Annotated in this window: 54 protein-coding genes (1 of these 54 cut by a window edge); 33 read left to right on the forward strand and 21 right to left on the reverse strand. The window is 71.2% G+C overall.

Annotated elements, in window-relative coordinates; genetic code table 11:
• From AB0I38_RS24435 to hpnH, 8 genes are all read left to right on the forward strand, one after another.
• Nucleotides 1-154, forward strand: partial view of a polysaccharide deacetylase family protein gene (locus tag AB0I38_RS24435; protein WP_358471782.1) — the end only. It extends 587 nt beyond the left edge of the window; 154 of the gene's 741 nt are visible here — the last part of the coding sequence; the start codon falls outside the window, past its left edge; its stop codon occupies nt 152-154.
• A 281-nt stretch (nt 155-435) separates the two neighbouring features.
• Nucleotides 436-1,257: a squalene synthase HpnC gene (gene hpnC / locus AB0I38_RS24440; RefSeq protein WP_358471784.1), complete on the forward strand. Its 822-nt coding sequence runs from the start codon at nt 436-438 to the stop codon at nt 1,255-1,257.
• Nucleotides 1,258-1,264: 7 nt separating this feature from the next.
• A complete protein-coding gene (hpnD, locus tag AB0I38_RS24445; protein WP_358471786.1) occupies nt 1,265-2,122 on the forward strand; it encodes a presqualene diphosphate synthase HpnD in 858 nt (285 codons plus the stop codon).
• Complete coding sequence (hpnE, locus tag AB0I38_RS24450) at nt 2,119-3,456, forward strand: hydroxysqualene dehydroxylase HpnE (protein WP_358471788.1); 1,338 nt, start codon at nt 2,119-2,121, stop codon at nt 3,454-3,456. Before hpnD ends, hpnE begins: the two co-directional genes overlap by 4 nt.
• Nucleotides 3,453-4,520 (forward strand): polyprenyl synthetase family protein, encoded by a 1,068-nt coding sequence (locus AB0I38_RS24455; protein WP_358471790.1) that lies wholly within the window; start codon nt 3,453-3,455, stop codon nt 4,518-4,520. Before hpnE ends, AB0I38_RS24455 begins: the two co-directional genes overlap by 4 nt.
• 2 nt (nt 4,521-4,522) lie before the next feature.
• Nucleotides 4,523-6,451, forward strand: coding sequence for a squalene--hopene cyclase (gene shc / locus AB0I38_RS24460; RefSeq protein ID WP_358471792.1), 1,929 nt, complete (start codon nt 4,523-4,525; stop codon nt 6,449-6,451).
• The gene (ispH, locus tag AB0I38_RS24465; RefSeq protein ID WP_358471794.1) at nt 6,448-7,935 is read left to right on the forward strand and encodes a 4-hydroxy-3-methylbut-2-enyl diphosphate reductase; all 1,488 of its coding nucleotides are present in this window, start codon (nt 6,448-6,450) and stop codon (nt 7,933-7,935) included. Before shc ends, ispH begins: the two co-directional genes overlap by 4 nt.
• The gene (gene hpnH / locus AB0I38_RS24470; RefSeq protein ID WP_358471796.1) at nt 7,935-8,939 is read left to right on the forward strand and encodes an adenosyl-hopene transferase HpnH; all 1,005 of its coding nucleotides are present in this window, start codon (nt 7,935-7,937) and stop codon (nt 8,937-8,939) included. The genes ispH and hpnH overlap by 1 nt, the downstream gene beginning before the upstream one ends.
• A gap of 12 nt (nt 8,940-8,951) precedes the next feature.
• On the opposite strand, the gene AB0I38_RS24475 is transcribed toward hpnH, so the two are convergent.
• A complete protein-coding gene (locus tag AB0I38_RS24475) occupies nt 8,952-9,689 on the reverse strand; it encodes an SDR family NAD(P)-dependent oxidoreductase (protein WP_358471798.1) in 738 nt (245 codons plus the stop codon).
• Nucleotides 9,690-9,842: 153 nt separating this feature from the next.
• Between AB0I38_RS24475 and AB0I38_RS24480 the strand changes: the two genes are divergently transcribed.
• Together AB0I38_RS24480 and AB0I38_RS24485 are read left to right on the forward strand one after the other, a co-directional pair.
• Nucleotides 9,843-11,633 (forward strand): alkyl/aryl-sulfatase, encoded by a 1,791-nt coding sequence (locus tag AB0I38_RS24480; protein WP_358471800.1) that lies wholly within the window; start codon nt 9,843-9,845, stop codon nt 11,631-11,633.
• A gap of 5 nt (nt 11,634-11,638) precedes the next feature.
• Complete coding sequence (locus AB0I38_RS24485) at nt 11,639-13,042, forward strand: MFS transporter (protein ID WP_358471802.1); 1,404 nt, start codon at nt 11,639-11,641, stop codon at nt 13,040-13,042.
• 391 nt (nt 13,043-13,433) lie between these two features.
• On the opposite strand, the gene AB0I38_RS24490 is transcribed toward AB0I38_RS24485, so the two are convergent.
• Nucleotides 13,434-14,426, reverse strand: a complete 993-nt coding sequence (locus AB0I38_RS24490) for an NAD-dependent epimerase/dehydratase family protein (protein WP_358471804.1) — start codon at nt 14,424-14,426, stop codon at nt 13,434-13,436.
• 190 nt (nt 14,427-14,616) lie between these two features.
• Here AB0I38_RS24490 and AB0I38_RS24495 point away from each other — a divergent pair, with 190 nt between their 5' ends.
• Complete coding sequence (locus tag AB0I38_RS24495) at nt 14,617-15,978, forward strand: sensor histidine kinase (protein ID WP_358471806.1); 1,362 nt, start codon at nt 14,617-14,619, stop codon at nt 15,976-15,978.
• Here AB0I38_RS24495 and AB0I38_RS24500 read toward each other — a convergent pair whose 3' ends face one another.
• A complete protein-coding gene (locus AB0I38_RS24500) occupies nt 15,979-16,977 on the reverse strand; it encodes a LacI family DNA-binding transcriptional regulator (protein ID WP_358471808.1) in 999 nt (332 codons plus the stop codon). It abuts the gene before it with no gap.
• A gap of 175 nt (nt 16,978-17,152) precedes the next feature.
• Between AB0I38_RS24500 and AB0I38_RS24505 the strand changes: the two genes are divergently transcribed.
• The 6 genes from AB0I38_RS24505 (at nt 17,153) to AB0I38_RS24530 (ending at nt 24,673) form a co-directional block, all read left to right on the forward strand.
• Nucleotides 17,153-18,457 (forward strand): ABC transporter substrate-binding protein, encoded by a 1,305-nt coding sequence (locus AB0I38_RS24505; RefSeq protein ID WP_358471810.1) that lies wholly within the window; start codon nt 17,153-17,155, stop codon nt 18,455-18,457.
• Nucleotides 18,454-19,341: a carbohydrate ABC transporter permease gene (locus tag AB0I38_RS24510; protein ID WP_358471812.1), complete on the forward strand. Its 888-nt coding sequence runs from the start codon at nt 18,454-18,456 to the stop codon at nt 19,339-19,341. The genes AB0I38_RS24505 and AB0I38_RS24510 overlap by 4 nt, the downstream gene beginning before the upstream one ends.
• The gene (locus tag AB0I38_RS24515; protein ID WP_358471814.1) at nt 19,342-20,217 is read left to right on the forward strand and encodes a carbohydrate ABC transporter permease; all 876 of its coding nucleotides are present in this window, start codon (nt 19,342-19,344) and stop codon (nt 20,215-20,217) included.
• A 29-nt stretch (nt 20,218-20,246) separates the two neighbouring features.
• Nucleotides 20,247-22,232: a beta-galactosidase gene (locus tag AB0I38_RS24520; protein ID WP_358471816.1), complete on the forward strand. Its 1,986-nt coding sequence runs from the start codon at nt 20,247-20,249 to the stop codon at nt 22,230-22,232.
• Nucleotides 22,229-23,332 (forward strand): glycoside hydrolase family 53 protein, encoded by a 1,104-nt coding sequence (locus tag AB0I38_RS24525; RefSeq protein WP_358471818.1) that lies wholly within the window; start codon nt 22,229-22,231, stop codon nt 23,330-23,332. The genes AB0I38_RS24520 and AB0I38_RS24525 overlap by 4 nt, the downstream gene beginning before the upstream one ends.
• A gap of 108 nt (nt 23,333-23,440) precedes the next feature.
• A complete protein-coding gene (locus tag AB0I38_RS24530) occupies nt 23,441-24,673 on the forward strand; it encodes a hypothetical protein (protein ID WP_358471820.1) in 1,233 nt (410 codons plus the stop codon).
• Here the strand turns inward: AB0I38_RS24530 and AB0I38_RS24535 are convergent.
• The 3 genes from AB0I38_RS24535 to AB0I38_RS24545 all read right to left on the reverse strand — a co-directional run bounded on the left by AB0I38_RS24535 (nt 24,584) and on the right by AB0I38_RS24545 (nt 28,190).
• A complete protein-coding gene (locus AB0I38_RS24535) occupies nt 24,584-25,189 on the reverse strand; it encodes a hypothetical protein (RefSeq protein WP_358471822.1) in 606 nt (201 codons plus the stop codon). The genes AB0I38_RS24530 and AB0I38_RS24535 overlap by 90 nt on opposite strands.
• A 138-nt stretch (nt 25,190-25,327) precedes the next feature.
• Nucleotides 25,328-25,513, reverse strand: a complete 186-nt coding sequence (locus tag AB0I38_RS24540) for a hypothetical protein (RefSeq protein WP_358471824.1) — start codon at nt 25,511-25,513, stop codon at nt 25,328-25,330.
• A gap of 220 nt (nt 25,514-25,733) precedes the next feature.
• The gene (locus tag AB0I38_RS24545) at nt 25,734-28,190 is read right to left on the reverse strand and encodes an ATP-binding protein (RefSeq protein ID WP_358471826.1); all 2,457 of its coding nucleotides are present in this window, start codon (nt 28,188-28,190) and stop codon (nt 25,734-25,736) included.
• Between the two features lie 101 nt (nt 28,191-28,291).
• Between AB0I38_RS24545 and AB0I38_RS24550 the strand changes: the two genes are divergently transcribed.
• The gene (locus AB0I38_RS24550) at nt 28,292-28,690 is read left to right on the forward strand and encodes a rhodanese-like domain-containing protein (protein ID WP_358471828.1); all 399 of its coding nucleotides are present in this window, start codon (nt 28,292-28,294) and stop codon (nt 28,688-28,690) included.
• Nucleotides 28,687-29,325: a hypothetical protein gene (locus tag AB0I38_RS24555; protein ID WP_358471830.1), complete on the forward strand. Its 639-nt coding sequence runs from the start codon at nt 28,687-28,689 to the stop codon at nt 29,323-29,325. The genes AB0I38_RS24550 and AB0I38_RS24555 overlap by 4 nt, the downstream gene beginning before the upstream one ends.
• A gap of 107 nt (nt 29,326-29,432) precedes the next feature.
• On the opposite strand, the gene AB0I38_RS24560 is transcribed toward AB0I38_RS24555, so the two are convergent.
• A complete protein-coding gene (locus AB0I38_RS24560; protein ID WP_358471832.1) occupies nt 29,433-30,653 on the reverse strand; it encodes an NAD(P)/FAD-dependent oxidoreductase in 1,221 nt (406 codons plus the stop codon).
• Between the two features lie 253 nt (nt 30,654-30,906).
• Here AB0I38_RS24560 and AB0I38_RS24565 point away from each other — a divergent pair, with 253 nt between their 5' ends.
• Complete coding sequence (locus AB0I38_RS24565; protein ID WP_358471834.1) at nt 30,907-31,260, forward strand: ArsC/Spx/MgsR family protein; 354 nt, start codon at nt 30,907-30,909, stop codon at nt 31,258-31,260.
• Nucleotides 31,261-31,289: 29 nt separating this feature from the next.
• Complete coding sequence (locus AB0I38_RS24570; RefSeq protein WP_358471836.1) at nt 31,290-32,303, forward strand: zinc-dependent alcohol dehydrogenase; 1,014 nt, start codon at nt 31,290-31,292, stop codon at nt 32,301-32,303.
• 8 nt (nt 32,304-32,311) lie between these two features.
• Here the strand turns inward: AB0I38_RS24570 and AB0I38_RS24575 are convergent, their stop codons facing one another.
• Entirely contained in the window at nt 32,312-33,328 is a 1,017-nt protein-coding gene (locus AB0I38_RS24575; protein ID WP_358471838.1) for a hypothetical protein, read from the reverse strand.
• A gap of 197 nt (nt 33,329-33,525) precedes the next feature.
• Between AB0I38_RS24575 and AB0I38_RS24580 the strand changes: the two genes are divergently transcribed.
• The gene (locus tag AB0I38_RS24580) at nt 33,526-34,104 is read left to right on the forward strand and encodes a DUF305 domain-containing protein (RefSeq protein WP_358471840.1); all 579 of its coding nucleotides are present in this window, start codon (nt 33,526-33,528) and stop codon (nt 34,102-34,104) included.
• Between the two features lie 45 nt (nt 34,105-34,149).
• Here the strand turns inward: AB0I38_RS24580 and AB0I38_RS24585 are convergent, their stop codons facing one another.
• Nucleotides 34,150-34,743, reverse strand: a complete 594-nt coding sequence (locus tag AB0I38_RS24585; protein WP_358471842.1) for a TetR/AcrR family transcriptional regulator — start codon at nt 34,741-34,743, stop codon at nt 34,150-34,152.
• 150 nt (nt 34,744-34,893) lie between these two features.
• On the opposite strand from AB0I38_RS24585, the gene AB0I38_RS24590 reads away from it, so the two are divergent.
• Complete coding sequence (locus AB0I38_RS24590) at nt 34,894-36,450, forward strand: MDR family MFS transporter (RefSeq protein ID WP_358471844.1); 1,557 nt, start codon at nt 34,894-34,896, stop codon at nt 36,448-36,450.
• A 119-nt stretch (nt 36,451-36,569) separates the two neighbouring features.
• Here AB0I38_RS24590 and AB0I38_RS24595 read toward each other — a convergent pair whose 3' ends face one another.
• The 5 genes from AB0I38_RS24595 to AB0I38_RS24615 all read right to left on the reverse strand — a co-directional run bounded on the left by AB0I38_RS24595 (nt 36,570) and on the right by AB0I38_RS24615 (nt 40,545).
• On the reverse strand, nt 36,570-38,015 hold the full coding sequence (locus AB0I38_RS24595) for an aldehyde dehydrogenase (RefSeq protein WP_358471846.1): 1,446 nt from the start codon (nt 38,013-38,015) through the stop codon (nt 36,570-36,572).
• Entirely contained in the window at nt 38,012-38,209 is a 198-nt protein-coding gene (locus tag AB0I38_RS24600) for a 2-hydroxymuconate tautomerase (protein WP_358471848.1), read from the reverse strand. The genes AB0I38_RS24595 and AB0I38_RS24600 overlap by 4 nt, the downstream gene beginning before the upstream one ends.
• The gene (locus AB0I38_RS24605; protein WP_358471850.1) at nt 38,196-38,993 is read right to left on the reverse strand and encodes a 2-keto-4-pentenoate hydratase; all 798 of its coding nucleotides are present in this window, start codon (nt 38,991-38,993) and stop codon (nt 38,196-38,198) included. The genes AB0I38_RS24600 and AB0I38_RS24605 overlap by 14 nt, the downstream gene beginning before the upstream one ends.
• A complete protein-coding gene (locus tag AB0I38_RS24610; RefSeq protein ID WP_358471852.1) occupies nt 38,990-39,802 on the reverse strand; it encodes a 2-keto-4-pentenoate hydratase in 813 nt (270 codons plus the stop codon). The genes AB0I38_RS24605 and AB0I38_RS24610 overlap by 4 nt, the downstream gene beginning before the upstream one ends.
• 155 nt (nt 39,803-39,957) lie before the next feature.
• Nucleotides 39,958-40,545, reverse strand: a complete 588-nt coding sequence (locus tag AB0I38_RS24615; protein ID WP_358471854.1) for a MarR family winged helix-turn-helix transcriptional regulator — start codon at nt 40,543-40,545, stop codon at nt 39,958-39,960.
• A 129-nt stretch (nt 40,546-40,674) separates the two neighbouring features.
• On the opposite strand from AB0I38_RS24615, the gene AB0I38_RS24620 reads away from it, so the two are divergent.
• Together AB0I38_RS24620 and AB0I38_RS24625 are read left to right on the forward strand one after the other, a co-directional pair.
• Nucleotides 40,675-41,748, forward strand: a complete 1,074-nt coding sequence (locus AB0I38_RS24620; protein WP_358471856.1) for a hypothetical protein — start codon at nt 40,675-40,677, stop codon at nt 41,746-41,748.
• Between the two features lie 61 nt (nt 41,749-41,809).
• Nucleotides 41,810-42,682, forward strand: coding sequence for an SPFH domain-containing protein (locus AB0I38_RS24625; protein ID WP_358471858.1), 873 nt, complete (start codon nt 41,810-41,812; stop codon nt 42,680-42,682).
• Nucleotides 42,683-42,717: 35 nt separating this feature from the next.
• On the opposite strand, the gene AB0I38_RS24630 is transcribed toward AB0I38_RS24625, so the two are convergent.
• Entirely contained in the window at nt 42,718-44,151 is a 1,434-nt protein-coding gene (locus tag AB0I38_RS24630) for a M28 family peptidase (protein ID WP_358471860.1), read from the reverse strand.
• A gap of 408 nt (nt 44,152-44,559) precedes the next feature.
• Between AB0I38_RS24630 and AB0I38_RS24635 the strand changes: the two genes are divergently transcribed.
• From AB0I38_RS24635 to AB0I38_RS24650, 4 genes are all read left to right on the forward strand, one after another.
• The gene (locus AB0I38_RS24635; protein ID WP_358471862.1) at nt 44,560-44,694 is read left to right on the forward strand and encodes a hypothetical protein; all 135 of its coding nucleotides are present in this window, start codon (nt 44,560-44,562) and stop codon (nt 44,692-44,694) included.
• A gap of 77 nt (nt 44,695-44,771) precedes the next feature.
• A complete protein-coding gene (locus tag AB0I38_RS24640; protein WP_358471864.1) occupies nt 44,772-45,974 on the forward strand; it encodes a hypothetical protein in 1,203 nt (400 codons plus the stop codon).
• A 45-nt stretch (nt 45,975-46,019) separates the two neighbouring features.
• Entirely contained in the window at nt 46,020-47,003 is a 984-nt protein-coding gene (locus AB0I38_RS24645) for an aspartyl/asparaginyl beta-hydroxylase domain-containing protein (RefSeq protein ID WP_358471866.1), read from the forward strand.
• Between the two features lie 47 nt (nt 47,004-47,050).
• The gene (locus AB0I38_RS24650) at nt 47,051-48,091 is read left to right on the forward strand and encodes a hypothetical protein (protein ID WP_358471868.1); all 1,041 of its coding nucleotides are present in this window, start codon (nt 47,051-47,053) and stop codon (nt 48,089-48,091) included.
• Nucleotides 48,092-48,235: 144 nt separating this feature from the next.
• On the opposite strand, the gene AB0I38_RS24655 is transcribed toward AB0I38_RS24650, so the two are convergent.
• Nucleotides 48,236-49,315, reverse strand: coding sequence for an ArsR/SmtB family transcription factor (locus tag AB0I38_RS24655; RefSeq protein ID WP_358471870.1), 1,080 nt, complete (start codon nt 49,313-49,315; stop codon nt 48,236-48,238).
• 57 nt (nt 49,316-49,372) lie between these two features.
• Between AB0I38_RS24655 and AB0I38_RS24660 the strand changes: the two genes are divergently transcribed.
• A complete protein-coding gene (locus AB0I38_RS24660; RefSeq protein WP_358471872.1) occupies nt 49,373-50,659 on the forward strand; it encodes an MFS transporter in 1,287 nt (428 codons plus the stop codon).
• Nucleotides 50,660-50,734: 75 nt separating this feature from the next.
• Entirely contained in the window at nt 50,735-51,043 is a 309-nt protein-coding gene (locus AB0I38_RS24665) for a winged helix-turn-helix transcriptional regulator (RefSeq protein WP_358471874.1), read from the forward strand.
• A gap of 13 nt (nt 51,044-51,056) precedes the next feature.
• Here the strand turns inward: AB0I38_RS24665 and AB0I38_RS24670 are convergent, their stop codons facing one another.
• Nucleotides 51,057-51,788, reverse strand: coding sequence for a class I SAM-dependent methyltransferase (locus AB0I38_RS24670; RefSeq protein ID WP_358471876.1), 732 nt, complete (start codon nt 51,786-51,788; stop codon nt 51,057-51,059).
• A gap of 262 nt (nt 51,789-52,050) precedes the next feature.
• Nucleotides 52,051-52,395, reverse strand: coding sequence for a hypothetical protein (locus AB0I38_RS24675; RefSeq protein WP_358471878.1), 345 nt, complete (start codon nt 52,393-52,395; stop codon nt 52,051-52,053).
• A gap of 250 nt (nt 52,396-52,645) precedes the next feature.
• On the opposite strand from AB0I38_RS24675, the gene AB0I38_RS24680 reads away from it, so the two are divergent.
• Nucleotides 52,646-53,368: an SAM-dependent methyltransferase gene (locus AB0I38_RS24680; protein WP_358471880.1), complete on the forward strand. Its 723-nt coding sequence runs from the start codon at nt 52,646-52,648 to the stop codon at nt 53,366-53,368.
• 96 nt (nt 53,369-53,464) lie between these two features.
• Complete coding sequence (locus tag AB0I38_RS24685; protein WP_358471882.1) at nt 53,465-53,902, forward strand: VOC family protein; 438 nt, start codon at nt 53,465-53,467, stop codon at nt 53,900-53,902.
• A 195-nt stretch (nt 53,903-54,097) separates the two neighbouring features.
• On the opposite strand, the gene AB0I38_RS24690 is transcribed toward AB0I38_RS24685, so the two are convergent.
• The 3 genes from AB0I38_RS24690 to AB0I38_RS24700 form a co-directional block, all read right to left on the reverse strand.
• Nucleotides 54,098-54,418, reverse strand: coding sequence for a hypothetical protein (locus AB0I38_RS24690; protein ID WP_358471884.1), 321 nt, complete (start codon nt 54,416-54,418; stop codon nt 54,098-54,100).
• A complete protein-coding gene (locus AB0I38_RS24695) occupies nt 54,415-55,077 on the reverse strand; it encodes a DUF433 domain-containing protein (RefSeq protein WP_358471886.1) in 663 nt (220 codons plus the stop codon). The genes AB0I38_RS24690 and AB0I38_RS24695 overlap by 4 nt, the downstream gene beginning before the upstream one ends.
• Nucleotides 55,078-55,228: 151 nt before the next feature.
• Nucleotides 55,229-55,792 carry a hypothetical protein gene (locus AB0I38_RS24700; protein ID WP_358471888.1) on the reverse strand — a complete coding sequence of 188 codons (564 nt, stop codon included), beginning with the start codon at nt 55,790-55,792 and terminating at the stop codon, nt 55,229-55,231.
• Nucleotides 55,793-55,918 lie beyond the last annotated feature (126 nt).

The following is a 55,918-nucleotide window of genomic DNA, read 5'->3' on the forward strand; positions in this document are numbered from 1 at the left end:
CGACTCCGATCACACGGCGGCCCCGGGGTGCTGGCGGTCGGCGCTCGGCGCGCTGCCCGAGGTGGTGGACCGGTGCCGTCAGCTGGGGCTGCGGGTGGGGCCGCTGCGCGAGCACGGTGTCGCCGGGGCGGGCGCGGTGTCCGGCGCCGTCTAGCACCGCGTCCCCCCGGTGCGGTGGCGCGGTGGTGGGCTGGGCATGCGGTCCTCCTCCGTGCTGTGCGGGGATCACGTGTCCGCAGGCCCGTACGGTTAAAACCGCGATTTCGGAATTATTTGGCTTATGGGCGATTTCGGATGGAAGGTACGAAGAGAAGTCGCATGAATGCGTAAATTCGACACCGAGGCCGCGTAATAGATGCCGATGAATGGCGACTGTGTAGTTTTGTGGCACCACTCGGTGGAGATTCCGTAGCAATGGCATCGCAGCAGGACTGCATGCACAATTTCATATCGAAGGCCAAGCGGGAGAATTTCCCCGTGGCCTTGCGGGTGCTGCCGCGTGCCTACCGGCGGCACCTGCTCGCCGTATACGGGTTCGCGCGATTCGTCGACGACCTGGGCGACGAGGCCGCGCCGGACGACCGGTTGCGGTTGCTCGGCGACGTCGAGTCGGACCTGGCACGCCTGTACGCCGGATCGAGCCCGCGCCTGCCGCCCGTCCGAGCGCTGGCGCGAACCGTCGAGACCTGTTCGATTCCGGCCGAGCCCTTCCACCGGCTGGTGGAGGCGAACCGGCTCGACCAGACGGTCACCCGTTACGACACCTTCGATGACCTGCTCGGCTACTGCGAACTGTCGGCGAACCCCGTCGGGCACCTGGTCCTGCACGTGTTCGGCGCGGCGGCTCCCCGGCGGCTGACCCTGTCGGATCGGGTGTGCTCTGCGTTGCAGATCATCGAGCACTGCCAGGACGTGGGTGAGGACTACGCGAGGGGCCGGGTCTACCTGCCCGGCCAGGAACTGCGCCGGTTCGGTTGCGCCGAGACCGACCTGGCCGGCGAGACCACGCCGGAGGCGCTGCGCCGGGTGGTGGCCCTGCAGACCGGACGGGCCGCGCGGATGCTGAAGGACGGGCGCCCGCTCGTCGCCTCGCTGTCCGGGTACGCCCGGCTCGCGGTCGCCGGATACGTCGCGGGGGGCCTCGGCACCGTCGCGGCGCTCGAACGGTCGGCTCATGACGTCCTGGGAACCGCCATCCGCCCCCGCCGCAGCCGTTCGCTGGCCACGTGGCTCCGCATTCTCGCGACATGGAGGTGACGAACCGGTGACCGCGTCCCACGCATACCGGCGCTGCGAGCAGATCGTCCGCACGCGGGCGAGGAACTTCTCCTACGGGATCCGGCTGCTACCGGCGCCGAAGCGCCGGGCGCTCAGCGCCGTGTACGCCTTCGCCCGCCGGATCGACGACATCGGGGACACCGACGGGCCCGCCGAGCAGCGGCTCGCCCGCCTGTCGGAGGCCCGTGCCGCGCTGCGCGGGTCGCGGCCCGACGAGGGCAACCTCGTGATGTACGCCCTGACCGACGCGGCCCGCCGCTACCCCATCCCGCTGGAGGCGTTCGAGGAGCTGATCGACGGCTGCGCGGCGGACGTGCGCGGCACCACGTACCAGAACTTCGAGGACCTGCTGTTCTACTGCCGGTGCGTCGCCGGCTCGGTCGGGCGGCTGTCGCTCGGCGTCTTCGGCGCCGACGACCCCAAGGCGGCCGCGCCGCTGGCCGACGCGCTGGGCGTGGCGCTGCAGATCACCAACATCCTGCGCGACGTGCGCGAGGACCGGCTGGCCGGGCGCGTCTACCTGCCGGCGGAGGACCTGGAACGGTTCGGCTGCACGCTGGACGTCGACTCCTCCGGCCGGTTCACCGACGCGCCGCAGCGGCTGGCCGCGCTCGTCCGCTACGAGGCCGAACGGGCCCGCGAGTGGTATCAGGAGGGGATCCGCCTGGTGCCCCTGCTCGACCGGCGCAGCGCCGCGTGCACCGCGGCGATGGCCGGCATCTACCGGTCCCTGCTCGACCGCATCGCCGCGCACCCCGTCGAGGCGCTGGCCGCCAGATCGTCGCTGCCGACGTGGCGGAAGACGACGATCGCCGCCCGCGCCCTGATGGGAGGAGGCGGGTGAACGGCGCACCGCCGGCTCCCGTCGCGGTCGTGGGGGGCGGGCTCGCGGGCATCGCCGCGGCCGTCGCCCTGGGAGAGGCCGGGCACACGGTCACCCTGTACGAGGCCCGCCCGCGACTGGGCGGCGCCACCCATTCGTTCGAGCGTGACGGGCTGGTCGTGGACAACGGCCAGCATGTGTTCCTGCGCTGCTGCACGGCCTACCGGGGGCTGCTCGACCGGATCGGCGGCGCAGGCAGGGTGCGGCTGCAGGACCGGTTCGACGTCCGGGTCCTCACGCCGCAGGGCCGGACGGGACGCCTGCGCCGGACCGTGCTGCCCGGGCCGTTCCATCTGATGCCCGCGCTCGCGACCTACTCCCTTCTGCGGCCGGCCGACCGGTTGCGCGCGGTCCGCGCGTCGCTCGCGCTGGCCCGGCTCGACCCGGCGGACCCGGCGCTCGACCAGGTCGACCTGGCGAGCTGGCTGGCGTCCCACGGTCAGCGCGACCCAGCGCGGGAGGCGCTCTGGGAGCTCTTCTCGATGGCGGCACTGAACATCGGAGGCGAGGAGGCGGCGCTCGGGCCGGCGGTGAAGGTGTTCAAGACCGCCCTGCTCGGCCGGGCCGACGCCGCCGACCTCGGCATTCCGGCCGCGCCCCTCGGAGAGCTGCACGGCACCGCCGCCCAGGACGCGGTCAAACGGCGCGGCGGCGAGGTGCGGCTGTCGGCGAAGGTCACGGCCATCGAGCCGGGCCCGATGATCGTCGTGGACGGCGACCGGATCCCGCTGTCCGCGGTGATCGTGGCGACGCCCCACGAACAGGCCGCCAGGATCGTCCCCGTAGAGGCGGCACCCGACCGGGACCGGTGGCAGGGGCTGGCCGCGAGCCCGATCGTCAACGTGCACGTCGTCTACGACCGTCCGATCACCGACCTGCCGTTCGCCGCCGTCGTGGGCTCGCCCGTGCAGTGGGTCTTCGACAAGACCCGCGTGGCCGGGCTGACCAGGGGCCAGTACCTCACCATCTCCGTGTCGGCCGCCGACCGGTGGATCGACCTGCCGACCGCGAAGATCCAGACCGCGTTCGTGCCCGCGATCGAGCGGCTGTTTCCCGAGGGGCGGCGGGCGCGGCTGACCGACTTCTTCGTCACCCGAGAACGGCGCGCCACCTTCCGCCAGGGGCCGGGCAGCGGCGCGCTCCGGCCCGGGGCCGCCACCCGGTGGTCCGGGCTCTACCTCGCCGGCGCGTGGACCGACACGGGCTGGCCCGACACGATGGAGGGTGCGGTGCGCAGCGGACTCAAGGCGGCCGGACTGGTCAGGCGGCACCTGCTGGGACGGGCGGCCTCATGACTCCGGTCGTCCCCGCCGTGGTGGCGGCGGCCAGACAGCTGGTCGACCCCGTCCTGCGTGAGGCGGTCGCCCGGCTCGACCCGATCACGGCCCGGGTGGCCGGTTATCACTTCGGCTGGACCGAGGAGCCGGGCGGAGCTTCGCCGGGTGGCGGTTCGCCGGGCGGCGCCTCCTCAGGCCGCTCCTCAGGCGGTTCCTCAGGAGGCGGCAAGGCGCTGCGGCCCGCGCTGGTGCTGCTCTCGGCCAGGGCGGCCGGAGGCGACGTCGCGCGGTGCTCGCCGGCCGCCGCCGCGGTGGAGCTCGTGCACGCGTTCTCGCTGCTCCACGACGACATCATGGACGGTGACCGGATGCGCCGGCACCGGCCGGCCGCCTGGACGGTGTTCGGCGGCTCCGAGGCCATCCTGGCGGGCGACGCCCTGCTGGCGCTGGCCGGGGAGCTGCTGGTCGAGCGCGACGGCTCCGGCCACCTGGACGCGGCGCGCTCGCTGAGCCTGGCCGTACGAGGGCTCATCGCGGGCCAGGGGATGGACCTGGAATTCGAGCGGCGCGACGACGTGAGCCTCGACGAGTGCCTGCGGATGTCGGCGCGCAAGACCGGTGACCTGCTCGCGTGCGCCTGCTCGATCGGCGCGATGACGGCCGGCGGGTCCGCGGAGCTGGTCGAGGCGCTGGCGGCGTTCGGGGCCGAGGCCGGTCTCGCCTTCCAGCTGGCCGACGACCTGCTCGGCATCTGGGGCAGCCCGGAGACGACCGGGAAGCCGGTGCGGTCGGACCTGCGCGCCCGTAAGAAGAGCCTGCCGATCGTCGCCGCCATCACCGGCGGTGGCGCGGCGGGCGAGCGCCTGGCCCGCCTCCTGGCGCAGCTGGCGCCGCTGTCGGAGCCGGACCTGGTGGAGGCGGCCCGGCTGGTGGCCGAGGCGGGCGGGCGTACCTGGGCCGAGACCGAGGCCAAACACCGGCTCGACACCGCCGGTCGCCATCTCGCCGGAGTGGAGATGCCCGCAGCCGTCCGGGAGGAATTCCTGGACATCGCCAGATTCATCACAGCCCGGGATCACTGACCATGACCACAGTCGACACCCTTCCGTCCGCGTCCAGCGCCCAGCTGGCCCTCGACGCCGCGTGCGACCACCTGATCGGCCTCCGGTCCCCGCAGGGGTGGTGGAAGGGCGAGCTGCAGACCAACGTGACGATGGACGCCGAGGACCTGCTGCTGCGGGAGTTCCTCGGCATCCGGTCCGCGGACGACACGGCCGCGGCGGCCCGCTGGATCCGCTCCGAGCAGCGGGCGGACGGGACGTGGGCCAACTTCCACGGCGGGCCGCCCGACCTGTCCACCACCGTCGAGGCCTATGTCGCGCTTCGGCTGGCCGGCGACCCGGTCGACGCCCCGCACCTGCGGGCCGCCGCCGAACACGTCCGGCAGGCCGGCGGCATCGAGGCGACCCGGGTCTTCACCCGGATCTGGCTGGCGCTGTTCGGCGAGTGGTCGTGGGAGGACCTGCCCGTCCTGCCGCCCGAGCTGATGTACCTGCCGCCGTGGATGCCGCTCAACGTCTACGACTGGGCGTGCTGGGCCCGGCAGACGATCGTCCCGCTCACCGTGGTCAGCGCGCACCGGCCCGTGCGCCCGCTCCCGTTCGACCTGGCCGAGCTGCGCACCGGCCGCCGGGCGCGGCGCGGCGCGCGTACGGGATGGGAGGGGGTGTTCGGCGGCCTCGACCGGCTGCTGCACCACTACGAACGGCGGCCCGTGAAGGGCGTGCGCGCGGCGGCGCTCCGGCGCGCCGCCGAGTGGATCGTGGCCCGGCAGGAGCTCGACGGCTCCTGGGGCGGCATCCAGCCTCCCTGGGTGTATTCGCTGATCGCGCTCAACCTGTCCGGGTACGACGTCGACCATCCCGTCATGCGCAGGGGGATCCAGGGGCTCGACCGTTTCACCATCCGGGACGGCGGGGGCCGCAGGCTGGAGGCCTGCCAGTCGCCCGTCTGGGACACCGCGCTCGCGGTCAACGCGCTCCTCGACGCCGGCGTCCCGCCCGCCCATCCCGCCGTCGACGAGGCCGCCGGCTGGCTGCTCGGCGAGGAGATCAGAGGGCCGGGCGACTGGACGGTGCGCCGGCCCTCGCTGGCGCCTGGCGGCTGGGCGTTCGAGTTCGACAACGACGGCTATCCCGACGTCGACGACACGGCGGAAGTCGTTCTCGCGCTGCGCCGCACGCTCCACCCGGACGCGCGGCCGGCGATCGACCGCGGCGTGCGCTGGATGACCGGAATGGCGTCCCGTGACGGCGGCTTCGCGGCGTTCGACGCGGACAACACCCGCACGCTGTGCACCAAGCTGCCGTTCTGCGACTTCGGCGCGGTGATCGACCCGCCGTCGGCCGACGTGACCGCCCATGTCGTCGAGGCGCTGGCCTACGAGTGGCCGGCCGGTTCGCCGGAGCTGCGGCGTGCCGTCATCTGGCTGCTGAAGGCGCAGGAGGCGGACGGGTCATGGTTCGGCCGCTGGGGGGCCAACCACGTCTACGGGACCGGCGCCGTGGTGCCCGCCCTGGTCGCGGCCGGGGTGCGCACCGAGGCGCGGTGCGTACGGCGCGCGGTCGCCTGGCTCGCGCGCCACCAGAACGAGGACGGCGGCTGGGGCGAGGACCTGCGTTCCTACGACGATCCTGAATGGATCGGGCGCGGGGCGTCGACGCCGTCGCAGACGGCCTGGGCGCTGCTGGCCCTGCTCGCCGCCGGGGAGAGCTCGCCTGTGGTGGAGCGGGGCGTGCGGTGGCTGGTCGAGCAGCAGCGCCCGGACGGGACCTGGGACGAGCCCCACTTCACCGGCACCGGCTTCCCCGGCGACTTCTACATCAACTACCACCTGTACCGGCTCGTCTTCCCGATCAGCGCCCTCGGCCGTTACCTGCGCGCCCGCGCGACAGCCGCCACGGCAGGGGAGAGACAGGCGCCGGAAGAGCCGGCACTGGGGGAGACATCGTGACAGCGCTGCTGATCTGCACCGCCCTGGGCCTGGAGGCGTGGGCCGTCCGGCGCGGCCTCGACGCCTCCGCGACGGGCGTACGGGTGATCCGGACGGGGGTGGGGCCGCGCCGGGCGGCCCAAGCGGCGGCGGCCCTGCCGGAGTCCGGCGCGCTGGCCGTGGCCGGGTTCGCGGGCGCGCTCGACGCGACCCTGCGGCCGGGGGACGTCGTGGTGGCGAGCGAGGTGCGCTTCGGCGGGCAGGTGTTCCCGTGCCCGTCGGCGCCGCTGCTCGCCGGGGAGCTGACTCGCGCCGGCCTGTCCGTACGCACCGGCCCGCTGCTGACCTGCGACCACGTGGTGACCGGGGTCGAGCGCCGGCGGCTCGCCGGGACGGGAGCGCTCGCCGTCGACATGGAGACCGGCCCGCTGGCCGCGGTGGCGGACGGCCGGCCGCTGGCCGTGGTGCGGGTCGTGGTCGACACCCCGCGCGTGCCGCTGCTGAGCGCGGCCACCCTGCGCGGCTCGAACCTGGCCCGCCGCGCGCTGACCCGGGTCGGCCCGGTCCTGACGCGCTGGGCGGCGGCCGCCGCGCCCCGGACCGTGCTGCTGGCCGCCCCCCGGTCGTTCTGCGCCGGAGTGGAACGCGCCATCGAGATCGTGGAGCGGGCCCTGGACCGCAACGGCCCGCCGGTCTACGTGCGCAAGCAGATCGTGCACAACGAGCACGTCGTCCGGGAGCTGGAGCAGCGCGGGGCCGTCTTCGTCGACGAGCTCGACGAGGTCCCGACCGGCGCCGTCACCGTCTTCTCCGCCCACGGCGTGGCGCCGAGCGTGCGGGAGGAGGCCGGGAGCAAGGACCTGCGCGTGATCGACGCCACCTGCCCGCTGGTCGCCAAGGTGCACGCCGAGGCCCGCAGGTTCGCCGGGCGCGGTCGTCAGGTCGTCCTCATCGGGCACGCCGGGCACGAGGAGGTCGAGGGGACGCTGGGAGAGGTCCCGGACTCGCTGCTGGTCGAGGACGCGAGCCAGGTCGCGGAGCTGAGCGCCGACCGGCCGGTGGCCTACCTGACGCAGACGACGCTCGCCGCCGACGAGGCGGAGGAGGTCGCCGCGGCGATCCGGGCGCGGTTCCCCGGCGCGGAGGGCCCGGCGCAGGAGGACATCTGTTACGCGACGACCAACCGGCAGGCGGCCGTGCGCGTGGTCGCCGACGAGGCCGACCTCGTGCTCGTCGTCGGGTCCGCCAACTCCTCCAACTCCCAGCGGCTGGTGGAGGTCGCCGGCCGCCGGACACCCGCCTACCTCGTCGACGACCCGGGTGACATCGCGCTGGCCTGGCTCGACGGCGCCGGGACCATCGGGCTGACCGCCGGGGCCTCCGCTCCACCTCCGCTCGTCGACGCCGTCGTGACGGCACTGCGCGGCCTGGGCGCGGTCACGGTCGAGGAGCGGCGGGTCGCCCAGGAGACCACCAGGTTCACGCTTCCCAAGGAGGTGCTGTGATGACGATTCCGGTCCGCCAGAGCCTGCGTGTCGGCGGTTACATCCTGCGCAACAAGCTGCGGCGCCAGTCGAAGTTCCCGTTGCTGGTCGAGTTGGAGCCGTTGTTCGCCTGCAATCTCGGCTGCGCCGGTTGCGGCAAGATTCAGCATCCCGCCGACGTCCTGCGGCAGCGCATGCCCGTGGACCAGGCCGTGGCCGCGATCGAGGAGAGCGGCGCGCCGATGGTGTCGATCGCGGGCGGCGAGCCGCTCATGCATCCGCAGATCGGGGACATCGTCCGGGAGCTCGTCGCACGCAAGAAGTACGTCTATCTCTGCACCAACGCGCTGCTGATCCCGAAGAAGATCGACCAGTTCGCGCCGTCCCGGTACTTCGCGTGGACGGTGCACATCGACGGCCTGCGCGAGCGCCACGACGCGTCGGTGTGCAAGGAGGGCGTGTTCGACGAGGCGGTCGCCGCCGTCCGTGAGTGCCGCCGGCGGGGTTTCCGCGTCACCACGAACACCACCTTCTTCAGCACCGACAGTCCGCAGACGGTCGTCGACGTGCTCAACTACCTCAACGACGACCTGGCCGTGGACCAGATGATGATCTCTCCCGCGTACGCCTACGAGAAGGCGCCGGACCAGGACCACTTCCTCGGTGTGCGGGAGATCCGCGAGCTGTTCCGCAAGGCCTTCGCCGGGGGCAACCGCGGCAGGTGGCGGTTCAACCACTCGCCCCTCTTCCTCGACTTCCTGGAGGGCAAGGTCGACTTCCCCTGCACGGCCTGGGCGATCCCGTCGTACTCGTTGTACGGCTGGCAGCGGCCGTGCTACCTGATGGCGGACGGCTACGCCCGGACGTACCGGGAGTTGGTGGAGGAGACCGACTGGGACTCCTACGGCCGTGGCCGTGACGCCCGGTGCGCCAACTGCATGGCGCACTGCGGATACGAGCCCACGGCGATGTTCGCCACGCTGGGCTCGCTCAAGGAGACGCTCCGGGCGGTGCGGAGCCGCTGACCGCTCCGGCCGTCACCCGAAGCGCCGCATGAGGCGGCGGAACGGGCCGGGAGCGGCGCCGCGCAGCCGCGCCGGCAGGCGGAGCCAGGCCGGCACGTACGACTCGGACCGCTCGTTCCGGATCGCGGCCATGATGCCGCGCGCCACCCGCTCCGGCGGCATGGGCAGCGGCCAGGGGCGATCGTAGGGAGCGCCCCGCCGCTCGAAGAACGGTGTGTCCACCACGCCGGGCAGCACCACCGACACGCCGATCCCCGGGCTCTCGCGCAGCTCGTCGCGGAGCGCGTCCGCGAAGGCGACGAGCCCCGCCTTGGCCGCGGAGTAGACCGCCTCGCGTCCCACGCCGATCGCGCCGGCGATCGAGGCGACGAAGACGACGTGGCCGCGACCCGCCTCGACCATGCCGGGCAGGAGCAGCCGGGTCAGCTCGATCGGGGCGGTCAGGTTGACCGTGACCAGCCCTTCGATCCTGTCCGGAGGCATCCGCGCGAAGGCGCCGGCCCATCCCGCCCCGGCGTTGTTGACCAGGATGTCGATGGAGCCGGCCAGCCGGGCGAGGGCGCGGGCGCCGGTCGTGATGTCGGCGACCACGGCCCGCCCGCCGGTCTCGGCCGCGACCGCCTCCAGCCGCTTCCGGTCACGTCCCGCCAGCACCAGCAGCGCGCCGGCGTCGGCCATCGCCCGCGCGGTCGCCGCGCCGATGCCCGAAGAAGCGCCCGTGATCAGGACGCGGGCGCCGTCAAGTCTCATGACGATCACTTGTCAACCTCATGTGGCCGACGCTAGTGCGCGCGGGCCGGTCGGTCGACCGCGACGCACCGCCGGGAGTTTTGTCCGTATTTGCCGGATAAGAAGGGGCTCGCATGACCATGTCGGTACTGGCCTGCGGGCATGCAGTTGAGTATGGCTGACCTTCCATTTCACGACCGCCGCGATTTCGATGACGCGGCCCGCGGCTTCATCGCGAAGCTCACCCCGGCGGTCATCAGGACCGAGGACGGCAGGGTCATCTGGGACAACGACTCCTACGGATTCCTCCAGGAGGAGTGTCCGGACACGGCGCACCCGAGCCTCTGGCGGCAGGGGCAGCTGTGCGCCAGGCAGGGCCTGTACGAGGTGACCGACGGCGTCTACCAGGTCCGCGGGCTGGACCTGTCGAACATGACGATCGTCGAGGGCGACACCGGGGTCGTCATCGTGGACCCGCTGCTGTCCACCGAGTGCGCCGCGGCGGCGCTCCGTCTCTACCGGAGCCACCGGGGAGACCGGCCGGTCACCGGCGTCGTCTACACCACCCCGCACGCCGACCACTTCGGCGGCGTGCGGGGCGTTACCGACGGCGGGGTGCCGATCCTGGCGCCCGCCGGGTTCCTGGAGCGGGTGGTGACCGAGCACGTCTACGCCGGCCCGGCGACGAGGCGCCGGACCGCCTACCTGTACGGGCCCGCGCTGGAGCGCTCGCCGACGGGCCAGCTCGGCTCGGGCGTCGGCATGACCCTCTCCACGGGCACGGTCTCGCTGATCGCGCCCTCGGTCGTCGTCACGCGCACCGGGCAGGAGGAGGTCGTCGACGGCGTGCGGATGGTGTTCCAGCTCACCGAGGCGTCGGCGGAGATGAACTTCCTCTTCCCCGGCCGCCGCGCCCTCTGCCTGGCCGAGAGCGCCACCCACAACCAGCACAGCATCCTGCCGCTCAGCGGCGGCCCCGTACGCGACGCCCGCGGCTGGGCCCGCTACCTGACCGGCACCCTGGGGATGTTCGCCGGTCACGCCGACGTGGCCTTCGCCTCGCACCACTGGCCCACCTGGGGCGGCGAGGACATCGTGCGCTTCCTGTCCCAGCAGCGCGACCTGTACGCCTACCTGCACGACCAGACCCTGCGCCTGATGAACAAGGGCCTGACCGGGCCCGAGATCGCCGAAGCCGTGCGGATGCCCCCGGGCCTCGAACGGGTCTGGCACGCCCACGGCTACTCCGGCTCGGTCAGCCACAACGTCAAGGCCATCTACCAGCGGTATCTGGGCTGGTTCGATGGCAACCCCGCGCACCTTTGGGAGCACCCGCCGCGCGAGAGCGCCATCCGCTACGTGGAGTGCCTGGGCGGAGGGGCGGCCGTGGTGGCCTACGCCAAGGGCTACCTCGAGGAGGGTGACCTGCGCTTCGCCGCGCAGCTGCTCAACCACGCCGTCTTCGCCGACGAGGGCAACAAGGAGGCGCGCGACCTGCTCGCCGAGGTCTACACCCGGCTCGCGTACGGCGCGGAGAACGGCACGTGGCGCAACTTCTACCTGATGGGCGCGCTGGAGCTGACCGAGGGCATCGTGCCGGCCGGTTCGCGCGCCGCCTGGCCGCACCTGGCGGTGGCGCTGGGCGTCGAGCAGATCTTCGACTCGATCGCCATCCGGATCCACGGCCCGAAGGCGTGGAACGAGTGCCTGGCCATCGACTGGCATCTCACCGATCTCGGTGAGTGTTACCGTACGACGCTGTCCAACGGCGCGTTCACGCAGCAGCTCGACCCGCCGGACGGACCCGTCGACCTGACCTTGCGGCTGACCCGGGCGCAGCTCATCGGCCTGCTGGCCGGCCGGGGCGTCGAGGGGGTCGACCGGGAGGGCGACATCGGGGTGCTGCGACGGCTGGTGGCCGTCCTCGACGGGCCGTTGCCCGACTTCGCCGTTGTCACGCCCTGACCCGCATGACCGGCCTGGATCAGCGCAAGCGGGCTCTCGGCATCTGCCTGGTGGCGGCGTTCATGTCCGGGCTGGACGTGAGCATCGTCAACGTGGCGCTCCCCTCGATCCGCGATGGGCTGCACGCCTCGGAGGACGGGCTGCAGTGGATCGTGTCGGGCTACGCGCTCACGTTCGGGCTGCTGCTCGTCCCGGCCGGGCGGCTGGGCGACGCGCGCGGTCGCAAGACCATCTTCCTGGTCGGTGTCGCGCTCTTCACCCTCGCCAGTGCCACCTGCGGCCTGGCCTCGGACATGACCGTCCTGATCGTGTCGCGACTGGTCCAGGGCATGGCGGCGGGGCTGATCAACCCGCAGGTGTCAGGGCTGATCCAGCAGATGTTCCGGGGGGACGAGCGGGGGCGGGCGTTCGGCGCGCTCGGCGCCGTCATCGGGCTGTCCACGGCGGCCGGGCCGCTGATCGGCGGCGCGCTGGTCACGGCGGTCGGTCACGAGGAGGGCTGGCGGTGGGTGTTCCTGGTGAACCTGCCGATCGGGGCCGTGCTGCTGCCGCTGGCCTGGAAGGTGCTGCCGGTCACCGGGGCGGCCGACCGGCGGCGGGAGAGCCTCGACCCGATCGGCGTGCTGCTGCTGGGCCTGGGCGTGACGGGGCTGCTGTTGCCCTTCATCCAGGAGCAGCGGTGGCCGGGCAACGCCAAGTGGCTGCTGATCCCGGCGTCGCTGGCCGTGCTGGCCGGGTTCGTGGCGTGGGAGCGGGCCTACCGCCGGGAGCCGCTGATCGACCTGGCCTTGTTCCGGCTGCGTACGTACAGTCTGGGGACGATCATCGCGTTGCTCTACTTCGCGGGATTCACCGGGATCTTCTTCATCTTCACCCTGTACCTGCAGAACGGCCACGACTACAGCGCGCTGCTGGCCGGGCTGGCGATCACGCCGTTCGCGCTGGGGTCGGCGGGGGCGTCGGCGGTCGGCGGCCGGCTGGTGACGAAGATGGGCCGGCTGCTGGTGGCGCTCGGGCTGGGCACGGTGGTCGTCGGCCTGGCCCTGACCATGTTGGCCACCGAACTCGTGCCGGGGCAGGGCGTGGGGATGGCGACCGCGCTGCCGCTGCTCCTCGCGGGCATCGGCAGCGGACTGGTGATCGCGCCCAACCAGGCGATCGCGCTGTCGGAGGTGCCCCCCGCCGGTGGAGGAAGCGCGGCGGGCGTGTTGCAGACCGGGCAGCGGCTGGGCTCGTCGATCGGGATCGCCGCCGTGGGCTCGACCTTCTTCAGGGGCCTCGGCGAGGGGTGGGCGACGGGGTTCAGGCATGGCCTGATGGTGGTGGTGATGTTCGTGGTGATCGCGCTGGTCGCCGCCCTCTACGACCTGGCCCGCGAGCGCGTCCAGAGAGCAGGGAGCCGGAACTGATCGACGAACTGCCACGCGGAGGGCACTACGGCGCCCGACCCGCACTGTGCCGGAAAGATCGGGCTTCAGCTACGGCGATAAACCGCAAAGACGGAAACATCCGCTTCAGCATCGACGAGCAGAATGGCGACGAAGCCGGGCCCACTCTACGGCGGGCAAGCCGAGCGGCCCGGACACCGTGAAGCGGAGGCGGGTGGGCGTTCCGGCCGACTTAAGACCGTGCCAAGTACCCCCGCGCCCGAAGTAAGGCCGAAGGCGAAAATCACCAGACCCCGGGCAATCGCGGTCGGCCGGAACGCCCACCCGCCTCCGCGGCCCGCACGGGGGCCCGCACGGGGGCCCGCACGGGGGCCGCTCCACACGGACCCGCGCATACGGCCCGAACGACGGCCTACGGCCGCACTTGCTCCAGGAGCTTGGCCTCCACCTCGGGGTCGAGCCCGAGGGGAGGGCGGTCGGCCCGCGTGGGCGGCGGACCGGGCAGGCCGCGCAGCCAGGCCCAGGTGTCGGCCACGGTCTCCTCGACCGGACGGCAGCGCAGCCCCGCCGCCACGGCCTTGGACACGTCGCCCTGGTGCAGAGCGTCATGGTCCTCGCCGGTCAGCCAGATCGGCAGATCGATCCACGGCTGCACGCCGGCCGCGAGAATCGTCTCGGGCTCGGCCCATCGGAGCCGGGCGTCGGAGCCGGTCACCTGGACACAGGCCTCCAGCAACTCGCCCATGGTGGTGAAGGCGGGCGGGCTGACCATGTTGTAGGGCCCGCTCAGGCCGCGCTCGGCGGCGGACAGGCACCACAGAGCCAGGTCGCGGGTGTCGATGTACTGCAGGCCGAGGTCGGCGGGGCCGGGGGCGAGCACTGGACCACCCCGGGCGACGCGGTGCAGCCACCACGGCAGCCGGCCGATGTTCTCGTGCGGCCCGAGGATCAGCCCCGCCCGGGCCAGCAGCGCCCGGTCGCCGAACGCCGCCACGGCCGCCAGCTCGCCGCCCATCTTGACCCGGGCGTACTCGACCGCGACCTCGTCGTCGGGGGAGCCCTCGACCAGGGGCGCGGTCTCGTCGGCGCCCGCCGGCATGGGGAAGTGGTAGACCGAACGGGAGGAAACGTAGACGAAGTGGCCCGCCCGGTCCGCCAGCAGGCGCGCGGCGTCGCGCACGGCGGACGGCGCCCAGGCCCAGGTGTCGACGACGACATCCCACTCGCCCCGCTCGATCGCGGTCAGCCCGCCGGGCGCCGTCCGGTCGCCGCGCAACGCCGTCACCCCAGCGGGTGGCTCGTGGGTGCCCCGGTTGAACATGCTCACGTCGTGGCCGAGGGACAGCGCCTCGTCGACGAACGCCCGGCCCACGAACTCGGACCCGCCCAGCACCAGCAGCCTCATGCCCTCACCCTGGCCTACCGGCCGGGGGCTCGCCAGGGACGCACGCCCTCAGCGGAATCGCCCAAAGCGTAAGCATGCCTCCCCTTGCGGAACGTCACCGCCGCCATGGCTCCCTCCGGACATATGGGCAGGTCGAAACCGCTTCCATGGGGTACGTGTCACGGAGGGTAACGCTGGGGGCTAGGGGCTGGTGAAAAGGATCTTTCCGCGCTCGATCAGGGCGCGCCTGACCATGATCGCGATGCTCGTCGCGGCCGTGCTCTTCTGCCTGACCGCCGTCGTAACGCTGTCCACGGTGCCGGCCAACCTGCGCGGGGTTGAACAGAGCAGGCTGGAGCTGGCCGTGCGCAGGGTGGCGAGCGACGTCCGTATGGGCCAGCTCAGCAGCACCCTGCAGACGCCGTCACAGGTGCAACTGCTCCAGGTCGTCTCCGCCGACGGCAGAATCCTCGCGGTCAGCGAGGGGCGGCGCCCCGAGCCGAGCCTGGCGGCCGTCAAACCGCCCGCCAACGAGACCGTCTACGAGACCGAACGCACCTTCGCGCCCGACACAGAGCCCCGGGGCGACTACCTGGTAATGGCCATGCGGGTGCGGAGCCCGCGCGGCGAGACCACGGTGTACGGGGTCGCCTCGCTCGCCGACGTCCAGCGGGCCCTGCTCTGGCTGTACGTCCTGGTCTTCGCGGGGACCCCGCTGGTGGTGCTGATCGTGGGCGGGCTGACCTGGCTCATGGTCGGCCAGGCGCTGCGACCGGTCGAGCGCATCCGGGCGGAGCTGGCCGAGATCACCGGCAAGGACCTGGCCCGCCGGGTGTCCGTCCCTGAGAGCGGCGACGAGATCACCCAGCTTGCGACGACCACCAACCACACGCTCGACCGGCTCGAACGCTCGGCGGAGACCCAGCGCAGGTTCGTGGCCGACGCCTCGCACGAGCTGCGCAGCCCCATCGCCGGGCTGCGCGCCCAGCTGGAGTACGCGAACGCCTATCCCGAGGAGACCGATTGGAGGGTCACCGGCTCGCGCGCCCTCGCCGCCGCCGAGCGCCTCACGGGCATCATCGACGATCTGCTCATCCTGGCCCGGCTCGACGCCGGAGTCACGGCCGCCCGCCAGGTCGTCGACCTCTGCGACGTGGTCAGGGAGCAGGTGAAGCGGCGCGCCGGCGGTCGCGTGCCGATCTACCCCGACCTCTGCGAGTCGGCGCCCGCCGTGGGGTCGGCCGTGCAGTTCGACCGGCTGCTGACCAACCTCCTGGACAACGCGGCCAGGCACGCCAGGAGCAGGATCGACGTGACGATGACGGTCGACGACGGAGAGGTCGTGCTCACGGTCACGGACGACGGCGCGGGCATCGCACCGAAGGACCATGAACGCGTCTTCGAGCGCTTCACCCGCCTCAAGGAGGGCCGTCTCAAGGACAAGTCAGGCAGCGGCCTCGGCCTGTCGCTCTCGCGGGAGATCGCCACCGCCCACGGCGGCACTCTGACCCTCACCGACCACCATCCGGGCGCGCAATTCGTGCTCCGGCTGCCCATGCGCCAGGATGGGTGATCAGGCCGAGTCGCGGACGATCAGCTCCGTGGGCAGCGTCACCGGGTCGAGATGGTCCGCCCCGTCGATGAGGGCGAGCAGCAGGCGCACGGTCTCAAGGGCGACGTCGCCGAGCGGCTGGCGGATCGTGGTGAGCGGTGGATGGGTGGAGAGCGCCACCGAGGAGTCGTCGAACCCGCCCACCGCCACGTCGTCGGGCACCCGCCGCCCCGTCTGCCGCAGCGTGTGGAGCGCGCCCGACGCCATGACGTCGGAGGCCGCGAACACCGCGTCGAGGTCGGGCACCCGCTCCAGCAACCGGGCCATGGCGCTCTCGCCGCTCGCGTGGGTCCAGTCGCCGTGCTCGATCAGCTTCTTGGACGCCTTGCGGCCGAGAACGTCGGCGAAGCCCTCCAGGCGCTGGATGCCGCCCGGAGTGTCGAGCGGCCCGGTGATCATCGCGATCTTCCGGCGGCCCCGCGACACGAGGTATTCGGCCATCTGGCGGGCGCCGCCGCGCTCGTCGCAGGCCGCGTAGGGGATCACCGACTCCCGGCCGATGACGGCGCCGCAGGAGACCGCCGGCAGGTGGCTGCTCCGCAACGCGTCGACCAGGGGGTCGCCCGCGTGGGTGGAGACCAGTAGCACGCCGTCGGCGTGGCCGCCGCGCACGTAGCGCAGCACCTGCTCGCGGTCGCGGTCGTCGCCGGCGATCATCATGACCAGCGACAGGTCGCGCTCGCCGAGCCGGCGGATGGCGGTGCGGATCGTGGTGCTGTAGTTGGGGTCTTCGAAGATCTTCTCGTTGGGCTCGGAGAGCACCATGACCACGGAGCCGGCTCGCTGCCTGACCAGGTTGCGGGCGTTGCGGTTGACCACGTAGCCGGTCTCGGCGATGGCCCGCTCGATGGCGATGCGGGCCGCCGGGCTCACGTAGCGGTCGCCGTTGAGCACGCGTGAGACGGTGCCGCGGGAGATCCCGGCCGCGGCGGCCACGTCGTGGATGGTCGGCCTTTTCACGTCCCTCAGCATCTCATGGGCGGCTGCGCAAGCTCTGTGAGCGTACACAGGTGCTTGCAGCCGGATTTGGGCGGGTTAACGAGAGTGTAACGGGGTCTTGACAGTAATCTGCGTCACAAAACACGCTGTGAACGTTCACAGACCACCGACACCCCCAGCCGAGGCCCTCATGCACATGAACAGGCTCGCCGTCGCCGCCCTCGCCGTCGCCCTCGTGGCAGGCTGCTCCGGAGGCGCCCCGGAGAGCGGCGCCCGGGACAGCGCCGCGCCGTCGAGCGCCCCCACCGAGAAGGTCGAGCTGACCTACTGGAACTGGGTGCCCGGCATGGAGAAGGTCGTCGCCGCCTGGAACGCGGCGAACCCCAACATCAAGGTCACCTCCAGCACCCAGGCCGGCGGCGACGACGCGGCCACCAAGTTCCTCACGGCCGCCAAGGCCGGCAACCCGCCCGACCTCATCCAGGCGGAGTACCAGGCGCTGCCCTCGTTCGTGGCCGCCGAGGCCGTGGCCGACATCAAGGCCCAGGCGGACCCGGTCAAGGCGGAGTTCGGCGACGGCATCTGGGGGCTCGTCACGCTCGGCACCGACGCGGTCTACGGCATCCCGCAGGACAGCGGCCCCATGCTCTTCTACTACCGGGCCGACCTGTTCAAGAAGTACGGCATCGCCGTACCGAAGACCTGGGACGAGTACGCCGAGGCGGCCAGGACCGTGCACCAGAAGGACCCGAAGGTGTTCCTCGGCACGTTCTCCAGCAAGGACCCCGGCAGCTTCGCCGGCCTCGCCCAGCAGGCCGGGGCGCAGTGGTGGTCGATCAGCGGTGACGCCTGGAAGGTCGCCATCGACGACGAGCCGAGCAGGAAACTCGCCGACTACTGGGGCGGTCTGGTCAAGGAGGGCGTGATCGACGACATGCCCTACTTCACCCCCGAGTGGAACAAGGCGCTCAACGACGGCAAGCTGCTGACCTGGCCGTCCGCGATCTGGGCGCCCGGCCCGCTGGCCAGCAACGCGCCCAAGTCCAAGGGCAAGTGGGAGATCGCCCAGTTGCCGCAGTGGAACGCCGGCGAGAACCACAGCGGCTTCTGGGGCGGCTCGTCCGTGGCCGTCGCGGCCGGCTCCAAGCACAAGGAGGCCGCGGCGAAGTTCGCCGCCTGGCTCAACACCGACCCCGAGGCGCTCGCCCTGCTGGTCAAGGAGGGCGCCGTCTACCCGGCGGCGACCAAGGGCACGTCCCTGCTCACCGAGGCGCCCGAGTACTTCTCCAACGTGCCCGACTTCTGGAAGCAGGCGGCCGAGTACGGCGCGGGAGCGCGCGGCTTCACCTTCGGCCCGAACGTGAACGTCGCGTACAACTCCTTCAAGGACGCCTTCGACAAGGCCGCGCTGAACAAGTCGTCGTTCGGCGACGCCCTGAAGACGATCCACGACGCGACCGTCGCGGACATGACGAAGTCCGGCTTCCGGCTCGCCCAGTGAACCCCCGAGCTCGGGGGAGCCTCGCGCCGTACCTGCTCCTGGCCCCCGCCGTGACGTTGTTCACGCTGTTCATGGCCGTGCCGATCGGCTACACCGTCTACCTGAGCCTGCGCCGGACCCTGGTCTCGGGCCTCGGCCTCGGCAAGGGCTCCAGGAAGGAGGTCTTCGTCGGGCTGGACAACTACGCGGCGGCGGTCGGCGACGGTGAGCTGTGGATGGGCTGGCTGCGGGTGTTCGGCTACGCGGCGCTGGTGCTGGCCGTGATGCTGGGGCTGGCCCTGGTGTTCGCGCTCATGCTGGACACCGCCCGGGTGCGGCTGGCCAGGTTCTCGCGCATCGCCATCTACCTGCCGTACGCGGTGCCCGGGGTCGCGGCCAGCCTGATGTGGGGCTTCCTCTACCTGCCGAGCCTCAGCCCGTTCGACGCGCTGTTCGGCGTCGACCTGCTGGGCCAGAGCGCCGTCACCTACTCGATGGCCAACATCGCCGTCTGGGGCGGCACCGGCTTCAACATGCTGGTCCTCTACACCAACCTGCGCGCCGTGCCCCAGGACCTCTATCAGGCGGCCCGCATCGACGGGGCGTCGGAGCTGCAGATCGCGCTGCGCGTCAAGATCCCGATCCTGGTGCCGGGGATCATCCTGACCACCGTCTTCTCCATCATCGCCACGGTGCAGGTCTTCACCGAGCCGACCGCCCTGCGGCCGCTGACCAACACCCTCAGCTCGACCTGGAGTCCTCTGATGAAGGTCTACCGGGACGCCTTCGTGACAGGCGACCTGTACTCCGCCGCCGCGACCGCCATGGTGATCGCCGGCATCTCGGTGGTGCTGTCCTTCGGCTTCCTGCGCGTGGTGAGGAACCGCGCGTTCGGGGAGGCGTGAATGGCCACGTCCACGGCCCGCTCGTCTCATCGCGCGAACGGCTCCCGCAGGCCGCTCGGCCTCGTGCCGACCGGGGTGCTGCTGCTCGGCGCGGTCTACTGCCTGTTCCCGGTGAGCTGGGTGGTGGTCGCCGCCACCAAGACGTCGGGCGAGCTCTTCTCCACCTCGACGTTCGCCCTGGGCACCGGCTTCTTCCAGAACCTGGCCGACCTCGCCGCCTACCGCGAGGGCGTGTTCTGGATGTGGATGCTCAACACCCTGCTGTACGCCGGGGGCGGCGCGCTCCTGGCCACCGCGATCGCGGCCGTGTCGGGCTACACCCTGGCGAAGTACCGCTTCGCCGGCCGCGACCTGATCTTCAACCTGCTGATCGGCGGCATCCTGGTGCCCGCGGTGGTGCTGGCGATCCCGCAGTATCTGCTGTTCGCCAAGGTGGGACTGGCCGACACCTACTGGTCGGTCCTGCTGCCGCAGCTGCTGAGCCCCTACAGCATCTATCTCGCCCGGGTGTACGCCGGCGCGGCGATCCCCGACGCGCTGCTGGAGGCCGGGCGCATCGACGGAGCCTCGCACTGGACGCTGTTGACCCGGGTCGCGATGCCGCTGATGGGGCCCGGCCTGGTGACGATCTTCCTGTTCCAGTTCGTGGCCATCTGGAACAACTTCCTGCTGCCGTTCATCATGCTCGGCGACGACGGCAAGTTCCCGCTGACGGTGGGGCTCTACACGATGCTGGCGGCCGGGGCCAACAACCCGAGCCTCTACAACCTGATCCTCATCGGCACCTTCCTGGCGCTCATCCCGCTGATCGCGCTCTTCCTCACGATGCAGCGGTTCTGGCGTACCGACCTGAGCGGCGGCGCCGTCAAGGCATGACCACATCGAGCACTTCTCTTGGGGGATCCGTGAGTGGATATCCGGCCGTGCCGGAGGGCATCGCGTTCGGCGGGGACTACAACCCCGAGCAGTGGCCGCGCGAGGTCCAGGAAGAGGACGTACGGCTGATGCGCGAGGCCGGGGTCAACCTGGTCAGCCTGGGCATCTTCGCCTGGGCGCTAATGGAGCCGCGCGAGGGCGGCTACGAGTTCGACTGGCTGGACACGATCGTGGACCGGCTGCACGGGGCGGGCATCTCGGTCAACCTGGGCACGCCGACCACGGTGCCGCCCGCCTGGTTCTCGCGGGCGTACCCCGACGCGTTCCCCGTCACCCGCGAGGGCGTGCGGGTGGGCGCGGGCGCGCGCCAGCACGCCTGCTCCAGTCATCCCGCGTTCCGCGCGGCCAGTGCCCGGCTGGCCGAGCGGCTGGCCGAGCGCTACGGTGACCATCCGGCCGTGGTGATGTGGCACGTGCACAACGAGTACGGGGCCCCGCTCGGCGAGTGCTACTGCCCGTCGAGCACGGCCGCCTGGCGGAGCTGGCTGCGGCACCGCCACGGCAGCCTGGAGGCGCTCAACACCGCCTGGGGCACCGCGTTCTGGGGGCAGCACTACGGCGAATGGGAGGAGATCGACGCGCCGAGGTGGAGCCACACCGTGGTCAACCCCGCCCAGCGGCTCGACTACGCCCGCTTCGCCAACGAGGAGCACCTGTCGCACTACCGGGCGCAACGCGACATCCTGCGGCGCACCGGCAAGCCGGTGACCACCAACTTCGCCGGCACCGTCAGCTGCAAGTCGATGGACCTGTGGCGGTGGGCTCCCGAGCTGGACGTGATCGCCAACGACCACTACCTGAACGGCGAGCAGCCCGACAACCACATCCAGCTCGCCATGTCGGCCGACCTGAGCCGGTCGCTGGCGGGCGGTCAGCCGTGGATGCTCATGGAGCACTCGACGGGCGCGATCAGCTGGCAGGCGCGCGGCATCGCCAAGCGGCCGGGCGAGATGCGCCGCAACAGCCTCGCGCACGTCGCCCGGGGCTCCGACTCGGTGCTGTTCTTCCAGTGGCGGGCGTCGAGGTACGGCGCCGAGAAGTGGCATTCGGCGATGGTCCCGCACGCGGGGACCGGCTCCCGGCTCTGGCGGGACGTCGTGGCGCTGGGCGCGGACGTGCGGCGGCTCGCGCCGGTCCGGGGCGGCCGGGTGGCGGCCGAGGTGGCGATCGTCTGGGACTGGGAGTCGTACTGGGCGCTGGAGCTGGAGTGGCGGCCGTCGGGTGACCTCGCGTTCCGGGAGCGGGTGGACGCCTTCTACGAGGCGTTGTGGCGGGAGCACGTGACGGTGGACTTCGTACACCCTTCCGCCGATATTTCGGGGTATCGGGTGGTGCTGGCGCCCAGCTCGTACCTGCTCACCGAGACGTCGGCGAAGAACCTGCGGCGCTACGTCGAAGCGGGCGGGCACCTGCTGGTGTCGTTCTTCTCCGGCGTGGTCGACGAGAACGACACCGTCCACGAAGGCCCGTGCCCGGGGGCGCTGCGCGACGTGCTCGGGCTGTCGGTGGAGGAGTTCCACCCGCTGCGCGAACGGGAGACCGTCACCCTCACCGGCGGGGCCACCGGCCGGATCTGGTCGGAGCGCGTCCACCTCGGCCAGGCCCGGGCCCTGCAGTGCTTCGCCGACGGGCCCGACGCCGGGCACCCGGCGCTCACCGTCCACCCGTTCGGCGCCGGCACCGCCTCCTACCTGGCCGCCGCGCTCCACGGCGCCGGCCTGCGCGCCGTGCTCACCGACCTGCTCGACCGCGCGGGCGTCTCCCGGCCGCGCGACCTGCCCGACACCCTCGAACTCGTACGGCGGGACAGGTACGCCTTCCTCATCAACCACGGCCCCACCCCGGCGAACGTGCCCGCAATGACCGGAACGGACCTGCTGACCGGCGCCCCCTTCCCCGGCCAGGTGCCGGCCGGAGGCGTCGCCGTCGTCGAACTCGACAGGAGGACCCCTTGAAACGATCGCTGTTACCCCTGCTGCTCTGTCTCGCCCTGCTGACCACCGGGCAACCGGCGCAGGCCGAAGGCGGCGGACGCCCCCTCGCGATCCGCGGCGCCGACATCTCCAGCCTGGCCAAGTCGGAGGCGCTCGGCGGCGTCTACCGCGACCGCAAGGGACGTCCCGGCGACGCCCTGCGCATCCTGCGCGACGGCGGGCTCAACTACGTCCGGCTCAAGGTCTGGGTCGACCCCGCCGACGGCTACAACGACAAGGCGCGGGTCCTCGCCATCGCCAAGCGGGCCAAGGCGCTCGGCATGGGCCTGCTGGTCGACTTCCACTACTCCGACGCCTGGGCCGACCCCGGCAAGCAGAACAAGCCCGCCGCCTGGGCCGGGCTGACGTACGAGCAGCTCAAGCAGGCCGTCTACGACCACACCTTCGACGTGCTCGACGCGCTGCGCCGGCAGGGCACCACGGCCGACCTGGTGCAGACCGGCAACGAGCTCAACGGCGGGCTGCTCTGGCCCGACGGCCGCTATGACGACTGGCCGGGCATGGCCGGGCTGCTCGGTGCCGCTCACGACGCGGTCAAGGCGGTCTCCTCGCGGACCAAGGTGGTGATCCACCTGGCCAACGGCGGCGACAACGGCCTCTACCGGTGGTGGTTCGACACGGCCGCCCAGCACGGCATCCGCTACGACGTGATCGGCCTGTCCTACTACCCCTACTGGCACGGCACGCTGGACGCCTTCCAGGCCAACCTGAACGACGTCGCCACCAGGTACGGCAAGCCGCTGATCGTGGCCGAGACCGCCTACCCGTTCACCACGGCCGACAAGGACGGCTGGGAGAACATCATCACCTCCGCCGAGCCGTACCCCGGCCACCCCGCCACCCCCGCCGGCCAGGCGGCGCTGATCCGCAAGGTCAGCGACCTCGTCCGCGCCGTCCCCGGCGGTCTCGGCCTCGGCGTCTTCTACTGGGAGGCCACCTGGACGGGAGTCCCCGGCAACGGCTGGGACCCGGCCGACCCGTCCACGGGCAACGGATGGGAGAACCAGGCCCTGTTCGACTACTCCGACCGCCTCCTGCCGGCGATCGGCGCGATCCGGTAGACCACGCCGCCGGGGGGCGGCGGGCCCATCCCGGGTAGGGCGGGCACCACCCGGGTTGGGCGGCGTGCAGGCTGGGGCGCGTAGCGGCTGATCCGTACCGTTTCGATCATGAACATCCCCCGGAAGAACCGGCTGCTCGCCCTCGCCTGTGCCGGTCTCATGCTGGCCGCCGCGGCCTCCCCGGCGGCGGCCGCGGTCGCCACCCCCGCCCGCAAGGCGACCGTCACCACCGCTTCTGACCTGGACCGCGGCGAGATCGTGTCGGCCGGCCTGCTGGCGAGCCTGTCGCCGCGACAGGTCGAGGAGTATCTCGGCCAGGCGAAGTTGCCCGTGCCGTCCCAGGTGCAGGGAGTCGACCTGTACGCGGTCGTCTACCGCACGGTCGGCGTGACCGGCCGCCGGACCACGGCCAGCGGTGTCGTGGCGCTGCCGCACGACGCCCGGGACGGGCTGTGGACGGTCAGCTACGAGCACGGCACCATGGCCACCAAGAGGTACGCCGGATCGGTGGCCGACGGCGACGGGCGGGCCGTCCCCATGATGTTCGCCGCCACCGGATTCGCCGCCGTGGCGCCCGACTACCTCGGCCTCGGCATGGGGCCCGGCTTCCACCCCTACATGGACACCGCGACGGAGGCGTCCGCCTCGGTCGACCTGTTGCGCGCCGCCCGCGAGCTGGCCGCCGCCAAGGACCGCACGCTGAGCGGGGACGTGCTGGTCACCGGCTTCTCGCAGGGCGGCCAGGCCACCATGGCCCTCGGCCGCGAACTGCAGCGCGACCGCTCCCTCGGTTTCCGGCTGCGCGGGCTCGCCCCGATCGCCGGGCCGTACGACGTGCGGGGCGCCGAGCTGCCCGAGCTGCTGGCCGGGCGGCTCGACCCGCACAGCGCGACGTTCTACCTGGCGTACTGGACCGTGTCGATGAACCGGCTGCACGGCTTCTACCGGACGCCCGCCCAGGCGTTCCGCGACCCGGCGGTCGAGCGGCTCTTCGACGGCCACCACGACTTCGACGAGATCGCGGCCGGGCTGCCCGCCTCACCGCGCGAGCTCATCACGCCCGCCTTCTGGAAGCGGCTCCAACGCCCCTCCGGTCCGCTGGCGAAGGCGCTCGACCTGAACGACACCACCTGCTCCGACTGGCGTCCCGAGGCGCCGGTGCGGTTGTTCGCCGGGCGGGGCGACCGGGACGTGACGATTCTCAACTCGCGCAACTGCCTGCGCGACCTGCGCGCCGGCGGCGCCACCGCCTCACTCACCGACGTGGGCGACGTCGACCACCAGACGTCCGTGTTCCGCTCGTTCCCGATCGTGCTGCGCTGGTTCGAACGACTCCGCTGACGCCGCTCTCCGGCGCGCGCTCATCCCTCGCGGCGGGCGCGGGCGCGGCGTTTGCCCTCGTGCATGGCCTGGACCCGGGCGATCGGGATCGTGTGCCCCTGCTCGACCAGGTCGGCCGGCAGGAGCTGCGGCTCGGGCATCCGCTCTGCCCAGGGATCGCCGTCGCCGAGCAGCTCGCCCGGCGTCGTCCAGCGCCTGCCGCACCAGCCGGGCGGCTCGCACGGCCAGCGGGAACGCGTCGTCCACCGGCGGGTCGAGGTCGAGCACGAGGTGGGTGGCGTGCTCACCGCGGAACAACGCCGGGTGGTATTCGACCGCCCGCTGGTTGGCGAACCACAGCAGGGTCCGGCGGTCGTCGCACAGCGCGTAGGAGACCTGCCGGTGCGACGCCTCCGCCCAGACGGACACCGTACGCACCCAGGAAGGCGCGTACTTGGGGACGTTCTTCTGCTTGACATCCTCCCGGCTCTGAAGAACCGGGATTCCAACCGTCGCCGGTTGGGCTTCCTGCTTCACCGCCGGTCGCCCGCCCGAGAGGACTCTCGTTGAGGTCTTACACCGGCTCCACAGGCGTTTCGCCTCTCCGCAAGCCCTGCGGCGAGGGTGATTCCGATCGTTCGTCCGGTGACTTGGTCATCGCCACCGTCGAACACACTACCGAACCGTGCGGTGTCGTGCGGCGTTTTGACGGCGGTCCGCCTGGCGGCGAATCGCCTCGCCGGCCGAGACGCCGCCCAGCCAGACACCCACCGCCGCGACCGGGACCAGCAGCCCCCACGGCGAGCGCGCTCGTACGGCCCAGACGGAGACGCCCAGCAGCGCCAGCCAGAGCGCGAGCAAGCACGACGATCGCCCACAGTGGCGCCACCAGCCCGCTCGCGAGGTAGAACGGCAGCGTACAGAGGTGACCGGCCAGCCCCACCCAGCTCGCGACCCGCTTCACGACCGCCTCCATGGTCTCCTCCTCGCCCGCCCACCTCCGTCGCGCCGCGCGCACGGTCTCCCGGCCCGTGAGATCCGGCAGGCTCCCATCCGCTCGGCGGGCGAGCAGGTCGGCGGCTCAGGGAGAGAGGAGGCCGGGGAGCGGCGTCCGGCCGCCCGCGGCGAGAGCGGCGGCCAGGCCGGCGGCGCCGAGCCGGTCCCCGAGGGCCGCGTGCAGGGCGTGGCCGGGGAACAGGTGGGCGCGCAGCTCCGGGTCGAGGCGTTCGGCGGCGCCGAGCAGGACGGCGGCGCGTTCGAAGCGGCCGGCCGCGTGCTCGCACTCGGCGAGCAGGCACAGGCCCGTCATCGTGGCGCGCAGGTCGCCGACGCCGAGCGCGAGTTCCAGGCCCTCGGTGAGCCGGCGGCGGGCCAGGTCGTGCTCGCCGCCCGAGGTCGCGGCGCGGCCGAGGCCGAGCAGGCAGCGGGCCGTGCAGCGGCGGTCGCCGATCCGCCGGAACTGCCCGAGGAGCGCGGCGTAGCTCGTCGCGGCGGTCGCGTGGTCGCCCCGCTGCTGGTCGAGGTGGGCCCGGAAGACCTCGGCGTGCAACCGCTCGTGCTCGTTGCCGCTGAGCCGGGCCAGCCGTCCGGCCTCGGCCAGCCAGGTCGCGGCGTCGTCGAGGCGGGTGTGGTCCTCGATCGCGCGGACGGCCAGCTGACTGAGGCAGTTGGCCCGTTTCACCTGGTCGCGCAGCCGTCCGAACAGGTCGGCGGCCTCGGCCGCACGGGCCAGGGCGGTCGCGGTGCCGCTACTGGCGTGCCCGAGCGCGGACATCGTCAGGGCTCGGTGCCAGTCGTCGCCCAGGGCCTCGAAACGGGCCGCCGCGTGTTCCAGGTGACCGGCGGCGGCCGCGCGGTGCTCGCCGTACATCTTCACCCAGCCGAGGGCGAGCAGCGCGAGCGCCTGGTCCGGCCCGGCGCCGTCGCCCGCGCGCTCGTACGCCTGCTCGGCGAACGTCAGGGCGCGCCCGGTGTCCTGGTACGCCAGCAGTACGGAGCAGGTGACGGCCGCCCGGACCCCGAGCGAACCTTCCGGCAGGGGGCGTTCGAGCAGCCGGTCGATCCAGCCGAACAGCTCGCCACGGGCGCCGAGGATCTCCCAGCCCGTCCCGACACCGGCCAGGAACTCCCACGCGGGCACGGTGTCCGGCCGGTCGAGGGCCCAGCGCATCGCGGTCCGCAGATCACCCCAGTGGCGGTCGAACCAGCGCATCGCGCCGGCCTGGTCCCGCCCGCGCAGGTCGGGCAGGAGGCCCACGCCGTGCCGGAGGTGGTGGCGGGCATGCTGCTCGCGGGCCGTCTCGGCGGCGCCGCGTGACACCAGCCGCCGGTGCGCGAACTGGCGGACGCTGTCGAGCAGGCGGTACTCGGTGGTCTCGTCGCGGCGGCGGCGGGAGATCAGCGAGCGGTCCAGCAGGCGAGGGAAGAGCCGGACGAGGTCGGCGGAGCTCAGCGGCGGGTAGGCCAGGATCTGCGCCGCCGTGTCGTAGTCGAACTCCCCGGGGAACACCGAGCACCGCTCGAACAGCACCCGCTCGCCGTCGCCCAGCAGGTCGTAGCTCCACCGGAGGGCCTGCTCCAGGGTCCGGTGCCGCCCCTGCGCCCCGTCCGTCAGCAGCGCGAACCGGTCGTCCAACCGGCCCAGCAGCTCGGCCGGCGAGAAGAACCGGATCCGCGCCGCGGCCAGCTCGATGGCCAGCGGCAGGCCGTCCAGCCGGCGGCAGACCATCGCGACGTGCCGGGCGTTGCCCGGGGTGACCTCGAAGCCGGGGGAGACGGCGGTCGCGCGGTCCGCGAACAGCCGTCCGGCGGCGGCTTCGAGCACGGCGGCCGGGTCGTCGGCCTCCTCCGGCACCGGCAGGGGCGCGATCTCGTAGACCACCTCCCCGGCGACGCCGAGCGGGCCGTGGCCGGTGGCCAGCACGTGCAGCCGCTCCGTGGTGGCCAGCAGGTCGGCGAGCAGCGCCGCCGCGGTGCCGGTGACGTGTTCGCAGTTGTCGACCAGCAGCCAGTGGCGGCCGTCGGCGAGCGCCTCGCGGATCAGGGACCGTAGCCTCCGCTCCTCCCCGGACACGCCGAGAGCATCGGCGAACGCGCGCTCCACGTCGTCCCCGGGAGGTACGGAGGCGAGATCGACCAGCACGGCGGGCGGCAGCGTGGACACCGACTGCGCCAGCCGCAACGCCAGCCGTGTCTTGCCGGTGCCCGCCGGGCCGGTCAGCGTCAGCAGCCGGTGGGCGTCGAGCAGCCCGGCCAGGTCGCCGGTCTCCCGGTCACGACCCACGAACGACGACAGCGGCCTGGGCAGCACGGTGCCGGGCTCCCGGCGGGCCCGCAGCCGCACCGCCGTGCCGACCAGCGCCAGCCGGCTCGACCCGCCGAGCTTGCGCAGCAGGGACGACACGTGGCTCTCCACGGTCCGCTCCGACACCTGGAGGCTGTCGGCGATCTCCCGGTTGTGCAGGCGGTCACCCACGAGCCAGAAGATCTGGAGCTCGCGCGGCGTCACCCCGGCCGCCCGCAGCGGATCGGCATCCATGGAACGGAGTATCCGCTATTTCCGTACTGAGCACGGATGTGGGTGATCGCGTGCCCGGTGTCCAATGACCGGGCGACTCCCTTTACCGGAAGGCAGGTCTGATGAGCGATTCCGTCAAGCAACTGGTGGCCCGCGCCCGCGACCAGGTCCGCAACCTGTCGGTGGCCGAGGTGGCCGAAGCCCTCGAAACCGGCACCGTGACGCTGGTCGACCTGCGCGAGCCCGACGAGGTCCAGCGCGAGGGCACGATCCCCGAGGCGGTGCGGGCGCCGCGCGGGATGCTGGAGTTCTGGGCCGACCCCGGCAGCCCCTACCACCGCGCCGAGTTCGACCCGTCCGCGCCGACCATCCTCTACTGCGCCTCCGGCGGCCGGTCCGCCCTCGCCGCCAGCACCCTGCAGGCGCTCGGCTACACCGACGTCTCGCATCTCGACGGCGGGCTGGCCGCCTGGAAGGCCGACGGCCGCCCGGTGACCTTCCAGGCCGGTGACCCGTCGTGAACGGTTTCCTCGCCGTCCCGCCTGTCACGGCCGAGGGGCGGAAGGTGTTCGACGAGGACGTCGCCGAGGTCGGCTACGTGATGAACCTGTCCCGGCTCTGGGCCTACCAGCCGGACGTCCTCAACGGGCTGTTCGACCTGATGACGGAGACCGGCGTGGTGCACGGGCTGGACCTGCGGGGACGCGGCGTCCTCGTCGCCGCCTGCGCCTCGGCGCTCGGCGACTCGTACTGCTCGCTGGTGTGGGGCGGCCGGTTGGCCACGCAGTCCGACGCCCTCACCGCGGCGGCGGTCCTCCGCGACACCATCCCCCAGGCGCCCGACGCCGTCCCGCCGGACAGTGATGCTTTGACGGGCGGTGGTGGCCTGACGGCGGGTGAGCGGGCGATGGCCGACTGGGCGCGCAAGGTGGCGCGCGATCCCAGCGGTACGAACGCGGCGGACGTCGAGAGGTTGCGCGAGGCCGGGTTCGATGACGCCCAGATCTTCGCGATGACGGTGTTCGTCGCGCTGCGCGTCGCGTTCTCGACGGTCAACGCGGCGCTCGGGGCGCGCCCTGACGCCGAACTGCGCGCCACCACCCCGGCGGCCGTCCTCGACGCCGTCACCTACGGCCGCCCCATCGCCGACGCCTGAGGGCCACCCCCGGACGTCCCGGCCTGCTCGTGGCCGGTACGGGCCCGTTTGAGGTGGCTCGTCGTTGGCGGACGGATCACGGCAGGGGCGGACGCGGTCGTTCGTTGTCAGAGAGTGGTTTCGGGGAGTGGGGTGGCCGGGTCGGCGAGCCGGGCGCGGTCGACCGGGCGGCCGGAGCGGATCAGCTCCTGGATGGGGCTCGTGACGTCCCAGACGTTGACGTTCATGCCGACCACGACCCGGTCGCCGTCGAGCCAGAAGGCGATGAACTCCCGGGAGCCGAGGTCGCCTCGTACGACGACGTCGTCGTTGTGGCCGGGCCGGGTGAGGCCGGTGTATTCCATGCCCAGGTCGTACTGGTCGGTGTAGAAGTACGGCAGCCGGTCGTAGACGGCGTCCTGGCCGAGCATGGAGCGGGCGGCGACGGCTGGCTGGTTGAGGGCGTTGGCCCAGTGCTCGACGCGGACATGGGTGTCGTACAGCGGGTGATAGGCGTTGGCCACGTCGCCGGCGGCGAAGATGTCGGGGTCGGAGGTGCGCAGCCCGGCGTCCACCACGATCCCGTCGTCCACCCTGAGCCCGGCGGCGGCCGCGAGGCCGGTGTCGGGGGCTGCGCCGATGCCGACGATGACGGCGTCGGCCGCGACATGGGCGCCGTCGGCCAGTCGCACCCCCGTCGCCCGGCCGTGTTCGCCGGTGATCTCGCTGACCTGCACCCCGAGCCGCAGGTCGACGTCGTGCTCGCGGTGCAGCGCGGCGAAGACGGCGGCGATCCGGGAGCCGAGCACGCGCAGCAGCGGCTGCCGCTCGGCCTCCAGCACGCTGACCCGCACACCGGCGGCGCGGGCGGCGGCGGCCACCTCCAGGCCGATCCAGCCTGCGCCGACGATCGCGACGCTGGAGACGGCGGCCAGGGTGTCGCGCAGCCGCTCGCTGTCGTCGACGGTGCGCAGGTAGAGGACGCCGTCGAGGTCGGCGCCGGGGACGGGCAGGCGGCGGGGGGTGGCGCCGGTGGCCAGCAGCAGCTTGTCGTAGCCGACGCGTTCGCCGCCGGACAGGTCGAGCGCGTGGCCGGGGCGGTCGATGGCGGTCACCTGGGTGTCCCGGCGCAGGTCGACGTCCTGGCTCTGGTACCACGCCGCGTCGTGGACGAAGACCTTGTCCCGCTCGGACTTCCCCTGCAGGTAGTCCTTGGACAGCGGTGGTCGTTCGTAGGGCAGGTGGGGCTCCGCGCAGGCCAGCACGAGCCGGCCGTCGTACCCCTGCTCGCGCAGGGCCTCGGCGGTCTTGGCGGCGGCCAGGCCGCCACCCGCGATCACGAATGTCATGATTCAGACTCCTGTCGGGTAGATGCCGGGCTCGACGCGCGAGCATCACCTGCTGCCTTTTCACGGACGTCGCTCACGTCGGCTACCTTCCCGGCGGGCGCATCGTAACCCTGTCGAAGCCGACCACATCGCTCCTGCGCTGTGTTCAGCCCCCCGGAGTCCCGTACGGTCACCTCTACGCTGCTGAGGACCCGCCGGAACGGCACACGTTCGCGCGTCCTCACCGGACGCCCGCACCGCTGGAAGGACCCTCATGGAGATCTGGATCAATCCCGAGTGTTCGAAGTGCCGTTCCGCGCTGTCGATCCTGGACGCCGAGCAGGCCGACTACACCGTGCGCCGCTATCTCGACGACCCGCCCGACGAGCACGAGCTGCGCGAGGTGCTGGCCAGGCTGGGGCTCGAACCCTGGGACGTCACCCGGCTCGGCGAGCCGGCCGCGGCCGAACTCGGCCTGGCCGGCTGGTCGCGCACCCCGGCCGACCGTGACCGCTGGGTCCGGGCGCTGGCCGCCCATCCGATCCTGATCCAGCGCCCGATCATCACCGCGGCCGACGGGCCGTCCGTCGTGGCGCGCACCGAGGAGGCCGTCCGCTCGACCCTGTGACCGGAGCCCGCAGTGGATAGATTGGCCGGATGCGCGCCTTAGTGATCACCGGGCCCGGGCAGGCCGGCGTGCGGGAGGTCGAGCCGCCCGAGGCGGGCCCCGGCGAGGTGGTCGTCGACGTCGAGCGGGTCGGGGTGTGCGGCACCGACGTGGAGCTCTTCACCGGCACCTTGCCCTACCTGCACACCGGCCAGGCCGCCTACCCGCTGCGGATCGGCCACGAGTGGTCCGGCGCGGTGCGTGCGGTCGGCGACGGCGTGGACCCGTCCTGGCTCGGCCGCCGCGTCACCGGCGACACCATGCTCGGCTGCGGTCGTTGCGCGCGGTGTGCCGCCGGGCGCGGGCACGTGTGCGCCGACCGGTACGAGATCGGCATCCGGGGCGGCTGGCCCGGGGCGCTGGCCGAGCGGCTGCCCGTGCCCGTGACCGCGCTGCACCCGCTGCCCGGCACCGTGGATCCGGCACTCGGCGCGCTCGTCGAGCCGGGAGGCAACGCGATGCGCGCCGTGCGGGGCGCCGGCCTGGCGCCCGGCGAACGGCTGCTGGTGCTCGGCCCCGGCACCATCGGGCTGCTCGTCGCCCAGATCGCCGCGGCGCGCGGCGCCGAGGTGCACCTGCTCGGGCAGACCGCGAGCTCCCTGGCCTTCGCCCGCTCGGTCGGCTTCGAGCAGGTGTGGACCCGGGAGACGCTGCCCGCCCTGCGCTACGACGCCGTCGTGGACGCCTCCAACGCGCCCGGCCTGCCCGCGCTCGCCGTCGACCTGGTCGAACCGGGCCGCCGGGTGGTCTTCGTGGGGCTGGCCGGGACACCGAGCCCGGTCGACACCCGTGCCGTCGCCCTCAAGGACGTCACCGCGGTCGGCGTGCTCGGCGCCTCCGCCGGGCTGGCCGAGACCGTCGAGCTCTACGCCTCGGGCACGGTCGATCCGCGCCCGCTCGTCGCCGCGACGGTGGCGCTGGACGAGGTCGCCGCCGTCCTGGCCGGCCGCCGTCCGGCCGAGTGGGGCGACGCTCCCAAGGTCCACGTGGACCCGCGCCGCTGACGCCCGCCTCAGCGGCCGCGGCGGTCGTCGCTCCAGATCGAGGACGTGTCCACGTACGGCCGCAGCAGCGCGGTGAGCTCGGCGTCGCCCCGGCCGTTGAGCTCGTCCGAGGAGATCTTCCGCGCCGCGCCCGCCAGCAGGTCGGCCACCTGGATCCGGGGGTCGCGGCGCGAGTCGACGAGCGTCACGCCCGTCAACCGGCCGGCGGGCTCGTGGGCGTGGAACAGCTCCTTGAGCCGGCCGATCCGCTCGTCCGTCAGCAGCGTCTGCCTGTCGTGCACGACCGCGACGGGCCTGCCGCCCGCGCCCCAGTAGGCGACCGCTCCGACGATGGCCGGGATCAGGGTGTCGAGGGCGGGGATCACTCCCGGGTCGACGAGCAGGCGCTCGCGGAAGGCGGCCACGCGCGGTCTGGCCCGCCACAGCAACTCCATCGCCTCGCCGGCCGGGCTTGGCGCGCCGGACCGGCGCAGGTCGTCGACCAGGTCGAAGAACGCGTCGACGGACGCGGGCGCGCTCCGGTGGTTGGGGGCCCGCAGCAGGCCGTTGAACGCCGCCAGAAAGGCCTCCCACCGCTCGGCCCCGTACGCGTGCGGACCCTCGCGGCGCAGGGTGGCGGTCATGGCCCGCGCCCGGCGGTCCTGGCGCAGGCCGATGGCGGGCGGGTAGGGCGTCTCCTCCACCAGGAGGTCGACGACCCGGCCGATGACGAAGAACGCCTTGTCGGTCAGGTGCACGTGAGCGTGCCCGAGCAGCGGCCCGTGCGGGCCGAGCAGCCAGATGAGCGCCTCGCGGTGCTTGGAGCGCCGGAGGATGCTGAACTTGTACTCCGTGGTCGGCGACGGTGCCCGGTCGCGCGTCTCCTGGATGCACCGGGCCGCGAGGTCGGCGCTCAGGCGCACGCTGGCATGGGCGAAGACGTCGGTGTTGCCCCCGATGAGCTTGTCACCTTCGGAGCCCGACTCGTCGCAGGCGATCTCGAGGACCCCGCCCGCGTGCGCGCTGTCTTCGCGATGACCCGTCAATGCCCTGTCTCCCAGCGGGGAGCACGCGTCAGGAGATGCCCTCCCCGTGGTCCGCCTGCGCAGCATCATCGTCCGTTCCGTACGGATCTTCCATGGGTTTTCCGGTTGTCCCGTGGTGCCGGACTCTGAACCTTCCCGGATCCGGCCGCGTATCCCCGGGTAACCGTCAACCTTTTGCCGGCCGGAGAGGAGCGATCATGCGGTTGTGCGCGCGGCGGGTGTCGGGGGTCCGATCGGCCGTGGTGGCCATGGCGCTGTGTGTCCCGTTGCTGGGCGCGTGCGCGCCGGCCGGCGGAGAGCCCGTCGCCGCCGCCGGTGTGGTGGCCGACGTGAACCCGGACGTCCAGTTCTCCCAGGAGATGATCCCGCATCACCGGCAGACCATCCGGATCGCCGAGCTGGTCGCGGACCGGACCACCAACGCGTACGTACGGAGGCTCAGCGAGAAGCTGATCGCCGACGAGCGCGCCGACATCGAGCTGATGGAGTCGTGGCTGCGGTCGTGGAAGGCGCAGCTGCCGCCGGAGGGCGCTGACGACGGCCACGCCATGCCCGGCATGATCTCCGCCGCGCAGATCTCGGTGCTGGAGAAGCAGTCGGGCGCGGAGTTCGACCGTACGTGGCTGACGCTGCTGGCCAAGCATCTCGACGCCGGCGTCGAGATGGCCCAGACCGTGCAGATCATGGGCAGCCACAAGCCGACCGTCGACCTCGCCGGCGAGCTGATCGCCGGGCAGCGGGCGACGATCGCCGAGATCGTCAAGCGGGTGGGCTGACCTCGGCCCGCGTACGAGCGGCGCGACGCGCGTCGCGGTCGGCCGTCAGCTGAACGGCTGGGCCATCTGGGCGAGGTATCCGTCGATGACTTCGTGCAGGGGAAACGTGCGTTGCTCCTCGACCCAGAGATGGGTGCCGATGCGCAACGTGACCAGGAAGGCGGCGGCCATGAGGCGCGGCTCGATCACGGCGGCGTCGTCTTGCCCCGCACGTTCGGTGATGGCCTCGGCCAGCTCGCGTTCGAGCGCGGCGTGGTTGGCCAGTTGCCTGGCCAGGAGTGCGGGGTGTTTGCGGGCCAGCCGGGTGCGCGCGGCCCACTCGTGATCGGGGGTCCCGACTTCGCGGTAGACGTCGTGGATGGCGGCGCGCATGGCCCGCCAGGGAGATTCCATGGCCGGCCGGGCGCGGATCCGCTCGACCAGTAGCCGGACGCGCTCCTCCTCGCCGTAGAGGACCGCGTCCTCCTTGCCGGCGAAGTAGTTGGAGAAGGTGCGCCGGGAGATGTTGGCCGCGTCGGCGATGGCCTCGACGGTCACGGCGTCGAAGCCGTACTCGACCGTCAGCCGCAGCGCCGCCTCGTGCACGGCCTGCCGGGTCTCGGCCTTCTTGCGCTCGCGCAGCCCCACCTGGATGTCCATGTTCCGCCAAGCGTACCGCGAGTCAGACATATATGCCCAATGCGCAAAATTGCCCATTGGGCATATATGCTGACCCCCTGTCGCAGATAGATCTCCAGGGGGAGGACGCGCGTGAGCGCACCTACAGCCACGGCCGCACCATCTGCGCCGATGACCCATCGGCAAGTGCTCGAAGCGCTCAGCGGACTGCTGCTCGTGTTGTTCGTGGCGATGATCAGCGCCACGATCGTCTCGGTCGCGCTGCCGCAGATCATCGGCGCGCTCGACGGCACCCAGTCGCAGTACACCTGGGTGGTCACCGCCTCGCTGCTCGCCTCGACGGCCTCCACGCCGATCTGGGGCAAGCTGGCCGATCTGTTCAGCAAGAAGCTGCTGCTCCAAGTGGCCATCGTCATCTTCATCGTCAGCTCGGTGGCCTGCGGGTTCGCGCAGAACACCGGCCAGCTGATCGCCTTCCGGGCGCTGCAGGGGCTGGGGATGGGGGCCCTGCAGGTGCTCGTACAGGTCATCATCGCGGCGATGATCAGCCCCAGGGAGCGCGGCAGGTACAACGGCTACCTCGGCGGCGTCATGGCCGTGGCCACCGTGGGCGGGCCGCTGATCGGCGGCCTGATCGCCGACACCTCCTGGCTCGGCTGGCGCTGGTGCTTCTTCATCTCGGTGCCGTTCACCGTGATCGCCTTCGGGCTGCTGCAGAAGACGCTGCGCGTGGCCACCGTGCGCCGTCCCGACGTCAAGATCGACTACGTCGGCGCCACCCTGATCGCCCTGGGCGTCAGCGTCCTGCTCATCTGGGTGACCTTCGTCGGCAACTCCTTCGACTGGCTGTCCTGGCAGACCGCGGCCATGGCCGGCGGCGGCGTGCTGATCCTCGTGCTGGCCACCTGGGTGGAGACGAGGGTCGCCGAGCCGGTCGTGCCGCTGCACGTCATCCGCCAGCGCACCCCGGCCCTGGCCATCCTGGCCAGCCTCGCGGTCGGCATGGCCATGTTCGGCGGCTCGGTCTTCCTCGGCCAGTACTTCCAGATCGGGCGCGGCTACAGTCCGACCGAGGCGGGCCTGCTCACCATCCCCATGATGCTCGGCGTGCTGCTCTCCTCGACGATCTCCGGCCGCATGATCTCCAAGAGCGGCAACGTCAAGCCGTACATCGTCACCGGCGGCATCCTCCTCACCATCGGCTTCCTCGGGCTGTCCACGCTGGACCACGAGACGTCGCTGGTCTTCGTCAGCGCCGCGATGCTGCTGGTCGGCGCCGGGGTCGGCATGTCCATGCAGAACCTCGTGCTGGCCATCCAGAACACCGTCCCGCTGAACGAACTCGGCGCGGCCAGCGGCGCGATCACCTTCTTCCGCTCGCTCGGCGGCACCATCGGCGTCTCGGTGCTCGGCGCGATCCTGGCCAACCAGGTCGCGACCAGCATCGTCGAAGGACTGGGCAAGGCCGGCATCAAGGCCGACGCCGCGGGGGGAAGCGGTTCCCTCAACATCGCGCAGATGCCGGAGCCGCTCAAGACCATCGTGCGCGCCGCCTACGGCGACGCCACCGGGCACATCTTCCTCGTCTCCACCGGCATCGCCGCCCTCGGCGTCATCGCCACCCTGTTCCTCAAGCCGACGCGGCTGCGCGACAGCGTCGACCTGAAGCCCGCTCCCACGACCGGCGAGGCGGTCGTCTCCGCGAACCAGGAGACGACCCGTACCTGACCGAGAAAAAAGCCGCTCCCCGCGAGCCCATGGGGAGCGGGCCCGTAAAAAGCGGACTCGCAGGGAGCGGGCTCACGGGGGCGGGCTCACGGGGGGGCTCACGGGGGGCGCGGCCGGCTTCAGCGTGCGGCCGGCTGATCCCGCGAGATCTGCATGACGACCGCCTTCGGCTCGGTGAAGAACTCCCGGCCGAAGTCGCCGCCCTCCCGGCCGATGCCCGAGTCGCCGACCCCGCCGAAGGGCGCGCGCAGGTCGCGGATGAAGAAGCAGTTGAGCCAGACCGTGCCGGCCCTGAGGGCGGCCGAGACGCGGTGCGCCCGGTTGACGTTCTCGGTGAAGAGCATGGCGTTGAGGCCGTAGGGGGTGCCGTTGGCCAGGGCCACGGCCTCCTCCTCGGTGTCGAAGGGCCGCACGACGACGACCGGCCCGAAGATCTCCTCCCGGCAGTGCCGGGCGGACGGCTCCAGGCCGACGATCACGGTGGGCCGGACCGCCCAGCCCTCGCCGAGCCCGCCGGTGAGGATCGTGCCCGCGCCGACGTCCGTCACGTACGAGCTGACCTTGGCGAAGTGCGTCTCACTGGCCAGCGGGCCGAGCTCGGTGGCCGGATCGGACGGGTCACCGGCGACCAGTGCCTCGGCCTTCTTGACGAAGCGGCTCAGGAACTCGTCGTAGACGGCGCGTTGCACGAACAGCCGGCTGCCGGCCAGGCACACCTGCCCGGCGTTGCGGAAGATGGCCTCCACCGACCAGTGCACGGCGTTGTCCAGCTCGGCGTCGGCGAAGACGATGTTCGCCCCCTTGCCGCCGAGCTCCAGGCTGACCGGGGTGAGGTTGGCCGCCGCGGCCCTGGCGATGGCCCGGCCGGTCGCCGACTCCCCGGTGAAGGTGATGCGGTCGACTCGGGGGTCCTCGGTGAGCGCCTGGCCCACGGAGCCGGGGCCGTAGCCGTGCACCACGTTCAGCACGCCGGGCGGCATACCGGCTTCGAGGGCGAGCCGGGCGAGCAGCGTCGCCGACACGGGAGTGTCCTCGGCCGGCTTGAGGACGACCGTGTTGCCCCAGGCCAGCGCGGGAGCGATCTTCCAGCTCTCCAGCATCAGCGGGAAGTTCCAGGGCGCGATCGCCGCCGTCACCCCCGACGGCTCGAAGCGCGTGTAGGCGTGGTGCCCGGAGTCCATCGGGAGGAGCTGGCCGGTCGACAGGCGGGCGTGGTCGGCGAAGAACCGGAAGTTGGCGGCGGCCCGCTGCACGTCGTGGCCGCTCTGGGTGACCGGTTTGCCCATGTCGCGGGTGTCGGCCAGCCTGATCTCGGTCTGGCGTTCCGCCAGCAGGTCGGCCAGCCGGTGCAGGATCCGGCCGCGTTCGGCGAACCCCATCCGGGGCCACGGCCCCTCGTCGAAGGCCCGCCGGGCCGCGGCCACCGCCACGGCGGCGTCGGCCGGGTCGCCCAGGGCCGCCTCCGCCCAGGGCTCCCGCGTCCACGGGTCGACGCTGGCGAACCGCCTGCCGTCGAGCGAGTCGACTTCGCGGCCGTCGATGATGTGGCCGTGGTAATCGGTCATCGCGTGGCCGGCCTTTCCGCGATCGTGACGTCGCCGGCGGCCCAGTGGGTGGCCGGGATCTCCCGGACGACGACGCGAACGCTCTCCTTGGGAGCGCCGATGGAGGTGACCACCGCCTCGGTGAGGCCGGAGATCAGCGCCCGGATGTCCTCGGCGGTCCGGCCCTGGGTGAGGGTGACTTCAACGAGAGGCATGCGCACCACCTGAGACGAACACGGGACCGAGATGTGTGAAGTGGCACGCGATGGACGTGCCGGGCGGGGCGAACACGGCGTCGGTCATGCCGCCGGTCAGCACGATCCAGCCGGGTTCGATGGCGAGCCCGCGCGCTCCGAGCTCGTTCGCGGCGAGCGCGAGCGCGCTCGCGGGGTGTCCCTGGACCGCGGCCCCGGTGGCGGAGTCGACCACCTGGCCGTCGACCTCCACCAGCACCGCCTCCAGGCCCAGGTCCAGCTCACGGGGGTCCATCGCGACGGACCCGGTCAGGTACGCCGCCGACGAGGCGTTGTCGGCGATCACGTCGGGCAGCTGGAACCGGAAGTCGCGGAAGCGGCTGTCGATGACCTCGGCCCCGCCCATGACCGACTCCACTGCGGCCAGCGCGGTCGCGGTGGTCACGCCGGGGCCCGCCAGCCGCCGGCCCATGACGAAGACGATCTCCGGCTCCACGCGCGGATGGATCAGCCTGTCCTGCGGCACCGGCTCGCCGGGAGGCAACTCCATGGCGTCGGTCAGCCAGGCGACCAGGGGCGAGGAGATGCCCATTCGTTGTTGCTTGGCCCGGCTGGTCAGCCCCAGCTTGATGCCGGTCAGGCGTTCGCCGCGCTGGAGGCGGAGCCGCAGCGTCGCGTCCTGGACGGCGTACGCGGTCGCGACGTCGAGCGCCGGCCACTCGTCGGTGATCGGCCCCCGGTCGGTCCGCTCGTCCTCGCACCTGAGCAGCTCGGTGGCCGCCCGCTCGACGGTCCAGGCGCTCATCGCGTCACCTCGTTCGTGCCGTGTCCCGCGCTGAAGCGCGCGCTGACCGATCCCAGCCCGGCGAACCGCACGGTGACGACGTCGGACGCCGCCACCGGGAGAGCCGTGGTGACCGACCCGGGAAGGATGACGTGGCCGGCTTCGAGGGTGACGCCGAGCGCCCCCACGGTGTTGGCCAGCCACACCAGACTGTTGAGCGGGGAGCCCAGCGCCGCGCCACCGGCCCCGGTCGCGGCCAGCCGGGAGTTGACGTGCACCGTGCACCCGCTCAGCCGCAGGTCGACCGCGCCCAACGGGGTGGGGGTCGAGCCCAGGACGACGCCGCCCGAGGAGGCGTTGTCCGCGATCGTGTCGAGCAGGCCGATCCGCCAGTCGCGGATCCGGCTGTCGATCAGCTCGATGGCCGGCAGCACGAAGTCGACGGCCGCGGCGGCCTGGGCGGTCGTGACGCCGGGCCCCTTCAGCGGGCTCTTGAGCACGAACGCGATCTCGGGCTCCACGCGGGGCTGCAGGTAGGCGCCGATCGGGATGGGCTCGTGCTCCTGGTGGAACATGTCGTCGAGCAGGTGGCCGTAGTCGGGCTGGTCGACGCCCATCTGACGCTGCATCGCCGTGCTGGTCAGGCCGACCTTGTGGCCCTTGACGGTGGCGCCCGCGGCGAGCCGGCTCTGGATCTGGAGCAGCTGGATCGCGTACGCGTCCTCCAGCGTCAGGTCCTGGTGGGTCTCGGTCAACGGCTCGATCGGCTGGCCGGAGGCGTACGCGTCCAGCAGCAGACCCGCGACGGACGCACGTCGTCCAGGGTCCACATTCCCTCCATACCCGTACGTACGTGAGCGGACCCGAAAGCCATGGCACATGACTATCCCGGACCGAAATATTTATGATCGGATACTAGTTGCGGCGCGCCGGGGACATCAAGATGTCGCCACGCCGGACGGCCCGCGGAGGCCGGCGGTGCCGCTCACGTCGAGATGATCTGGCCCTTGTCGACCCGGGCGGTCTCGATGGACCCACGCAGCTTCTCCAGCAGCGCCGTTAGAGCGCGGCGGTCCTCGCCGTCGAGCCGCCAGGTGAGCGCCTCCAGATAGCGCCAGTGCGACGGCAGGAAGTCCGCCAGGAACCGCTCGCCGGTGGCGGTGTTGGCGATCAGGTAGGAGCGGCGGTCGTCGGGGTTGATCCGCCGCTCCACGAAGGACCGCTGCACGAGCCCGTCGATGACGCTCGTCAGGTTGGCCGGCCGGATGGAGATGGCCAGTGCCAGTTCACCCATGTTCAGCGGCCGGTCCGCCCGGTGCAGCACGTTGAGGATGTTGAACTGGCTGACCGACAGCCCGTGCCCGGAGAGCTCGGCGGCCCCGGCGCGGTCGAACGCCGACATGGCGCGGTAGAGGGTGAGGGTCAGCGTCAGCAGGTCGGGGTCGAAGCCGGGCCCGTGCTCGGCCTGCGCCCGCGCGACCTGCCACTCGACCGTCGACTCCTCCGGATCGGTGTCGTGGGACACGCCCGCCTCCAGCTCGTTGTCGGCGCGGTCGGCACCCGGTGGCGACACGGCCGATTACTTGGAACGAAGATATTTATGGTTGACGATAATACAAGATCGGAACTATTTTGGGGCTCCGCGCCGGGCGCCGATGCCGACGGCGCAGCGTCTTCAGCGTCTCCAGCGAAGGAAGCGGTCATGGCGGAAGTACTGGGCGTCGGCCTGTCCCACTATCCCCTCTTCGGCGGGCTGGACGAGAACATGGCCAGCCTCCTCCAGCGCACCCTCGCCGACCCCGGCATCCCCGCCGAGGCGAAAAACGTGGCCAACTGGCCTGAGCTCGCCCGCCGGGAATGGGCCGACGACGAGGGCCGGGCGGCGGCCAAGGAACACCGCGCCGCCCTGATCAAGGGGTTCGAGCGGGTCCGTGCCGCCATCGACGACTTCAACCCCGACGCGCTGGTCATCTGGGGCGACGACCAGTATGAGAACTTCAAAGAGGACATCATCCCGCCCTACGCCGTGCTGGCGTACCCGACCATGGACATCAAGCCCTGGGCGCACGCCGACCACTCGTCGGACATGCGCGACCGGCCCAACATCTGGGGCGAGGACCACAGCACCACGTTCCGCGTCCGCGGCCGTCCGGACATCGCGAAGTACCTGGCCTCCGGGCTGCTGGAGCGAGAGATCGACGTCTCCTACGCCTACCGGCCGGCGCACCACCCCGGCCTGCCGCACGCCTTCCTGAACGCCGTCCTCTACCTCGACTACCACCGCACCGGCTTCGACTACCCCGTGGTGCCCTTCCCCATCAACTGCTACGGCAGGCGGGTCGTCAGCTACCGGGGGTTCATGAGCGAGTTCGGCGACGTGCGCGAGCTCGACCCGCCGTCGCCGTCGCCCCGCCGGCTCATGCGCATGGGGGCGGAGGTGGCCCGGCTGTGCGCCGAGTCGCCGTGGCGGATCGCCCTGGTCGCCTCGTCGAGCTGGTCGCACGCGTTCCTCTGCGACCGCACCTGGCGGCTGCGCCCCGACACCCCGGGCGACGTACGGCTCTACCAGGCCCTGGCCGACGGCGACCTGGAGGAATGGCGGGCCACCCCGCTCCAGGAGATCGAGGCGGCCGGCCAGCAGGAGCTCCTCAACTGGTTCCCGCTGGTGGCCGCCATGGAGGAGCTCGGCCACCCCACGCCGGTCTGGTCGGAGTTCGTGGAGACCGCGGTGTTCAACTCCAACAAGGTGTTCGCGATCTACGGCCCCTCCGCGTAACCTCCCGCCGCTACGCTCCCCGCATGCGCCAGACCATCCGGTTCGTGTAGAGGGAGATTCGATGAGCCAGAAGGCAGTTCTAGCGTTACTGGTCGCCTCTGTCCTGGTGACCGGCTGCTCGATCACCACCCCCGAGCCCGACGAGAAGGGCATCGTCTACGACGCGGGGATGTTCTCCGACACCACCTTCCAGAACTGCGTCAACCCCGGTGTGCGCGACGTGTCCGGCTGGGGCGACATGGGCTACGTCTACCCGGCAGGGCAGCGCACCTTCGAGTTCGCGGCCGACCCCAACGACCCGGAGGGGGTCCAGACGAAGCCGGGGGCCGAGGCCGGGCCGCTCACGATGTGGACGAAGGACCCGCTGGAGATGCGCGTGACGGGCGTCGTCACGTTCTCCCTCACCAGTGACTGCAAGACGCTGCGGCTCTTCCACGAGCAGATCGGGCTGAAGTACGAGGCCTACACCGACAGCGGCTGGAACAAGCTGCTCAGCGTCTACATCGGCCAGCCGCTCGACCGGGCCCTCGACGCGGCCAGCAAGGAGTTCGCCTGGCGCGACCTGGCCTACCTCAAGCCGCAGTCCAAGCAGGACTGGGAGGCGAAGGTCGCCCAGTACATGGGCCAGTTCCTGCGCGAACAGGGCGGCGCCGAGTTCTTCGACAAGTTCTCGGTCACGCTCCAGCAGCCACAGCCGCCGCTGAACGTGCGCGAGGCGATAGCCGCCGTCCAGCAGGCCCAGGAGGAGAACACCGCGCAGAAGGCGAAGAACGAGAAGGCCCGCACCGAGCTGGAGGCCATCAAGGCGCTGAAGGACGTGCTCGGCGCGCAGGGCGCGGTCATGTGGCAGGCCGTCAAGGACGGCCGCATCGAGATCATCGTCTCCGACAGCGGCCAGATCAACATCACGCCGAACAAGAAGGACGGCAACTGACCGGGAGCCGGTCGCCTGCGTGGCGCACGGCGGCGTCAGCCGCTCGCGATCCGGCCCAGGACCCAGGCGATCGCGCGGGAGTTCTCGTGCAGGGCCCTGGTGTCCAGGCCGTTGGTCCGGTCGCAGGGCTGGTGGTAGCAGGGGTCGTACAGGGCCCCGGCCCGGCCGCCGAAGACGCGCGCCTCGTCGGCGGTCTTGACGCCCAGCCCGTCGCCTCCGTCGAGCCCGCCGACCGGGATGCCGCCCGCCATGAACGCCTCGTGGTCCGACCGGACGGTGAGCAGGTCGTGGGTCCGGAATGGCAGCCCGCGCTGCCGGAAGTAGCCGGCGAACACCGCCTCGATCTCGGCCGAGCCGTCGGGGCCCGGCCCGCTTCCCTCGCCAGGGTGGTCGCTGTCGTCTCCGTCCAGGACGAACCGGGCGTGGTTGGGCGAGGCGATCAGCTCGTAGTTGAGGTAGCCGGCGATGGCCCGGCGTCCTGGTTCGTCGAGGCCCGCCACGTAGTGGGCGGAGCCCACACCGAACAGCTCCTCGGCGCCCCACCAGGCGAACCGGACCTGCTTCTTCAGGCGGGACTGGTGAGGGGCGAGCTTCAGCGCGGTCTCCAGCAGGGCCGCCGCGCTGCTGCCGTTGTCGTTGACGCCAGGCCCCTCGGTGACGCTGTCGAGATGGGCCCCGGCCATGAGGACGCGTCCAGGGTCGCCTGCCGAGGTCTCGGCCAGGATGTTCTCCGCCGTGCCCGTGACGGGGTGGCCGCGCAGGTCGAGCCGCATGCGCGCGGCACCTCCGGTCAACTCGCCGATCAGGCGCCGGGCCGCAGCCTCGGAGACGGAGGCGACCGGCAGCTCGACCTGGTAGTGGGGGACGACCGCGATCCGCCAGACGTTGTCCGGGCTCGGCGACGGATAGTAGAGCAGCGCCGCCTTCGCACCGAGCCCGGCCGCCGTCCGGATCTTCCCGTCGATCGCGCAGTCGCCCCACCGGAGGAGCACCACCGCGCCGGTCAGGTCCTGGCCCGCGTAGTCGGCAGCGGAGCACCCGTGGCTTGAGCCGGCACCCGGTGCTGCGACTCCCGCGTCGAGCCCGCCCGGCGGCAGGGAGGGCGACCATCTGGCCATCAGCACCCGTAGCTCGCGGGTCGCGGGCGCGGTCTGGGAGGCGCGCTCGGCGTCGAACGCGAAGTCCTCGTACGGCACCGGCTGCCTGGTGACCCGGTAGCCGGCTCCGGTCAGGCGTCGTACGAGGTGGCCGGCCGACTCGGCGAGTGCCTCGGTGCCGCTGGAGCGGTTGCCCTCGTGGCGGTCGGCCGCCCTCTCCCAGTGCCGGAGGTGCGCCATCACCGCGTCCACGTCGACCTGTCGTTCGAGCAGGCCGGCGAGGTCACCGGGGGGCGAGGCCGCCGCCGCTGGGGCCGGTGCGAGTGCGAGAAGCGCGAGCGTCACGCAAGCCACGGCTTGCCGTACGGTCATGGGTGCCTCCGGAACGTGGGACGGGAAACACGCGGGCTGGCTCGTATTCGCCATGGAGATCGCACTCGATATCGATGGGATCGGCGAATGCGGAAGCACCCGGAAACACGATTCCACCGGCCGGAAATCGGGCGGGACGCGGTGTGGCGTTCATGACACTAAATGACCGGTGTTCGGTTGTCCAGATTGCCGGAACGGTTCCGTACGGCCCCGGTCACCATAATGTGCCGGAGGGTCTGGGGAATGCCGGTGAATCGCCTGGACGGGTTAGTGCGGTGACGCCGGCGTAACTACCTGCCGGTGGTGTCATCTGGTCCACCAATTGAAATCTGGACGGCCCGGCGGGCGGCGTTTAGCGTCGTCCCCGGCGGCTCAACCGGCCGCTTCTCATCAACGGGAGGTCACATCATGGCACGTGAGGAAGCTCTGGTCGCGGCTCTGGCGAACATGCCCACCGATGGCCTGATGTCGTTCGCCCAGGTTTCGGGCGACATCGTGACCGACGGCCACACCCAGGCTCCGTGGAACATTCTCCAGTCCTAATCACCATACGGAGACCCGCGCCGGACCGCATTATGGGTGCGGTCCGGCGCGTCCGGGCGACCAGAAAGCAGAGCGATATGACCGAGGCCACCGTTCGGGATTCCCATATCGAAACACCGTCCGACAGCACCTGGCAGGGAGTTTCTCGTTTCCTCGACGACTACCCCGCGATTCGCGCCGACGACAAGGTGTTCATTCTCTACACGCTCGACGCGCGGGCGCCGGCGGCCTGGCTCGCCGCGGAGCTGACGACGCGGGGCATCACATCGGGCGTCGGCGGGATGAACCCGGTCGATGACGACGGGCTCGAGGCCAGACTGCGCGACGCGCTCCCCGATCCGCGCGACCTGAGCTCGCGGCTGGTGGTGCTCACCGTCGAAAGAGACTCGATGTCGCACTCCCTGAAGCTGCGCAGGGCGCTCGCGCCCTACGACGAGGCGTCCGTCGCGGTCTACCGGCTGATCAACGCGTCGAGCGACTTCTTCGAGCGCGCGGTCAACGCCACGCCCCAGGTGCTCTCCGCGATCAACGGCGCGCTCCTCAACCGGATGATGCCGGCCAGTCACCTGCGCATCCAGACGCCGAGCGGCACCGACCTCGAGGTGTCGACCGACACCGAACGCTACAGGTGGCTGAGCAACCGCGGCCTGTGGCGGCAGGGCACCTTCGTGATCACGCCCTCCGGAGAGGTCAGCACGTATCCGGCCGACATCAACGGGGTGCTCGTCGCGGACGGCGCGTTCAACGTGACGGCCTACACCGAGACGGACGCCAGACTGCACGACAACCCGGTCACCCTGCAGATAGAGAAAGGCCGGGTCGTCGCCTACACCTGTGACAGCCCGGCCGTGTCGAAACTGATCGACCGGTGCCTGGAGCGGCCCAACGCCGACCGGATCGGCGAGCTGGGATTCGGCACCAACATCGGCGTCTCCGGCTTCATCCGGATGAACTCCCACATCAACGAGCGGCACCCCGGAGTGCACCTCGGCCTCGGGCAGCACGGCCAGAAGATCGACGCCGTCTCGTACATGTGCGACATCCACCTGGACCTCATCGCGCCGAACGCGACGATCACGGTGGACCACGACACGGTGATCGAAACCCATGACCTGGCCAGGTACGCCACCGAGGAACATCCGCCGATCCTCGACGACGACATCGACGACCAGGACATCGACGGCGACTGCTGCGGCGTGATCGCCCGTGAGGTGGCCAAGGCCAGGGAGGACTACGAACGATCCTGCCGGATCGAAACGAGCAGGGGTCAGCAGCAGTAAGCGAATTCGCCGGGGATTTCGGCGAGACGAAGGGAGGGTCGGTCAATGAGCATGGTCGCTGCCCTGGACGCCGTCCAGTTGCGCTCCGGCTACGACGTCGAGCGCCTGGAACGCGATCTGGAAAAGGCCTCTCGCCTCACCTGGGGCGTCAAGACGTGGTATTCGTCCGAGGACGGTCCGGGAGCCCCGGCCGCACCCGGCTGGAAATGCCTTCCCGTGCGGAGCCCCGGTGGAGACGTGTCACGGACGGATCCGGGCGGCCCCGGCACCGTGGACTTCGTCTACACGCCGATCATCGATCATCTGCCGTACGTCCAGAGCGTCATTCGCGAGGTGCCGGGAAACCATCGGGCGATCGAGTTCCTCGCGCTGGCGCCGGGCGCGTGCTCGCCCGTGCACACCGACTATCCGAGCGGATTCGCCTTCGGCTGGGTGCGGCTGCACGTGCCTATCATCACGAACCCGCAGTGCAGCATCACCATCAACGGCAACCGCCACTACTGGGAGCCGGGCACCCTCTGGTACGGCGACGTCTCGCAGCCCCACCATGTCGCGAACGAGAGCGACACGACGCGCGTGCATCTGGTCATCGACGTGGAGGTCTCGCCGGAGATGGTGCGGATCTTCCCCGACTCGTTCCTCAGGGCGCTGGGAGATGACCGGATCCTGCACAACAGGCCGGAAGTGCCCCTGCCCGCCGGCCACGGACTCAACTGCGTCTTCAGGGTGCCCGCGGGGGAGTGCCTGACCACCATCGAGCCGTGGCGGTCGTCGCCCGGAGACGACTGCGTGGTCACGCTCACCCCGGCGCCCGACGGGCGGCTGGCCCTTTCGACCAGCGACGGCTTCCAGGCGACGCTCGTGCACGTCGGCGACGACACGTTCAGATATCTCGGCTGGACCGACACCCACACGCTGACCATCGGCCGCGCCGTCGGCAACCCTCCGGCCATCGTCTGGCGCTTCCGGGAGGGCAGCCGGCTGGTGGCCGAGACCGAGCTCACCGGCCGCTGGTCGTGCCTGCCCTGACGGCGTTTCCCGCGCACGGGCGAGCGCCGGGAGGGGAGGGCGGTCGAATGCGTGCGGACCTGGTCGAGCGGCTGCTCGGGGTTCCCCCCGGATATCCCTCGTGGCGCGTGGCCGACCTGGCCGGCCGGGCCGGGATCCTGCCGACCTGGCTTTCGACCGCCTCCCTTCGCGGGGTGGAGCTGAGCCCCGCGGCGCGGAGCCAGCTGGATCGGGTCCGCGACCGGGTCCTGGAACTGCACCGGGTGGGCGCCGAACAGGCGGACGCTCACGGGCTCACGATCATCAAGGGGCCAAGGATCGCCCGCTACTTCCCGCCGGGAGTGCTCCGCCAGTCGGGCGACGTCGATCTGGTGGCTCCGGACGAGGAGTCCCTGTGGGACTGCGTCCTGGACCTGGCCGGCCGTTACGGTGCCGTGGCCCAGGGGGTCAGCGTCCTGTCCGGCCCCCTGGACATGCAGGTCTGCGTGACGATGAAGTGGCCCGCGGCCGAGCCGCACCTCGACCGGCCGCTGGGCGCCGACGTCTCCACCGTCGCCTTCGCCGGCGACCTGACGAGCGTGCCGTGCCGCGCCGAGGCTCCTCCGGAAGACGACCTCTGCGGCCTGTTCGCGGTGGCGGAAGAGAGATTCCAGCGCAGGTTCCGCGTGAAGGACCTGCTCGACTTCCTGGTTCTGTCGGACGTGGTGGAGGAGCGCCTCGGGGACGCGACCGCCGACGTGGTCGGCGCGCGTGCCGACGCTCTCTGCCTCGCGCCCGAGCTTCGCGCGCTCGTCAGGAAGGCGGCCCGCCGGGTGACGCTCTCCAGCTGCTGGCAGAAGGTCCTGGACGAGCTGGGATCTCTCGCCGCGCTCGAGAAGCGGCGGAGACGAGCCGGGCGGCCCGGAGTGCCGCGGCTCCGGTACGGGTTCCCGCTGGACACCGTCCCGTACGAGCGCAGGCGGGTCGAGGTGCACCGGAGCCACGATTTCGATCTCGCCGCCACCCCGCTCGGGACCTGCCTGCTCGTGGACGACCCGGTCATCGCCGAGGAGCGCCTGCGCGAGGCAGTTGACCGGGCAGGCCGCATCGCCACGCGCGAGAGGAGGTGAACTCATGCGTCATATCGTGACGACCGAGTTTCGGATCCGGCCCAGGCCCAAGCCGGTGATCAAGCCGAGCGCCCCTGCCGGGGGTTAGAGAACACGGCGGCCGCTCATCGGCGCGGTGCGCGGCCGCCCGCCACCGCCCGGTCGCTAACCCTCCACGGTCCTGGGCAGCCCGGACGCCTCCTGGCCGGTCCCGCTTCCGGTCGAGGTGCCCGCCAAGGTGTCCGCCGACGTGTTGGCCGCGACCAGGGCGTCTCCGAGCGCCGTACGACGGTAGAGCACGAACTTCCCCGACCGGGTGCTGATGATCAGGCCGCTCCGGCGAAGGATGGACAGGTGGTGGCCCGTCGTGCCGAGGCTCATCCCGTGCTGCCGGGTGAGCTGGGTGGTGGTCACCGGCTGGCGCATCGCCCTGAGCAGCAGGGCCCGGGTCCGGGTGACGAGCTCGCTGAGGGCGTCGCCGTGGTCCTCCTGGACGTGCCGGTGGGTGAGCGTCGCCCGGCCGCGGGCGGGGTAGAGGATGGCGCGGCGCCACGGCGGGTCCGTGCAGAAGGCCAGCGGGCCGAAGATCGTGGGCACGAACAGCAGGCCGTCGCTGTCAGGCGGGCACCGCTCGTCCCATGGCACGTCCGCCGTGATCGAGCCGCCGTTCTCATGGGAGCGCCAGCCGACGTGCGCCGACAGGTCCGTCAGCGCCTCGGCCCAGCCGTACGCCAGCAGGAGCCCCGCCCGGTGCAGGAGGTCCTGTTCGAGGATGGCGTGGATGGCCGGCCAGTCCGGCTCGATCAGCTCGTGCCACACGGCTTCGAGGCCGACGGCCAGCCGCGCGACCACGTCGGGCGCCTGGAGCGTGGCCCGCACCTCCTCGGGCACCGGCCTGCGTCGTTCGGCGACCGTGCGATGGAGCTCCTGCCGCGCCTGGTCGAAGGGGGTCGCCCGGACGATCTCCAGTTGGTTGGCCATGGTCTCGCGGGGCCCGGTCGGCGGCGGGGAGATGAAGTCGGGCTGGTAGCCGTTGGTGTGCCCGAGCGTCACCAGGGCGCGCACCGGCGGGACCTGACGGCAGAGGTCGGTGAAACGTTCCCGCGCGCGGTCGGCCCATGGGCGCAACGAGACATCGCCGCGGTATCCACTGAGGATGTCCAGCGCCCTGCCGGTCTCGTTGATCGGCGAGATGGCGAATCTGCTGGCCGCCAAATCCTGCGGGTCAACATCAAATTCGAGCACGTTTCCATCATCGTCGAAGGCATGGCCGGGAGACAGTGACTTTCGAACAATAGTTGCATGACAACGAACACGGGTTCGCCGGTGCCGTACCGCGACGTCTTCGCCGTGGGAGTGTTCCGCGCTCTGTTCGTCGGCCAGACGTTGATGGTCATCAGCGAGGCGATGAAGATGCTCGCCCTGTCGCTGCTGGTCTTCGCCCGCACGGGGTCGCCGCTGATGGCGGCGGTGGCGTACATGGCGGGCATGCTCGCCTACATCGTCGGCGGGACGATGTTGCTGTCGCTCGCGGACCGGATCTCCACCCGGCCGCTTCTGGTCACTTTCCACCTGGTCCGTTTCGGCGTCATCGGGCTGCTGGCCTTCGTCGTCCTGCCGGTGCCGATCATGCTGATCCTGGCCGCGTTCGTCGGCCTGTTCGGTCCGGTCGCCGAAGGCAACGCGACGGCTCTGCTGGCCGACGTGCTCCGCGACCGGAGCTACATAACGGGGAGATCGCTGATGACCGCGGCCGCGGCCGCCTCGCAGGTCATCGGTCATGGAATCAGCGGGTTACTGCTCATCACGATGAGCGCCTACGGCGTGCTCGCCACCGCGTCGGCCTTCTGCCTGGTCGCCGCCGTGGTGACCTGGTTCGGCCTGCGCGACTGCCCGCGGCGCCGGGCCGGACGCGCCGACCGGCCCGCGCCCGAGCCGGGTGCCTCTCCGCTGAAACGGCTGTTCCGGACCGGGGCGGCCGCCTCGACCTGGCAGGTCAACAAGGCGCTGCTCGCCGACCGGCACATTCGCGGGCTGCTGCTGGCGATTCTGGTGCCGACCTCGCTGGCCGTCGGGGCCGAGGGCGCGGTGGTCCCCTACACCGCCGACATGGGACAGGCCCCGGCCGGTTTACTGCTGTCCGCCATGGCCGGCGGCATGCTGCTCAGCAACGTGCTGATAGGCCGGTTCGCCAGCGCCGAGACGGCCGAACGACTGGTGCTCCCGCTGATCTACCTGACCGGCGGCGGCCTGGTCGTGTTCGCCCTGCAGCCCAGCCTGCCGGTGGCCGTCGCGCTAGCCGCGGCCAGTTCGGCCGGGCTGGGCTACGAGATCGGGCTCCAGCGGCGCTTCCTGCAGGCGCTCCCCGAGCACGCCCGCGGTCAGGCGTTCGGCCTGGTCAGCACCGGCCTGATGTCCGGTCAGGCACTCGGCGCCGTCGCCGTCGGCGCGCTGACCGGGCTCGTCGGCGCGGGCCTGTCGATAGCGGTGTTCGGAGCTCTCGTGATCGCCGCCGGTCTGCTGCTCAGGCGCCACCTGCTGCCCGGCCGGAAGGCCGGCGAGGACATTTCGCCGATCACGCACGTGTGACCGGCAGGATCCCTTCGAAATTCGTGTGGAGGAATATCAGAGCACGCGCGGAATAGACCACAGAAACGGGGACACGTGGACGAGAAGAATGTCATTGAATTGCTTAATCTCGTCGGACGGCAGTGGACGCTTCCGGTCCTGGACGAGCTGGCGAGAGGAGCGCGGTCGCACAACGACCTGGCGCGCGCCATTGATGCCAATCATCAGCAGCTGGCACGGGTGCTGCGCCCACTGGTGAGCAAACACCTGGTGCATCGCAAAGTTCATGAGGCGTCTCCGCCGATACGCGTTTACTACATGCTCACGCCGCGCGGGAAAGCCGTCCTCGCCTGCTGTTGCCGATTTCGTACGCTGGCCGCCGGGGAACTGGACGACGCCATGTGACGCCGCCGACCGGTCACCACAGCACCGTCTGCAGGGCGTAGACGGAGATCACGTACGGGCTGAACCGGGTGGCGGGATCACCCGTCCACGTGCCCCAGCGCTCCTTCAGGTCGAGCCCGGCGAGGCGCGCCATCAGGTCGAGCTCCGCGAGCGAGGTGTGACGCAGCCGGCTGGGCAGGATCCGGGTCGCCTGCTCCTGCCCCACCAGCGTGATCATGGACCTGATCTGGGTCAGGTGGTCATAGCTCTCCGTGTGCAGGACGACCCTGTCGTCCGCGACCCCCACCGAGAGCCGCCCGTCGGGACACCCGGGCGACAGCGTGGTCTCGAGGACGAACAGGCCGTTCTCGCCCAGTGCCTGGCTGACATTGGCGAAGCAGGCCACCTGGTCGTCCTGGCTGAGCAGACGGGAGATCCTGTTGCCGAGAAGGTAGATGAGGCCGTAGGGGCCGCCCTGGAAGTCGTGGATACTCCCCAGCAACGTCGAGATCACGACTCCGGCTTCCCTGGCCCCACCCTCCAGCGAATCGAGCACCTGCGCGGAGGAATCGATCGCGGTGACGTCCAACCCGGCTACGGCCAGGGCGAGGCCCACCGCGTCGGAACCGGCGCTCAGTTCCAGCACGGCCCTTCTGGCGGCCAGCCGGCCCAGCGTCGCCACAACGGGCTTGGTCCCCCTGGCGACGTAGACGTCCTCGACGTCGGTCAGGTACTCGCACTCACCGGCTGCGTTCGGCTCGCTCATCGCAGATCCTTCCTCACGCCGCCGGTCCCCGTCGTGGTTCGCGTTCAGCCGCGTACCGGCAGTGGCCTCATCATCGGGTCGCGAGGCAACCGAGGGCCAGTGCTTCGACCAGGACGGAAAGATGCGACCGTCCGGCTTTCCGGAACAGCGCGGTCAGGAGTAACGAGACCCCGCAGGCGCGGCAGCCGGCTACGACAGGAACCGCAGAGTAGGGGCACTGCCAACGCGACTCCCGCGACCGCGAAGTTTTCCGGTAATCGCGCTAGCAGTCGCAGATGAAGCCGTAGTTGCCCCAGGACCCCTTCATGACCAGCTGGTACTTGCTGCCGTACAGTCCGTAGATCCCGTGACGGAATTGCTTGTCCGGCGACACCCGTCCTGATCCGACGCGAGCCCCCGTCTCCCTGTCCCACACCTCCCAGTCCACGATGCTAGTGCTGTCGATCCCGATCCATACGCGGTCAAGGGTGCGGTTCGCGGGCGTGTGGCCGCTGGCGCACTTGTTCGTCCAGTAGTCGGGGCGGCAGGTGTGGGTGACCTGAGCGTTGACCGGCTGAGTCGTCGCGATGGTAGCGGCGGTCGCGGCGACCAGCGCGAGTAAAGTCATGGCGGCTCGGCGCACGATTCCTCCAGGGGGTTGATGTCACCGTCGTAAACTGGGTAAGTCTCGCATCAGCTCTCCCTTTAGAACAAACGTTTTAAATAGGAATGTCCTTGCGGCGGGCTGATCGTCGTCCACGTCGACCTGATCCGTGAGCCCCACTTGGAGTGTCACCCCCGCTGCCAGGTCGGTAAGTCCTGAACGAGATGCGCAAGATCTCTGCCGCTGCCAAGCTGCGCGGATGAATCATGAACAGATGTCCAGGATTGCTCACACTGATCACCCGATCAAAGCCCCGCTCGGCGAGGACTCGGTGCGCCGTCTGCTGGAGCACGGCCTTCCACGCGGCGATGAGCGCGTGCTCGACCTCGGGTGCGGCGGCGGCGAATGGCTGCTGCGCGCGCTGGCCACGCGTCCGCGCCTGCGCGCCGACGGTGTCGACGTCTCCCAGGAGGCGCTGGCCCAGGCTCGTGCCGCCGCGCGAGATCTCGGCGTCCACGACCGGCTCGTCCTGCATGACCAGGAGGCCGCGACCTTCACCTCTTCGCACCCGTACGACCTGGTGCTCAGCGTCGGAGCCACGCAGGCCTTCGGCGGGCTGCCGCCCACTCTCGCGGCGGCGCGCAAGCACCTGGCACCCGGCGGACGCGTCCTGATCGGTGACGGATTCTGGACCGGCGATCCCACTCCGGAGGCCATCGAGATGCTCGGAGACCTCGCCGACCTGTCCACCACCCTGGACCGGGTCGTCGCCGACGGATGGACCCCTGTCCACGGGCACATCAGCACCCGCCAGGAGCTGGACGACTACGAGTGGGCTTGCTGGGGGTCCCTGGCCTCCTGGGCGCTGGATCATCAGTCCGACCCGGACAGCGCGCAGGCACTCAGGGTCGCCACCACCAACCGTTCCGACTGGCTACGCGTCTACCGGGACATCTGGGGCTTTGTCTGCCTGGTGCTCCGCGAGACACCCGCCTGACCACGAGGCGTGCCAGCGGCCCGCGCACGTACGCCTACCTCCGGGTGACAGCCTCAGATCGGTTGATATGTCACAGGCGCCCTGTACGGTCCTGCCATGGCCATCAAGATCGACCTGACCCTCGACTGCACGAACGCGCAACTCCTCGCGGAGTTCTGGAAAACGGCGCTGGGCTATGTCGACGAGCCCCCGCCCGCTCCGTTCAAGACGCGCGAGGAGTGGCTCGCCCAGTTCGACCTGCCGGAGGACGACTCCGTCGACGACGGCGAGTGGCTCTGCGATCCCGACGGAGTCGGTCCCCGGCTCTCCATCCTCAAGGTCCCCGAGCCCAAGACGGCGAAGAACCGGCTGCACCTCGACATCAGGGTGCCGGCCCACGGCTGCGCTCCCCAGGAGCGGTGGCAGCGGATCAGGGCGGAGGCCGAGCGGCTGGTGCGGGCGGGCGGGCGCGTGCTGGAGGAGGTCGACGAGCACCACATCGTGATGGCCGACCCGGAGGGCAACGAGTTCTGCGTCGCCGCCACCTCGGCCTGAGCCGCCGTCGATCGCCAGGCCGGCCCAGCCCGCGTTAACTCCATGGCTACAGGCCGGGCTATATTCAGCCCGCAGAGGAGATCCAGAACTTGGGCGGATCCACCACCGGATCGATCACACGTAACCGAGCCGCCGATGTGGGGTCGATGCTCCGCAGCGTGATCAGCCTCTGGCCATCCGCATCCTCCAGCACGGTCAGGCGCCGGGCAGCCCCGCAGCGACTGTCGCGATGGCAAGATCCATCCCCACCAGGCCCTGGTGTTTGTGTGGATACTCGATCCGGTGCAGGCCCGAGGCCGCGATGGCTGCGACCTCACGCGGGCGCTGCATCTGCCGTCCGTCGTTGGTCACGACCGCATGGAATCCCTGGGCAGCCGCCAGAGGGTAGAGGCTCTCGTCACGCGTCCCAGACCAGCCGGGCAGGTCGAGCAAATGAACAATCTCGTGATGCACGATGAAGGCGGCGAGAGCTTGGCGGAGCGGCTTGGGGACGTTCTCATCCAGCAGCAGCTTCACGCGGTCCTCTGTGGGGCATAGCTGTCGACATAGTCGGCGAAATCCGCGGCCTCCCGTGCGGCCGTCGCCGTGACACTCGGGTAGTAATCGGGGATCCGATCAGCGGGAACACCGTCTCGGAGAAGCGCGGCGACCTCGTCATAGGGCACGCGTGTGCCCTCTATCACCGGAATCCCACCCCGGACCGCCGGATCGACCGTCACATGATCACGTGGTCGCAGGAGGTCAGGGATATGGCGTCCGTCACGATAGAAGGGCCGCAGGACGTCCACCATCTCGTGGATCACGACGTTCGCCTTACTGTGAACCAGATCGATCGCCTGATCGGGCCCCGCCAGGTAGATGCTGCTGCCATCGGCCACCAGGCGGTATTCCGAGAGATGATCGCGCTCTCCCAGATCATCGCGGAGCGTGTCCAACGCCTTTCTGATCTTCTGCAGGGAAGCGTCATTACGCAGCTTGACGCATGTTCGCAGTGCCATCACGTCACGGAATGAGTACAGAACGGGACGGAAGGCGGAAATCTCGGGAACCAGCACGGCTCCACGGCCCGAACCAGCCTTACGCCAGTGGGCGAGCTGGCGAAGCGTGGCACCCGACAGCGCCGCAGCGAGCTGCGGACTGTAGGACATCCGCTTCACCTCCTCCATGCCGAGCATGCGGAACGGGTTACCAGGTCATCATCGCAAAGATCTCCTCGACATTCATGCTCTCCGGACGCCGAGCGGAGGCGGCAGTCGCAAGCGGCGGGCCTGCCGGAGGCAATCAAACTTGAGATCCACTTCGCCTCCGAACCGGACGTGGCCGTCCTCAGTTTCGCGGCAAGGGGACACGCAGCCTGCGAGCCGTGGTCACGGCGATCGTGGCGGCGAGCGCGCCGAGCATTCCGCCCAGAATGAAGAAGACCACGAACCAGGCGAGCGGCGTGGCCTGGACCGTCCGCTGTGCCGCTGCCACCTCCAGCGCGTAGAGCCCGAGGGGGAACCCGCCACCGAGAAACCCGCCCAGCATGGCCGACTTGGCGATCAGAGCGCAGATGGCGGGCGGCGACCCGAGGAGGAAGAACAGCGGCGTGAAGACCATTGCCGGCGCGAACCCCATCGAGGCGGCGAGAACGGCCCAGATTCCCGCGAACAATGCCCAGGTCATCACCCAGACCAGGAGCGCTCCGGCCACCCGCGCGGCGATCTGCCGCACCCACGGGATCTTCGCCATGCCCAGCGCGGCGCCCGGAACGGCGTGCGAGGTGGCGGCCTTCTCTCGCTCCACCGTTTTCCGAGACACCCAGACCGTGCTGACGATCCCGACCATCCCCATGATGGTGCTGACTATCACCCCGATGCCCTGCCATCGGGGATCTCCCAGATTGCCCATGTGACTCCCGCGTCCCGTGGCAGCAAGGTTCCCAGATTTCACGCTTCGTGTTCGGAATGTCACCAGAACGGCCGATCTCGTGATCGAACCGTTAGTTCCGTACCGGGCGAGCGCGGCTGGGGCCGG

It is taken from the genome of Nonomuraea cavernae, assembly GCF_040655715.1.
In the GTDB taxonomy this organism is placed as follows: domain Bacteria; phylum Actinomycetota; class Actinomycetes; order Streptosporangiales; family Streptosporangiaceae; genus Nonomuraea; species Nonomuraea cavernae_A.

Bases quoted from the DNA above. Each gene is read 5' to 3' on its own strand.
- hpnC (WP_358471784.1), top strand. From the start codon at position 436: ATGCACAATTTCATATCGAAGGCCAAGCGGGAGAATTTCCCCGTGGCC.
- AB0I38_RS24455 (WP_358471790.1), top strand. From the start codon at position 3,453: ATGACTCCGGTCGTCCCCGCCGTGGTGGCGGCGGCCAGACAGCTGGTC.
- shc (WP_358471792.1), top strand. From the start codon at position 4,523: ATGACCACAGTCGACACCCTTCCGTCCGCGTCCAGCGCCCAGCTGGCC.
- hpnH (WP_358471796.1), top strand. From the start codon at position 7,935: ATGACGATTCCGGTCCGCCAGAGCCTGCGTGTCGGCGGTTACATCCTG.
- AB0I38_RS24475 (WP_358471798.1), bottom strand. From the start codon at position 9,689: ATGAGACTTGACGGCGCCCGCGTCCTGATCACGGGCGCTTCTTCGGGC.
- AB0I38_RS24480 (WP_358471800.1), top strand. From the start codon at position 9,843: ATGGCTGACCTTCCATTTCACGACCGCCGCGATTTCGATGACGCGGCC.
- AB0I38_RS24485 (WP_358471802.1), top strand. From the start codon at position 11,639: ATGACCGGCCTGGATCAGCGCAAGCGGGCTCTCGGCATCTGCCTGGTG.
- AB0I38_RS24490 (WP_358471804.1), bottom strand. From the start codon at position 14,426: ATGAGGCTGCTGGTGCTGGGCGGGTCCGAGTTCGTGGGCCGGGCGTTC.
- AB0I38_RS24505 (WP_358471810.1), top strand. From the start codon at position 17,153: ATGAACAGGCTCGCCGTCGCCGCCCTCGCCGTCGCCCTCGTGGCAGGC.
- AB0I38_RS24515 (WP_358471814.1), top strand. From the start codon at position 19,342: ATGGCCACGTCCACGGCCCGCTCGTCTCATCGCGCGAACGGCTCCCGC.
- AB0I38_RS24530 (WP_358471820.1), top strand. From the start codon at position 23,441: ATGAACATCCCCCGGAAGAACCGGCTGCTCGCCCTCGCCTGTGCCGGT.
- AB0I38_RS24545 (WP_358471826.1), bottom strand. From the start codon at position 28,190: ATGGATGCCGATCCGCTGCGGGCGGCCGGGGTGACGCCGCGCGAGCTC.
- AB0I38_RS24550 (WP_358471828.1), top strand. From the start codon at position 28,292: ATGAGCGATTCCGTCAAGCAACTGGTGGCCCGCGCCCGCGACCAGGTC.
- AB0I38_RS24560 (WP_358471832.1), bottom strand. From the start codon at position 30,653: ATGACATTCGTGATCGCGGGTGGCGGCCTGGCCGCCGCCAAGACCGCC.
- AB0I38_RS24565 (WP_358471834.1), top strand. From the start codon at position 30,907: ATGGAGATCTGGATCAATCCCGAGTGTTCGAAGTGCCGTTCCGCGCTG.
- AB0I38_RS24570 (WP_358471836.1), top strand. From the start codon at position 31,290: ATGCGCGCCTTAGTGATCACCGGGCCCGGGCAGGCCGGCGTGCGGGAG.
- AB0I38_RS24580 (WP_358471840.1), top strand. From the start codon at position 33,526: ATGCGGTTGTGCGCGCGGCGGGTGTCGGGGGTCCGATCGGCCGTGGTG.
- AB0I38_RS24585 (WP_358471842.1), bottom strand. From the start codon at position 34,743: ATGGACATCCAGGTGGGGCTGCGCGAGCGCAAGAAGGCCGAGACCCGG.
- AB0I38_RS24590 (WP_358471844.1), top strand. From the start codon at position 34,894: ATGACCCATCGGCAAGTGCTCGAAGCGCTCAGCGGACTGCTGCTCGTG.
- AB0I38_RS24595 (WP_358471846.1), bottom strand. From the start codon at position 38,015: ATGACCGATTACCACGGCCACATCATCGACGGCCGCGAAGTCGACTCG.
- AB0I38_RS24600 (WP_358471848.1), bottom strand. From the start codon at position 38,209: ATGCCTCTCGTTGAAGTCACCCTCACCCAGGGCCGGACCGCCGAGGAC.
- AB0I38_RS24605 (WP_358471850.1), bottom strand. From the start codon at position 38,993: ATGAGCGCCTGGACCGTCGAGCGGGCGGCCACCGAGCTGCTCAGGTGC.
- AB0I38_RS24620 (WP_358471856.1), top strand. From the start codon at position 40,675: ATGGCGGAAGTACTGGGCGTCGGCCTGTCCCACTATCCCCTCTTCGGC.
- AB0I38_RS24625 (WP_358471858.1), top strand. From the start codon at position 41,810: ATGAGCCAGAAGGCAGTTCTAGCGTTACTGGTCGCCTCTGTCCTGGTG.
- AB0I38_RS24630 (WP_358471860.1), bottom strand. From the start codon at position 44,151: ATGACCGTACGGCAAGCCGTGGCTTGCGTGACGCTCGCGCTTCTCGCA.
- AB0I38_RS24635 (WP_358471862.1), top strand. From the start codon at position 44,560: ATGGCACGTGAGGAAGCTCTGGTCGCGGCTCTGGCGAACATGCCCACC.
- AB0I38_RS24640 (WP_358471864.1), top strand. From the start codon at position 44,772: ATGACCGAGGCCACCGTTCGGGATTCCCATATCGAAACACCGTCCGAC.
- AB0I38_RS24645 (WP_358471866.1), top strand. From the start codon at position 46,020: ATGAGCATGGTCGCTGCCCTGGACGCCGTCCAGTTGCGCTCCGGCTAC.
- AB0I38_RS24650 (WP_358471868.1), top strand. From the start codon at position 47,051: ATGCGTGCGGACCTGGTCGAGCGGCTGCTCGGGGTTCCCCCCGGATAT.
- AB0I38_RS24660 (WP_358471872.1), top strand. From the start codon at position 49,373: ATGACAACGAACACGGGTTCGCCGGTGCCGTACCGCGACGTCTTCGCC.
- AB0I38_RS24670 (WP_358471876.1), bottom strand. From the start codon at position 51,788: ATGAGCGAGCCGAACGCAGCCGGTGAGTGCGAGTACCTGACCGACGTC.
- AB0I38_RS24675 (WP_358471878.1), bottom strand. From the start codon at position 52,395: ATGACTTTACTCGCGCTGGTCGCCGCGACCGCCGCTACCATCGCGACG.
- AB0I38_RS24680 (WP_358471880.1), top strand. From the start codon at position 52,646: ATGTCCAGGATTGCTCACACTGATCACCCGATCAAAGCCCCGCTCGGC.
- AB0I38_RS24685 (WP_358471882.1), top strand. From the start codon at position 53,465: ATGGCCATCAAGATCGACCTGACCCTCGACTGCACGAACGCGCAACTC.
- AB0I38_RS24695 (WP_358471886.1), bottom strand. From the start codon at position 55,077: ATGCTCGGCATGGAGGAGGTGAAGCGGATGTCCTACAGTCCGCAGCTC.
- AB0I38_RS24700 (WP_358471888.1), bottom strand. From the start codon at position 55,792: ATGGGCAATCTGGGAGATCCCCGATGGCAGGGCATCGGGGTGATAGTC.